Genomic DNA, 57,671 nt, shown 5'->3' with positions numbered 1-57,671 from the left:
TTGCGCAAAACAAGGTTTCCGTGAGGCCGCCCGCAAAGCAAAACCCATCCTGCTGGAGCCCATCATGAAGGTAGAAGTGATCACTCCTGAGCAATACATGGGTGATGTTACCGGTGACCTGAACCGTCGTCGTGGTATGATGGAAGGAATGGACACCCGTGCAGGTGCACAGGTGATCAAGGCACAGGTGCCGCTGAGCGAAATGTTCGGCTATGTAACCCAGCTGCGTTCCTTAACTTCCGGCCGTGCCTCCAGCACCATGGAGTTCTCTCACTACACTGCGGCTCCAACAAACATTGCCGAAGAAGTGATCGCAAAAGCAAAAGGAAAGGTTACTGCATAATGCAGGGCTTTAATATCGTTAAAACCCCGGTCTCAAACCGGGGTTTTTTAATGCCCGGGGGTTATTATATTTTAAGTATATTTATGTAAGATACATGAGGTCCGGCCCCGGAGCTAAAGGGGATGGAGGGAGATGTGCTGCGGAATGTACATGGTTGAACGGTTAAAGGATCGTAACGCTCAAAACAACAGCATGGAAATTATACAGGAAGATGATGGAAAAAAAGGCGCTTTTAAGGCCCTGAGTAATGAAACGGTTGCGGGTGAAATGACCTATGTGTGGGCCGGGGATACAAAATTTATCATCGATCATACAGAAGTGGATCCGGCCTTTGCCGGAAAGGGGATCGGGAGGCAACTGCTGATGCGGGCGGTTGCATTTGCCCGGGACCGGCAGCTGAAGATCATGCCGCTTTGTCCTTTTGCCCGTTCGGTATTTGAAAAAACAAAAGAGATCCGGGACGTCCTGTTTTAAGAAGCTGCCGCAACGCCGGCTGAAATGAGATCAAAAGGTGCGGAAACGGCCGTTTTAAAGAACCAGCAGCGAAACAAATTAAATTCAGCTACATTTGTTGCGGCCGCTGGCTGTAACTATTTTAATAAAAATCTGAGTAACGTTTAATTAGAAATATGAGCAAACCGGGAAGCCGCTTAAGAAATTTTAACATCGTAAGGAAGTTTGTTCATTTTACAGTAGGCGTATTTACCTATCCCGGCATTGCAATCGTAAATAAGCTCCGCATCAGGGGAACGGAACACCTGAAAAACCTGCCTTCCCACAATGTATTGTTTGTAAGTAATCACCAGACTTATTTTGTGGATGTGATCACTTTTTTCCATATCCTTTCCGCTTACAAATGGGGCAAGAAAGACCGGCTGGGTTTTCCCTATTATTTCCTGAACCCTTATACAAGGGTGAACTACGTAGCGGCAGAACAAACCATGAAAAGCAGCTGGCTCAGCCGGTTGTTTCTGCTGGCCGGCGGACTTACCGTAAAGCGTACCTGGAATGAAAACAGCGGTGAAAAACGTACCGGCCTGGATCCTTCGGACACAAGAAAGATACAGCGGGCGCTGGATAAGAACTGGGTGATCACATTTCCCCAGGGCACCACTACTCCCTATGCCCCGGCGCGGAAAGGCACCGCACTGATCATCAAACACCACAAACCGATTGTGATACCAGTGGTGATCAATGGCTTTTCCCGGGCCTTCAATAAAACAGGTATCACCTTAAAACGAAAAGGCACGCTGCTGACCGTGACCTTTAAACCGCCTATGGAAATCGACTATGATGCTTCGGCCCAGGAAATTACCGGCCAGATCATGGATGCCATCGAACAAAGCAAACAATACATGCCGGAGGTGCTGCAGCATTGAGCTGCTGGCTGTGAGCAATCAGTCGGGAGCGTTCGGGAGTTAAGCTACAAGCATTGAGAGCGGGAGCGGCATATTACCTGGCAACTTTTTTCAAAGGGCGTATACGCTATAACAGCTGCTTGCCGACAGCTGATAGCTAACTCTCGGCCCTTCTAACCCGGTTCAGCCGCAGCCTCCGGGCCATACTGATCAATGTACCGATCACGGTAATGATCACACCGCCCCAGAGCAGGTTGATATAGGGGAACTTATAGGCCTTTAAGGTTACATATTCCATTACCGCAGACGACTCTTTTACACCGATCTTTGCCACACCATTACTGACATCGTTAAGCTGCAGCACCAGGCTTTGTGCCATCACGGTGTCCTGAGACTGGAACAACACCTGTCCCTTGCCTTTGATCAGCAGCAGGTCCGATTGATAGGAGGGACCACCGATGGACTGTACTTTTAAAGAAGCCGTATACCCGGTGTCGGTCTTATCAAAGTTCTGCAACGGCAGGTTGTCCTTGCCTACCAGCTTTTCCAGCAGGATGAATCCACGGCTGTAAAAGATCGTATCACCTACTTTTTTAGTGGCTACGGCAAATTGCGCAGTGTCTTTATTCTTGGAAGGATCAGGCAATGCAGATACATACGTAAATACATCATGATCCCAGTAATGTCTTGCAGAAGGGTTGGCCATCAGCCCCTCATTTCCTTTATAGTTGATGAAGGCGTTGGGGTAAAGCGTAAAGCTGTCTGAAGGAGATCTGAAATGAATCTTAAAATAAGTAAGTGCTTTCTTCGGGTGTGCAGAATCGCCTTCATAGGTCACTTTGTATTGTCCCATGCTCATCGGCACGCCTTTTACAAGGGTTAGATTTTCCCCCGAGATCTCTTTGCTTTCCTTCCCGAAATCGATAGAAATACCACTGGTATTGTGCGACAATACTTCTTTTTTACCGGCAGACAACAGGATGCCCACCAGTACCAGTCCGAACCCGAAGTGTGCAATAGAGCCCCCGCTGTTCTTAATGCTGCCTTTAAGACTGGTTAACATATAGCTGATGTTGGCCACAACGGCATAGATCCCTGCAACCAATGCGATCCAGATATTGATCAGGAAACCCAATCCTTCTTTGTCGTAATTGATCTTGATCACCACAAGAACAAATGTGGCAATAAGTGCACTGATCAACGTAGGCACTGCGATCTTTTTTAAAAAGATATTTCCGGGTGTGCTTTTATACCGGAAATACTGGGAGATGGCGGTCAGGATACCGATAATGATGGCCACCAGCACCTGGATCTGGTTATAGGCGAACTCACTGTTCTCTCCCGGGGCCGTGTTAAGTTTATAAAGCTTGTTGAACACGGGCAGGGAGGTCTGGAAAATGATGATCAGTGAGGAAAGGAATAATACCAGGGCACCGATAAACATCCAGAATTCGCGGGAACTGGCGCTTTCTTCTTTTTTTACCGCCGGTACCTGCCGGTTCATCAATACGATAAACGTAATGATACCTGCAAGGATCACATATAAAGGAAATCCGGGGATGATTTCTGCAAGAAAATAAGTGCCTATAGAAAGTACGGTGGCCGTGATGGCAATGATGGCCCGCTGACGGTTGGTTGTGGCCGCTACAAAGGGCATTACCCATACAAATACCAGTAAAAACAAAAACAGCTGGCCATTCATGCCGATATCGGCAAAGGCATGCACTGATGCTTCACCCAGGACCCCGCTCTTGGTAAGAAAGGTAGAATATAATACAAACAGGAATTCCAGTCCGAAGAACAGGAAGGTGGCCCTCAATGAAAAGCCCGTGTGTTTGAACACCAGCAGGGTATGCACACCCGCCACCAGGATCAGCCACGGAACCAGCGAGGCGTTCTCCACCGGGTCCCAGGACCAGTAGCCGCCAAAGTTTAATGATTCATACGCCCATTTGGCGCCCATCATAATACCCAGGCCGAAGATGGCAACCGAGAACAGCGCCCAGGGCAGTCCTTTGCTGACCCATTCTTTTGTTTTGCCTGTCCACAGCCCTGCCATTGCATAAGCAAAGGGGAATAGTGTAGAGGCAAATCCGAGAAATAACACAGGGGGGTGGATGGTCATCCAGTAGTTTTGCAGCAATGGATTCAGGTCATTACCATCCTTGATAAGGGTCATATAATCCGGACGGGTGGGGTTGGCCGTATCGAAATTCACGTGCATTACCGGCGCATTGTCCAGTACTCCGGAGTCCCTTAAAAGGATAAAAGGATTGGATCCGATCTTTACATCAAAAATATAAACACCCAGGATCATGGTGGCCAGGAAGAACTGGGCAAAACTTACGATCATCATTACCGGGGCTTCCCATTCTTTATCCTTTCTGATAACAATAAGCCCGAGGATGCAGTGCCAGATGGTCCAGAGCAGGGTACTTCCTTCCTGGCCCTCCCAGAAGGCACTCAGGATATACTTCAGCTCCAGCGACCGGCTGCTGTGCTGCCAGGCATATTTGTATTCGAACAGATGGTGATACAGTATGTGCAGCAGCGCCGCAAAGATGATAAAAACAGCAGCGGTTTCAACAAAGAAGGCCCCACGGGCCAGTTTAAGCCAGGCTTTCCTGTCTTCAGGGATACTAACTTTTGTAGCTTTAAAATAAGCAAAACTGGCTGCCAGCGACGCAACAAGGGAAATCAGTATAAAAAAATGTCCTACTTGTCCGGGCAGTAACTCCTCACCAATATAATTCATTCGTTTCTATTGTTTATCCGCTATTGCGGCAGGCCGGATATTATTGTATGTGGTCTTCCTGTCTTCCTGGGGAACATGTTTGGAAGGGTCCTGATCCTTGTATTTACTGGGACATTTGGTTTGTATACTCTGGCATTCAAACACGGTACCGTTATACTTGCCTTTCATTACCAGGCGCTCACTCAATTCAAAGTTTTCGGGTTTTGGGTTGTGATAGATCACATTTATTTTCTGCCCCAGGCTGTCAACCGCCGTAAATGCAAGATAATTGGGGTTTTTTACCGCATCATATTCCAATGGCGCGCTTTTATCCCATTTGGCCATTAAATGAACGAATTTGCCCGGTTTGGATTTGGCCGTTTCCACCGTATCATACGTGGTGGTCGTCTGTAAAAAACTCACCAGCACTGCGATGGCGGCTGCAACCAATACTAAAAGAATAATATGAATTTTTTTCATTACCGGGGTTTAAAAATTTTGGCAAAGGTACACCAAAACCTGCTCATATTTTACACTAACATTACAATTGAGGAATTGTTGCAGCACTGTTAAAAAATTATCGATTATTGGCCGCTGAGGGGCTGAAACACTGAACATTAGTAATGATTTCAATGGGGAAAACTGGTGCGGAACATCTTTGCGGGTACTATTTAGCCGCTGTGCCCGCAAGGAATCCGCAATGATCGCAGCGGGACGGCGTCGGATGTTTTCGCCTTCTGTGATAAAAGTGTAACTCCAAAGTTTCTGAGTTTCAGCGCTTCTGTGGTGATCCTGCACATCATGCCCATAAAATGATTAATTTTGTAAAATGGAAAACAGAGTAGTGGAAGAAGCACCGGTGCTGCTCACCGATGGTGCGATAAAGGAAATAAAAAAGCTGATGAGCGCCCCTGATTTTGAAGCAGATCAATACCTCCGGCTGGGGGTAAAGGGCGGCGGATGCTCGGGGCTGAGTTATATGCTTGGGTTTGACAAAAAAGAGTCCAACGACAAAATGTTTGAGGTGGCAGGTATTCCCTGTATCATCAATAAAGCACATGAGATATACCTGGCCGGTATGGAGGTTGACTGGTCGGAAGGATTGAACAACCGCGGATTTACTTTTTCTAATCCCAATGCTTCCAGCACCTGCGGGTGCGGAACCAGTTTTGCCGTCTAAATTAATTGAATGTCCCAGGTTCATTACACCGCCTGCCCGGTTTGCGGAGGAACGCAGATCCGGCCGGTTTTTTCAGCAAAAGATTATACGGTAAGCGGGGAATTGTTCCCGATAGTAGAATGCGGATCCTGTACACTTCGTTTTACCCAGGATGTGCCGGACCAGGATGCGATCGGGCCCTATTACAAGTCGGAAGATTATATCTCGCACTCCAATACCAGCAAAGGCCTGGTAAGCCGTATGTACCAGAAAGTGCGCAGCCGTACGATGCAGCAAAAAGCAGCATTGGTGGAAAAGTATACGCATCTGCAAAAAGGGCATCTGCTTGATCTGGGTTGCGGTACCGGTACTTTTTTAAATACCATGCAGGGCAGGGGATGGAAGGTTACCGGCCTGGAGCCGGATGCTGATGCCCGCCGGATGGCAGCACAGCTTTACCAGCTGGAGGTAAGTCCTTCGCACGAGTTGTTCCGGCTGGAGAAAGCACAGTTTGACGCAGTGACGCTATGGCATGTACTGGAGCATGTACATGAATTGAACGATTATATCAACCGGCTTAAAGAAATACTGAAACCCGGTGGGGTATTGTTTATTGCCGTACCGAATTACACCAGCCGCGATGCCGCAACCTATCAGCAATACTGGGCGGCCTATGATGTGCCCCGCCACCTGTACCATTTTTCTCCCCGGGCGATGCAGGTGTTGATGGAGCGACACGGGTTCCGGATCGAAAAACTGCTGCCGATGTGGTATGACAGCTTTTATGTGAGTTTGCTCAGCAGCAAATATAAAAGCGGAAGTACCCGGTTTGTTGGCGCAGGACTACATGGACTTGCATCCAATATTAATGCGGCGGGAAATACAAAGGAATGCAGCTCGGTGATCTATGTAATTAAAAAGAAGCCTTAATTCCCAAACCGGACCTCATACAGCTCCGGCCATTTTTTTCCGGTGATATAGATCTTTTTGGAATCCTGATCATAGGCAATGCCGTTGGGAACATCATCCCGTGGATTGAGCTCCGGAGCGATTTTTTTGATCCTGTCCCAGATGGGAGTGACGTCAATCCTTCCGGTTACCCGTCCGCTGGCCGGATCAATTTTAAAAATATAAGGTTGCCCCCACTGGTTGGCATATATTGCCCCATTAATAAATTCCAGCTCATTAATGGAATGAAGGAAATCGTCGTTTAACATTACCGGAAGGGTTCTTAACAGCCGGAAGGTATGTGGCTCATAGAAGTAGAGATTACTGGTGCCGTCACTCAGGATAAGCTCTTTTCCGTTGTTGGTCAGTCCCCAGCCTTCAGTATTGATCGTTGATTCTTTAAGTTTTTTGAAGTGCATATCATAAATGAAAACTGTATGCCCGGTCCATGTAAGCTGATAGATTGTATCGTTTAAGATTGTGATGCCTTCTCCAAAATATTTTTTATCGAGATCCAGGGATCTCAGGATCTTCCCATTATTTATATCGAGCTCCAGTAGTCTGGATAGTTTACTGCTGACAATGTTTGAATCATTGCCGCCGGTGCCTTCATACATCCGGCCTTTATAAACGATAAGTCCCTGGGTAAAGGAAGTTGTATCATGTGGTAGTGTACGAATGACAGAAAAGTCAATTTTTTTTATTCCATCAGAGGTGAGAGAATCCGGAGATGTGTTGTTTTCCTCTTTATCTGTAAAGGTACAGGAAACAAAAAATAGCGGAAACAATACCGCTGTTGTCAACAAGGAAAGGAGCTGTCTTATCATTGATACGCGTGCAGTTTAGAAAAAGTTCCACCTAATTCTCGAAAGCCTTAATTCCCAAACTGGACCTCATACAGCTCCGGCCATTTTTTCCCGGTGATATAGATCTTTTTGGAATCCTGATCATAGGCAATACCGTTGGGAACATTTTCGGTATTCTTTGCATCCCTGCTCTTCAAGCGGTCCCAGATGGGGCTCAGGTCAATTTTTCCTACAGCCAAACCGCTTGAGGGGTCGATTTTAAAAATATAAGGACGGTTCCATTGATTGGCATAGATAAAGCCATCAATAAATTCCAGCTCATTGATAGAGTCCAGGAAGTCGCCGTCTGCCGTTACCGATTGGGTGCGCAACAGCTGGAAGGTGGCCGGATCATAATAATACAGGTTGCTGGTACCATCGCTTACGATCAGTTCCTTGCCATCTGTTGTAATGCCCCAGCCTTCCGTATTGATTGGAAATTCCTTTACTTTCTTAAAGTCGGGAAGGGTATAGACGAATACCACTTTTTCCCTCCAGGTAAGCTGGTATACCGTATCGTGCAATATGGTGATGCCTTCTCCAAAATATTTTTTGTCCAGCGTTAGGGTCTTTTCTGCTTTGCCGGTTTGCAGGTTTACTTTTATGAGTTCGGAAGCCCTTCCCTCGGGCGCATAGTCAGCACCGCCGGTTCCCTCATAAAGCTGGCCTTTATGGATCACCAGACCCTGTGTGAAGGATTCGGGGTCGTGCGGGTAGGTATTGATAACGGAGATGCCGATGTTCTTAACCGTACTGGCAGTACCAGGTTCCACAGGCGTCGCTGGTGTTTTCGTATCATTGCTATTGCAGGATGCTAACACCACAGCTGCGATCACTGGTAAGGAAAAAAGGAAACGCTTTGTCATAATCACTTGTTTGTGGCCCGCAGGCGGGTGCAAAAATAACAAACTTAAAAGAATAAACGGGCAGGAAAAACGAAAGCCGGTTCGTGCTGTGTCCTTATTGGTTCAGAATTATTGTCTTTTTTAGAACTGATTGTAGAATAATATTCGGAAAATTTATTTTTATTCAGAATATTATTTAAATTTGGTCATGCAAACAATTGAAATCAACCTGGATGAAACAGACCTGGCCATTTTGCGGCTGCTGCAGGAAGATGCCCGTATCACCAATGTAGCGTTGGCGGGCCAATTGAAGATGGCGCCGTCTGCAATGCTGGAGCGGGTAAGAAAGCTAGAAGAAAAAGGGGTGATCAAAGGGTACAGCGCAGCGATTGATCCGCTGGTAATTGATAAGGACCTGCTGGTGTTTATTTTTATTAAAACCAAGGATAGTTTTGCGGATGATAAATCGGCCCGCGCGCTGGCTTCCATCCCCCAGGTGATGGAAGTGCATCATATTGCGGGGGATGATTGTTACCTTATCAAGGCAAGGCTATCGAGCCCCACAGAGCTGATGGAGCTGAAGCGGTCGCGTTTCAGTAAAATTGCGAATATCATTTCCATGCGCACCACCATCGTTCTGGAAACCGTAAAAGAATCTTCTCACATTTCAATCGACTGATTTTATGACACAGAAAAAAGCACCTTCCGTATTATTGGTGGTGCTGGCATTTGCCGCAGTATATCTTATCTGGGGATCTACGTATTTTTTTATAGAAAAGGCTGTGAAGTTTATACCTCCCATGCTGCTGGGCGGATTGCGTTTTGTAACCGCCGGCGTTATTATGCTGGCCTGGGTAGCTTTGAAAGGCGAAAAAGTATGGAACCGTTCTGCTATTTTACATTCCGTATGCAGCGGTGTATTGATGCTTTTTGTAGGCAACGGGGCTGTGATATGGGCGGAGCAATACCTGCACAGCTCTTTTGTGGCGATCTTCCTGGCTTCTGCACCCATCTGGTTCCTGGTATTTGATAAACAGAACTGGTCGGAAAATTTTACCAATAAGTTTACACTCCTTGGCGTATCGATCGGACTGCTGGGGGTGATCGCCCTGTTTTATGAAAAGATCACCGGGGATAACAGCAAACAGGGATGGATCCCGCTGCTGGCGATTTTTATCGGCAATATCGGATGGGTGGCTGGTTCCCTTTATTCAAAATATAAGGTCAAAAATATTTCGCCATCGGTGAACTCTGCCTGGCAGATACTGTCTGCCGGGATCATATTCTTTATTGTGGGGTTTGCAGACGGCAGTATAACAAGGGTGAACTGGTCCGGGATTCCCATGGAAGGCTGGGGCGCGCTGCTGTACCTGATCGTTTTCGGGTCCATCATTGCTTATAGTGCCTATGTATACCTGTTGAGCGTACGCAGCGCCACGCAGGTGAGCAGCTATGCTTATGTAAACCCCCTGGTGGCGGTGCTGCTGGGCGTTTTGCTGAACAACGATCAGCTGACAGCGCTGCAGTTAAGCGGTCTGGCAATTATTTTATGCAGTGTGTTTTTTATCAACCTAGCTAAAAAAGAGCAGGCTAAAAAAAATGCGCGTTTAAATGAACAGAAAGAAATCGCACCTGTGCCGGTTGTGGAAAAGGAAGGTGTAGCCTGTGAAGAAAGCCGCTCCTGAACTTTAAGGGTGAAAAGAAAAACGGGTTTAAAAAAATGTCGGTATCCCAATTTTCTGTAGATAAATTATGATTATCTTCAAACCTGTAAAAAATATCGGACTATGGATAATGAGATACAGCAGAAGGTTGATCAATGGTTGCAGGGCAATTATGATCAGGAGACAAAAAATGAGATAGCGAAGCTTCAGCAGGAAGATCCCAAAGCATTGGCGGACGCGTTTTACCAGAACCTGGAGTTTGGTACCGGTGGTCTCAGAGGGATTATGGGCGTGGGAACCAACCGCATGAATAAATATACGGTAGGCATGGCAACGCAGGGGTATGCAAATTATTTGCTGCAATCCTTCCCGGGGGAAGAAGTACGGGTGGCAATTGCCCACGACAGCCGTAACAACAGCCGCTTTTTTGCGGAAACCACCGCACATGTTTTTGCTGCCAATGGTATAAAAGTGTTTTTATTCGAATCATTACGGCCCACGCCGGAACTCTCGTTTGCCATCCGCACGCTGAAATGCCAGGGAGGGGTGGTTTGTACTGCTTCTCACAATCCGAAGGAATATAATGGTTATAAAGCCTACTGGAATGACGGCGGGCAGCTGGTGCCGCCGCATGATAAAAATGTGATAAAGGAAGTGGAAAAAATTGCGTCGGTGGATGATGTTAAATGGAGCGGAGGGGATGCCAATATCACGATCATCGGCAAAGAGATCGACGAGCAGTACATCGAAATGGTAAAAGGGCTGAGTGTGTTTCCGGATGTGATCGAAAAGCAGCAGGATCTTAAGATCGTGTACACGCCGATCCATGGTACGGGCATTACACTGGTGCCACAGGTGCTGGACCGTTTCGGGTTTAAGAATGTGCATATCGTGGAAGAACAGCAAACACCCGACGGGAATTTTCCTACAGTGGCGTACCCCAATCCGGAGGAAACAGAGACCATGAGCATTGGTCTTGCCAAAGCAAAGGAACTGGACGCCGATATCCTGCTGGGGACCGACCCTGATGCCGACCGGGTGGGTATTGGTATAAAAGACAATCATGGACGCTGGGTGCTGATGAATGGTAACCAGACCGCCGTACTGGCATTCAATTACCTGCTGGAAGCCCGTAAAGCAAAGGGGATCGCAACGCCCAACGATATGATCATTACAACGATCGTTACAACGGGCATGGCCGATGCTATTGCCAAAGGCAACGGGGTGCATTGTTACCGGGTGCTCACCGGCTTCAAATGGATCGCGGAACTGATACGGGAAAAAGAAGGGAAGGAAAACTACATCATAGGTGGCGAAGAAAGCTTTGGGTTGATGATCGGCGACCGTATCCGTGATAAGGATGCTGTGAGCGCTGTTGCATTGCTGTGTGAAATGGCGGCATATGAAAAAAATCAGGGGAAGACCTTATTTGAAAAATTGGTCGAGCTGTACATCAAATACGGATTCTATAAAGAGAAGCTCATTTCAATAACAAAAAAGGGGATGGACGGGCAGCAGCAGATCGCTGCGATGATGCAGGATTACCGGGAGCATCTGCCAAAAGAGATCAACGGCCTGAAAGTGGTGCGGGTACTGGATTATCAAAGCAGCCAGTCGACCGACCCGCATACCGGCGCCGCTACGGAGATCCGCCTGCCCCAATCAAATGTGCTGCAATTTGAACTGGAAGACGGCAGCCTGGTTTCGGCGCGACCCAGCGGTACGGAACCCAAGATCAAATTTTATTTCAGTGTGAAAGAGCAACTGCCGGATGCTGCGGCGTTCGATGCGGTGGATAAGCAACTGGATGCAAAGATCGACGGGATCATTGCCGCGATGCAGCTGAACTAATAAAAGAATGGTTAATAAAAAAACGGCATTGAAATGATGCCGTTTTTTTTATTAATAAGATCCCGGTGCTACGATGCAGCAATTTTTTCTTTATTTCCTTCCTCGCTCCAGCTGCCCAGGTTGGGCCAGCCCCAATGTGTTTCATCGGCAAATGCGAAATCTGCCTTATGTTTTTCGGGAACCGCTCCGTTTACAAGTGCCCCCTGACGGATGGAAGGAAAGATCTCTTCATAAGTAAACATGGAAGTCAAACTGATCCTGCGGTAAATATGCGAGCGGGAAATATCCTTCATATTGCCAAGCCCGGCAGCGCCCATCAGTTCCACAAAAGTTTTTACGGTGTATTTATGGTAATTGGCAACCCGCAGTTTTTTATCCTCTACAACGAGCCCCCGGGTTAATTTGGGATCCTGTGTGGCCACGCCGGTAGGACAGCGGTTGGTATTGCATTGTAATGCCTGTATGCAGCCAACAGCCAGCATCATGGCGCGGGCACAGTTGCAGGCATCCGCCCCCAGTGCAGCTGCCCGGGCAATATGAAAACCGGTGGTGATCTTTCCCGAGGCAATGATCTTAATATGATGACGGATATTCATTCCTTTCAAAATATCATCAACAAAGGCAAGGCCATCCAGCAGAGGAGCCCCCACATAATTGGAAAATTCCTGCGGTGCTGCACCGGTGCCGCCTTCGCCGCCATCTACAGTGATAAAATCAGGGTAGGTGTCCTGGCTGATCATGGCCTTGCAAACAGCAATGAATTCACTTTTATGACCGATGCAAAGCTTAAACCCGATGGGCTTCCCTCCCGACAGATCCCTCAGCTGTTTGATAAAAGATACCAGTTCGCGTGGTGTACTGAATGCGGTATGATAAGGGGGCGATTCTACCGTGGTGCCGGGTGTTACATGGCGGATACGAGCGATCTCCGGCGTGTTTTTGGCTGCAGGAAGGATACCGCCGTGACCTGGTTTTGCACCCTGTGAAATTTTGATCTCGATCATTTTTACAGCAGGTATGCCTGCTTTTTCAGCGAAAAGGGAGGGCGAAAAATTACCCTGTTCATCCCGGCATCCGAAATAGCCGGTTCCGATCTGCCAGATAACATCACCACCCTGTTTGAGATGGTAGTCGCTCAGGCCTCCTTCTCCGGTATTGTGGGCAAAGTTGCCGATTTTGGCGCCACCGTTCATGGCTTCAACGGCGTTGGAGCTCAGTGATCCGTAGCTCATGGCAGATATATTCAGGATGCTGCCGTTATAGGGTTGCCGGCAATCCTTGTTGCCGAAAACAACACGGGGGTTATGGTCCAGCGTGTTAAAGTTCTTTGGCGCAATGGAATGACAGATCCATTCATACCCCGGGGCATACACATCCAGCTGGGTTCCGAAGGGCATGGTATCATTGTCCAGTTTGGCCCGCTGGTACACGGTAGACCGGTCGATGCGGTTGATCGGACGACCGTCTATATCCGATTCAATAAAATACTGGTAGATCTTGGGACGCAATTCTTCCATTACATAACGCAGCCGTCCGAAAATAGGGTAGATCCTGCGGATGGTATGCCGGGTTTGCAGCATATCGTAATATCCCATAAAAGAAAATATAAGCAGTATCCCAAAAACAACGTACCAGTTCTTGCTGATATACCACGCCAAAAGAAAGGAAACTACCAGGGAAATGACCGAAATGACCAGGAATGTTCGCCTCATAGAAAAAAGGATTATGGATTCTTAAGCGAAAGTAACAATAAAACCGGTTCCGGGCGAGCATAGCGCGAAAGGACCTGTACAACCCGGTTGTTCCTGATTTTTAACAGCGCTGTTCGCTCGTTTCAGCTGTGCAACATCCCTTCGTCTGCAAAGCTGTAATATCCTTCGTCGCTTACAATAATATGATCCATAACACGGATATCCATAAAGGCGGCCGCTTCCCGGATCTTATTGGTCAGAAAGGCATCCGCCCTGCTGGGCGACAGGTTGCCGGAGGGGTGATTGTGGGCAAGAATAATACCCACCGCGTTTTTTTCAAGGGCTTTTTTCAGGATGATTCTTGGGTCGGCAACGGTTCCTGTGATGCCCCCTTCGCTGACAATTTCAAAGTGGATGACTGCATTTTTTTGATTCAGGAAAATAACAGCGAAAACCTCATGGAGGTAGTCCATCAGCCGCCCCCGCAAAAAGGCCCCGATCTCCTTACTGGTATTTACTACGGGTAATTGTGGCAGGCCGCCGGTTTGCCGGCGGCGGCCCAGTTCAAGAGCGGCGCTGATGGTTACGGCTTTGGCTTTGCCGATGCCTTTTATTTTCATAAAATCGGCCAGGGAATGTTTCCCGAGTTTGTTCAGGCTGTTGTCTCCGAGCTGAAGTATTTCTTTTGCCAGACCTACAGCAGATTGTTGAGGGGTACCGTTCTGGATAAGAATGGCCAGCAACTCCGAATTACTAAGTGCGGCAGCTCCCTGATTGATAAGTTTTTCACGCGGACGGTCGTCTTCCGCCCAGTTTTTAATGGCATTTGTGTTTTTCATCCATACAAGTTACAGAATAATTGCTGTTGAAAAAATTTTTTTAATGAGCCGCATTTTGCTTGGAATTTTGCTGCGGTTATTAATATCTTCGCCGCTCATTTAGTAACAAATGGAGTCTCCACATTTAACTATGCATTCAGCCAAAATATTTGCCGGTACGGCATCGCTTCAGTTAGCGGAAGAAATATGCCAGAGATATGGCTGTCAGTTAGGACAAATCCACACACAACGGTTCAGCGACGGGGAAATTTATGTGAATTTTCTGGAAAGTGTTCGCGGCGACTATGTGTTCCTGGTTCAAAGTACCTATGCCCCTTCAGATAACCTGATGGAGCTGCTTTTAATGATCGATGCGGCAAAACGCGCCTCAGCGTATAAAGTGATCGTGGTAATGCCTTATTACGGGTATGCGCGGCAGGACCGGAAGGACCGCCCGCGTGTGGCAATAGGCAGTAAGTTGGTTGCCAATATGTTAACAGCAGCGGGGGCAGACCGGATCGTTACCATGGACCTGCACGCTCCGCAGATCCAGGGGTATTTTGATATCCCGGTGGATCATTTGGACAGCCATGCAGTTTTTATACCCTATGTAGAGCAATTACAGCTGGAAAACCTTACCTTTGCAGCCCCTGACGTAGGCGCAACCAACCGGATCCGGGAAATTGCCACCTATTTCAATGCAGAAATGGTGATTTGTGACAAGCACCGGAAACGGGCAAACGAGATCGCCAGCATGCGGGTGATCGGTGATGTGGAAGACCGGAATGTGGTAATTATTGATGATATCTGCGATACAGGGGGAACACTGGCAAAAAGTGCCGGTTTGTTGATGGAGAAAGGAGCCAGAAGTGTAAGGGCGATGATCACGCATCCGATATTGAGCGGAAAGGCATACGAGAATATCGAAAGCAGTGTGCTGCAGGAGCTGGTGGTTTGTAACACCATTCCACTTCAGCATTCCAGTCCGAAGATAAAGGTGATCTCAGTTGCAAACCTGTTCGCGGTAGCAATTAAACACGCTTTTGAAAATAAGAGTATCACAAGTCTTTTTGTACACTCTAATTTAAGGACATCGAATCCATAACAAGTAAGTAAATTAAAAACAAACATAAAAATGAAAACAATTACAATCGAAGGACAACTGAGGACCGAGTTTGGCAAAAGAGCCACCCGCCAGGTTCGCTCTCAGGGCGCTGTGCCTGCTGTAATTTACGGGGGTGCTAAAGAAATCAATTTCAGTGCGCCGGCAGCAACATTCAAAGGACTGGTTTATACTCCCAACTTTCAGTTGGCTGAAGTAAAGCTGGATGGTGCAACTTACAGATGTATTTTGAAAGATCTGCAATTTGACAAAGTTACTGATGAGCTGATCCACGTAGATCTCCTGGAACTGGCAGAGGATAAGAAAGTGATCGCTACGATTCCGATCAAATTCACCGGAAGCGCAAAAGGGGTGAAGGACGGCGGACGTTTTGTTTCCAAGATCAAGGCACTTAAGGTTAAAACATTTCCGAAATTTTTGCAGGAAGTGATTGAAGTACCTGTAGACGACTTGGAGATCAATGCCAACATCCGCGTGGAAGATGTAAAAGCGGAGAATATCGAGATCCTGAACTCTCCCCGTATTCCTATTGCCTCTGTTGTAATGACAAGACAGTTAAGGCAGGAAGAAGCAGCATCAGCAAAAAAATAATTTTTTAGCAAAGCTTAAAAAAGCCTGCATCAAATTGATGTAGGTTTTTTTATTTTCAATAATTTTGATAAACGGGATGAAATATTTATTAGCAGGTTTAGGAAACATTGGAAATGAATATGCACATACCCGGCATAACATTGGTTTTGATGTGATCGCCGCATTTGTTCACAAGCATGGCGGAGAATTTCGAAGCGACCGACTGGCTTATGTGGCAGAAGTAAAAATAAAAGGCCGTACCGGTATTTGTATTTGTCCTACCACCTATATGAATCTTAGCGGAAAAGCGCTTAAATTCTGGTTGGAGAAAGAAAAAATCCCGTTGGAACGTTCCCTGACCGTGCTGGATGACCTGGCACTTCCGTTATCAAAAATGCGGATAAAACCCGCAGGCAGTGATGGTGGACACAATGGATTAAGGAGTATACAGGCGGTGTTGAATACAACTGCGTATCCGAAATTAAGATTTGGAATCGGCAATGCCTTTCCAAAAGGGATGCAGTCCGAATTTGTGCTTGGAAAGTGGGGAAGGGAAGAGGAACCGCTCGTAAAGCTGAAAGTCGATAAGGCGGTAGCAGCCATCGAAACATTCCTGTTTCAGGGTATCGAAGCCGCAATGAATGAAATAAATAGCAAAGAGTTTACGTTGTAAAGACAAATTAAATCCTACTGTATTATGAAAATTATTTGTATTGGGCGGAACTATGCAGCGCATGCCAGGGAGCTGGGCAATGAAATTCCGGAAGATCCCGTGGTTTTTTTAAAGCCGAAAAGCGCACTGTTAAGACCTCATTTGCCTTTTTATTACCCTGAATTTACCAATGAACTGCACTATGAAAGCGAGCTGGTCATCCGGGTATCCAAAAACGGCCGGTATATCAACCGGCGATATGCCAACCAGTATTATGACGCCATTACCCTTGGGATCGATTTTACGGCCCGGGATCTCCAAAACGAATTGAAAAAGAAAGGATTACCCTGGGAGAAAGCAAAAGCCTGGGATAATTCAGCGGTTATCGGTAAATGGCGCCTGGTAAGCGATTTTGAGAATATCAAAAGCATCAATTTCGGGCTTTATAAAAACGACGAGCTGGTACAGCACGGTAACTCCTCAAAGATGATCCACAATTTTGAATCAGTCCTGTCGCACGTCTCCAAATATTTTACGCTTAATATCGGGGATCTGATCTTTACCGGAACTCCCGAAGGCGTTGGAGAGGTGGTAACAGGCGATGTACTGGAAGGCATTCTTGAAGACGAGAGTGTATTTCAGTTAACTGTAGAATAAAAAAGGTATTTTTTTCCTGATACGGAAATATAGCTCTATTTTTGCAACGGAGATTCAAAAATTGAGCAGCAGCAAACGCATACGGACATTTTTAGGATGGTTATTGCTGGTGGTTTTTACCACCGGGGTTACCCCCAAGATTTACCTGCATGATGCACTTGGTCATCACCGGGATCAGCGTTTTAGCACGGGAGATCAGCAAACCATCCGGGCCTTTGAATACAGCTGCGGTTTTGTAAACGTAGAAAGTACTTCCCCTTTTATTGAGGCGGCACCACTGGTATTGCGCAGTACAGCAATACAAAGGGAGCAGCTTCCTGTTGCCCGCATATTGGATCTCCCTCGCCAGCTTTTTGCCCATACCGCCCTGAGAGGCCCTCCTTATTACATTTAATAGATAATGCCAACCTGTTAAAAACGGTACAGTCAATGGTTCCCTGAGCCATTTTACTATCTGTTCTATTATTAAATGTAATTATGCAAAAGAAAATATTGGGACTTATTGTCCTGCAGTTGATTGTTTTTATTATGGGGCATGCAGCTCCATTGAAAGGAAATGAAGAAAAAGCACCGGCCGGAGGATCGCTTAAAGGAGTGGTTACCGACGCGCTTACCGGGCAGCCGCTGCCGGAAGCTACTATTTCTGTTCCCGACCTGAAGCTGGATGTTACTACCGGGAAAGACGGTTCTTATCTGATCCGTTCATTGCCCAATGGCCGGCTTGTTGTGACGGTTTCCTATGTAGGGTACAAGTCCTTTGTGGGTACCGTAACAGTAAAGGGTGCCACCGTTCAGGATTTTAAACTGGCGGTATCCGTAGTGGAAAATGAAGCGGTAGTGGTTACCGGCGTATCTTCTTCAACCCAGTTGAAACATGCGCCCACGCATATCTCTGTATTGTCGCAGAAAGAGCTGCAACAGTCATCCGGCACCGGTCTTTTAGATGCGGTGGCAAAGGTGCCGGGCGTGTCCATCATCACAACCGGTCCGGCAATTGCCAAGCCTTCTATACGGGGCCTTGGTTATAACCGGGTGGTTACACTCAATGACGGGGTCCGGCAGGAAGGCCAGCAATGGGGGGATGAACATGGTGTGGAGCTGGATGAATACAGTGCACAAAAGATCGAGGTGCTCCGCGGACCGGCTTCCCTGATGTATGGAAGCGATGCGATCGGAGGGGTGCTGAATATCCTGACCAATGTGCCGGTGCCGGAAAATACGATAAAGGCCAACCTCTCCGGAAGCCTCAACGGCAATAACAATATGCAGGGCGGATACGCGAATGTGGCGGGAAATATAAACGGGTTTAACTGGAACGCATACGGAAGTCTTAAAAGCGCGGGCGATTATAAAAACCGCTACGATGGTGATGTGCTGAACAGCCGCTTTAATGAAAAGAACTTCGGGGGCTACCTGGGACTGAATAAATCCTGGGGCTATTCGCATCTTATCTTTTCCAGTTTTGACCAGCATGTGGGCCTGGTTGAAGGAGAGCGGGACGAAGAAGGCCGGCTGGAGCTGGAAGGATACGAGCCCGGAGATAAACAGTTGACCGGAAAAACGCCATTGATTCCCAGCCAGCGTATACAACATCTTAAGGTGGCCCTGGACAATAGTTTTTCTTTAAACAATGGCAGCCGTATCACAGCACTGGTGGGATTTCAGCGCAATCAGCGCAAGGAATTCGGGGATGTTGAAACGCCCGAAGTACCGGAAGCCTATTTTGATTTAAAAACCATCAATTACAGTGCGGCTTATCATTTACCGCTTATCAATGGCTGGAAGACTTCTTTTGGAGTGAACGGAATGAGCCAGCAGAACAGCAACAGGGCGGATGAGGCGCTGATCCCGGACTATCGGCTTTTTGATGTTGGCGTGTATGGCTATACTTCCAAAACCGTTAACAGTACTACTATTAGCGGGGGACTGCGGTTTGATAACCGTAATATCAGCAGCAAGCTGACCTATGAAGACGGTGAGGAAAAATTCGAGCCTTTTACCAGGAGTCTTTCCAGCTTCTCCGGAAGCATTGGGCTGGCGCATGATTTTAATGAGCATATTACGTTGAAAGCTAATGCCAGTAAGGGTTTCAGAGCACCAAATATGGCAGAACTGTCCGCCAACGGCGTGCATGAGGGGACGTTTCGTTACGAGATCGGGAACCGGGAGTTGAAAAGTGAGGATTCCTATTCCTTCGACCTTGGCCTGGATGTGAATACCGAGCACGTTTCACTGAATGTATCTCCCTATATCAATCATATCAATAATTATATCTATTATCAGAAATTGCAGAACAGTGCAGGCGTTGATTCCGCAATCGGGAATTTGTATGTCTATAAATTCACACAGCAAAGCGCCAATCTGTATGGGGTGGAAGCCACGCTGGATATACACCCGCATCCACTCGACTGGCTGCATTTTGAAAATTCATTCAGCTGGACAAGAGGCGTGTTTACCAATGCTGTTGATGGTTCGGACAATCTTCCCCTGATCGCGCCGCTGCGATTGCTGACAGAGCTGCGGGCAGAATTTCCTACACAGTTGAAAGCCTTCAGAAATTTCTATGCTAAAGTGGAAATGGACAATGTGGGCGCCCAGAACCAGTACTTTTCCGGTTATGATACGGAAACGGCTACACCGGCTTATACCTTGTTCAATGCGGGCATCGGAAGCGATATCTACTGGGGTGGAACAAAACGGGCGGTGGTTATCCTGGCAATGAATAATATCGGGGATGTGGCCTACCAGCAACACCTGAGCCGGTTGAAGTATGCTCCCGAAAACCCGGTTACGGGCAGGGCGGGGGTATTCAATATGGGCAGGAATTTTACGGCCCGGCTCATCCTGCCGTTCGCCTGGAAAGTAAAATAAGCGTTCTGTTGATCTGTAATTATATTTGTTGTTGAATTACCCGGTCAACATCAAACAATATGAAGCAGTTTTTATTTTTATCCATCGCATTTGTAAGCACAATTGCTGCGGGTGCACAGGATCTTAAAACATTCCGGATCTACCGGCCGGATGAAGATGCCCGGGAAGGAATCCGTAAAGCGGTGGTTACAGCAAAGAAAGAAAACAAACATGTACTGGTGCAGATCGGTGGCAACTGGTGCATCTGGTGTGCAAGATTTTACCAGTTTACAAAAACGGACCCTGTTGCGGATTCGATTATAAAAAGTGCCTACGTGGTATATCATCTTAATTACAGCAAGGAGAATAAAAATCTTCCGGTGCTGGCAGATTACAGTTATCCCCAGCGCTTTGGATTCCCGGTATTCCTGGTATTGGACAAGGAGGGCAAGCTGCTCCATACTCAAAACTCCGGATACCTGGAAGAAGGTAAGGGATACAGTAAGGATAAGGTGGCGGATTTCCTTTCCAACTGGACACCTGATGCCCTGGATCCTCAGAAATATAAGGAGTGATTTCATCCGATCAAAAACACAGTATGAAAGCAACCGACTTTTTAAACATTTTAAAACATCCTGTACGATACAGGATGTTTTTATTATCAAAACTGCCCCTTGCATTATGGGCCGGACTCCGGATCCGCAAAGCGGATGCTGACCAATGTACGGTATCCGTACCTTATAAATGGATGAACAAAAATCCGTTCCGGTCTACTTATTTTGCAGCATTGGCCATGGCTGCGGAATTAAGCACCGGGATCCTGGCAATGGCAGCTACGCTGGATCAGCCGGCAAAAGTAGCGTTGCTGGTGGTAAAGCTGGAATCTGAGTTTTTCAAAAAGGCAACAGGTATAACCCTTTTTACCTGTGCCGATGGTGCGGCATTGCTTGAAGCGGTACAGCGTGCCGTAAATGAAAAACAACCGCAGCAGTTTGCTGCAACATCCAGCGGGGTGAATGCAAACGGAGAACTTATTGCAACCTTCCGTATTACCTGGTCGTTTAAGGCAAAGTAGGGTTAAAATAATGATAAAGGAATGGGATATAAAATTCTTTCTTTATCTTGTTGGATAAATTAAATCCTATCCTAAATATTAAAGTGAAACATATGAAGATTGCTTTTCATGGTGCGGCGCAAACTGTTACAGGATCCAAACACCTGATCACCTTAAAGAACGGAAAGAAGTTATTGCTTGATTGCGGCATGTACCAGGGGCTGGGCGACCAGACCGACCGGCTGAACAGGGACTTTGGTTTTATCAGCAGCGAAGTGGATGTAATGATCCTGTCGCACGCACACATCGATCACTCGGGGCTTATTCCCAAACTTGTGAACGAGGGATTCCGGGGAAAGATATTTTGCTCACCTGCAACAAAAGACCTGACGAATATCCTGTTGATGGACAGCGCGGAAATACAGGAGAGCGACATGCGGTTCCTGGAAAAAAAACGGCAGGGCGCCTCTTCCGAGTTACAGCGGCCGCTGTATACCATTGAAGATGCCAAGCTGGCAATGACCTTATTTGAGACCAGGGAATACGGGGAATGGTTTGATGTCATTGAAGGCGTTCAGGCGTCCTTTACAGACGCCGGTCATATTATTGGAAGTCAGTGTGTGCATTTAAGGATACGCGAAGACGGAAAAGAAACGCATATCACCTTCAGCGGCGACCTGGGGCGGTACCGGGATGTGATCCTCCGGTCACCGGAAGTATTTCCGCAGGCGGATTATATCATTATGGAATCAACCTATGGAAACAGCCTGCATGAAGATGTGCGGGATACGCCCGAAGTATTACTGGAGTGGATCAATAAGGTTTGTGTGGAACGGAAAGGCAAACTGATCTTCCCCGCGTTCAGTGTGGGCCGTACACAGGAAATCTTATACGCGCTGAACCAGCTGGAAGCGCAACGGGTACTTCCGAAGATCCCGTTTTATGTGGACAGCCCGCTGAGCATTGAGGCAACGGATGTGGTAAAACGGTTTCCGCAGTATTTTAACCGGCAGATCCAGCATGTGTTGAAAAATGACGATGATCCGTTCAGCTTTCCCGGTCTCACCTATATCAAATCGGTGGATGAATCAAAGGCACTGAACTTTAAGAATGGCCCTATGGTAATTATTTCTGCAAGCGGGATGGCCGATGCAGGACGGGTAAAACACCATATCAGCAATAATATCGAAAACTCGAGGAATGCTATTGTGATGACCGGTTACTGCGAGCCGCATTCGCTGGGAGGCCGGCTGCTGGCGGGCGCCAGGGAAGTCGGGATCTTTGGGATCGACCACCAGGTCAACGCAGAAATCGGGCAGGTCAGAAGTATGAGCGCGCACGGCGATTATGAGGACATGAGCCAGTGGCTTGCCTGTCAGGACCCGCAGCAGGTAAAACAGTTGTTCCTGGTACATGGGGAACCGGAAGTGCAGCTGGACTTTAAACAGCGGCTGATAAAAAAAGGCTTTCGCGATGTGCTGATCCCCGAACGGCATTTTGAGATCGGATTGACATAGCCAGGGCTTTTCCTTCCTTCTGCAACCAAAAATACCGGTTTACCTGTATTTTCAGATTTAACAATCGAGGGTATTTTCGCAGTAAAATTAAACCATGCGAATGAACTACCCCGGCAGATCACTGAAACTGCGTCTTGGAGCAGCGCTTGTGGCTGTTGTGCTGTTTTCCTGCAAAAAGGATGATACAATTAAGATAACCCCGCCGCTTGATGACAACTCATTACCCTCTGCGGCTGTGTATAATGTAAGAGTGCTGGAAGGCGGCGAACAGAAAGTACGTTTTTCGGTGGATCTTGCCTTGTTCAAGGATTCCAAAAATATGGAGTATGGATTTGGTACCAGTCAATTCTGGATCGATACGCTGCTGAATGCATATGCCTTTAAAACCATAAAAGCTTCGCTGACCGGTGGCGGAGGCGGCTCGAAATATTCCTCTATCATGCTGATGGATCAGAGCGGAAGCACCAATGATACGGATCCGGATGACCTGCGGATCAATGCCGGCAAGATCTTCTGCTGGAACATGGAGCAGGGCAACGATTCCTGGGTATGGTGGTTCTCTTCTAATTACTATAAGATAGGTTCCGGCTTCAGCTCAGACACCGCGCAGCTTGTAAAAGACGTGGAGAGTGTACGTAATAAACCCAAGGACCAGACACTGCTTTATGATTCCCAATACGAGTCGGTGAACAGCCTTTCCAAAAGTGCTGCAAAACCGGTGAAGGCGCTGCTTACTTTTACTGATGGTAAAAACAATTCCGGAAGTAAAAGTGGTGCTGATGTGGTAAATGCGGCAAAAACAGGGAATGTACGTCTTTACAATATCGGATTGGGTGCTTCATCCGATGATTATCTCTACGATCAGGCCGTTGCTACCGGCGGTGCATTTATGTACGCGAAAGACGCCAAACAACTGATCAGTATGTTTGGTAACCTGGGCAAACTGCTCGACGGATCTGCCAGATTCTATTCAGTGGAATGGGAAATGACCCCCGCAAAGGGCAACACGGTCATATCAAAGGGTACTTATAAGGTAGTACTACAGGTAGTAACACCCTACAACTACACCATAGACGTACCGGTAACCATCCGCTACCAGTAACATAAATGCTAAAATGAGTCAGGGGAGGCGGTTTAACTTTGTTGAACCGCTTCTTTTAGTTTTTGCAATACATCGGTCTGCAGCATTTTTTCAGCTACATAAATCATGTTACAGAATGCGGTGGCTTTTGAAATGCCATGACCAATGATCACCGGCTTTTCGATTCCCAATACCGGGGTGCCGCCATAGATCTCAAAGTTGAAACGGTTCAGGTAGGCGTTCTCCAGGCCTTCCGTCCGGGAGATGTCATAAATGGATTCGGCCAGTTTTAAAATGACATTACCGGTAAAACCATCACACACCATCACATCGGCTTTTTCATTAAAGGTATCGCGCCCTTCGATGTTTCCGATAAAATTAATGGTGTTGTTGGCTTTCAGCAGGGGGTAGGCCCCCTGGGTCAGAAGATTGCCTTTGCCTTCTTCCTCGCCTACATTTAGCAGTCCTACTTTGGGATCGCTGATGTCAAGGATATGCCGGGCATATACCGTGCCCAGGGTGGCAAACTGGTTCAGCTGTTCCGGTTTACAATCCGCATTCAGTCCCACATCAAGGATCAGCCCGGTACGGCCCCCCTGTTTAGGAATAATGGATGAGATGACCGGTCTTAAAATCCCTTCGATGGTTTTAAGACTGAAAAGTGCTCCCACCAGCATGGCGCCGGTATTGCCGGCACTGATGAATGCATCGGTCTTTCCCCCTGCCAGGTAATGGAAGCCTGCAGCGATAGAGGATTGTGGTTTTTCTTTTAATGCTTTGGTGGGGTGCTCATGCATATCGATGACCTGCGTTGTAGGTACAACCTGCAGCATCTCTGTTGGTATCTTTTCTTCTGCTATTATCCGGCTTAAGGCAGCTTCATCACCAAAAAGGGTGAGTTGGGTCTTTTTGTTATTTTCATTCCCGGAAAGATATTTTTTAATCCCTCGCAATGCCTCAAGAGGAGCAAAATCTCCTCCCATTGTATCAATTCCAATATTCATAAACGGACTAAAATTAAAAATTCCAAATACATTACCAACCAAAGGTCGTCAATGAATTTGGAATGAACAAGTTAAGTAAACGGGACTTAACGTTTTTTTTAAGCTTTTGAAGGCGCTTTTTCAGCAACAACTTTTCCTTTGTAAATCAGTTTCCCTTCATTCACATATGCACGGTGGCGTACATGTGTTTCGCCTGTAGTGGCGTCTGTAGTTAAAGTAGCTGAAGTTGCTTTATAGTGAGTCCTGCGTTTTGCGCTTCTTTGCTGGCTGTGCCGGCGTTTCGGATTTGGCATAACTGATGAAATTAAATAGTTCTAAATTATGTTTCTTCTTTATTAATATACGTTTAATTATCCAGGTCTTTGAATTTTTCGAGATCTTTCCAAAGCGGGTTGTTCTCTTTCTTTGAATGGGCTTCCACATCCAGTTTGTTTAGCATTTTTAATGCTTCCGGATTGCATTGGGGCCCGTCTGCATTTTCAAAACCACAGGTCTTATGCATCGGAATACTCAGGTTTATGAATTCATAAATCCAGTTTTCCATGTTGAGGTGACTTTCGCCCCGGCTGATATAGTATACATCAGGATCATCTTCCTGATCATTCATCACTTCCGGGTCTTCCACCATTTTGACCGTAATGATGAATTCGTCCCAAAGGTCCAGTGCAATTGTATTGTTGCAGCGGTCGCAAACCACATCCAGCTTGCCGCCTACTTCAAACTTCAGCATCATAAAACTGCTTTTTTTATCAAGCGAAAGTTTTATATGCGCTTTACAATTGGTAAAGTCCTGCTGTTGAAAATCCTCAAAGAACCTGTCTGCTATTTCATAATTGAACTCATGAACTCCTGGTTTTAAACCCACAAAAGCAATATCATACTCTCTTCTGTAAGCCATGGCTCAACTCCTCCCTTTATTTTAGGGATGCAAAAGTACGTAAAATATGTCAAATTAACCAAAAAAGCGGGTGCTAATTTAAGCCGACTGCTTTTTTGACGCAGCTGATTCCTATTGATTTGATAATCAGCGTATAAAAAAGGATTCTTTGTTTATGGGAAAATGCCCAGCTCGGCATAAGTAGTTGCTACTTTGTTGATCGCCACTACATAGGCCGCCGTACGCATGTCCGGGATTTCGGGATTGCTGCGCCATTCTTCCATGATCTCCCTTGTGGCGCCGATCATAGTTTCCTCTAGTCCGCTGTATACCAGATCCACCTCATCCGCGCCGTGCATGATCATTTTCCGGTTCTTTTCCGCCACTCGTTTTCCCGACAGGCTTTCCAGTTCCTCCAGGATGGTGGTGTTGACGTTTTCTGTAAACCGCTTTTCCAGTCTTCCGTACCGGACATGGCTCAGATTCTTCAGCCATTCGAAATAGGAAACGGTCACCCCGCCGGCATTCAGGTACATATCCGGCACCACGAGCACATGTTTATTTAAAAAGATATCGTCTGCTTCCGGTGTCAGCGGGCCGTTGGCTGCTTCCCCGATGATCTTTGCCTTTATACGGGGTGCATTATTTTTGTCGATCACATTTTCCAGGGCTGCGGGGATCAGGATATCGCATTCCAGCTCCAGCGTTTCGAGTGAATTGGTGTGACCGGTGGCGTCTTTAAAACCGAGGATCGATCCGGTGCGTCTTCTGTGCTGGAATACTTCCTCTACATCCAGTCCGTTCGGATTGCTGATACCGCCTTCAAATTCGGCGATACCTACAATAAGCGCCCCCGCTTCATGGAAAAATTTTGCGGAATGATAGCCTACATTTCCCAACCCCTGAACGATCACTCTTTTACCTGCAATGCCGGTCGTTAACCCCAGTTTCTGCATTTCTTCCGGCATATTACAAACCTCGCGGATACCAAAGAATACTCCCAGTCCGGTAGCCTCCCTGCGGCCGCGGACACCGCCCTGGCTCACGGGCTTTCCTGTTACACAACCTGCAGCATCAATTTCCTGCGGGTTCATAGCGCTGTAAGTGTCTACGATCCAGGCCATCTCACGTTCACCGGTACCATAGTCCGGCGCCGGCACATCCGTAGCCGGTCCTATGAAATTCTTCTTGATCAGTTCCGATGTATAGCGGCGGGTGATCTTTTCCAGCTCATAGGGTGTATAATTCTTGGGATCGATCTTGATACCGCCTTTGCCACCTCCAAAGGGCACATTTACAATGGCACATTTATAGGTCATTAAAGCTGCAAGGGCCATCACTTCATCCTGGGTAACCTGCATGGAAAAACGGATCCCGCCTTTGCAGGGTGTTTTGTGATGCGAGTGCTGTACACGGTAAGCCTCAATGACCTCGATTGTCCCGTTCTCTCTTTTGATAGGAAAACGCATCCGGTATACCGAGTTACACGCACTGATCTGCTCCAGTAGTCCTTTATCCCATTTGGTGAATCTGGCAGCTTTATGGAAGCTCTTTTCTACGGCTTCAAAAAAATTGTAATGGACTTCAGACATAGTTGTATATTTTCAAATTAGCAATTTACGCAACAGTTGGCAGGAGAGGGGTTCGTTAATCCTCTGTCTCTTTCTCCAGTTTTTTCAGTTTCCGCTCTACGCGGAACATGTATAAAAACAAGCCGAGGAGTATTACCAGCAATACCGCGATCACCACATAAATTCTGCCGTCGCGCCTCATAAGCGAGTCTGTGGAGGATTGTGCCATTACCAGACCGGGAGTGGCAAGCAGCAGTAAGACGACAAAAAAGGGTATCGGTTTCTTCATTTTTTTAAAAGCGGTTTTAAAAGCGATTTTTCTTTCAGTAAATGGATACGGATCTTGAGCGTAGCGATCCAGACCCCGAGCAATGCCCACCCGATAAATGCGGGATATTCGATCATACGCATCTCCGGGCTCACATCTTTAAAATTCAATGCCGGATTGCCCTCCTGTCCGGGATGCAGGCTGGGAAGCAATCTCGGGATGATAAAAATAGTAGGGAAGAGCATTGCAAACGCAAAGATGTTGTATACCGCGCCCACCCGGGCTTTTTTATCAATATCGCTGATGGAGTCTCTTAAGATCAGATAAGCAAAATAGATCAGCAGGGCCACCGCAGTGCCGATAAGTTTGGGCTCGCGGGCCACCGCACTGAACGACTGAAAAGCCGGGTTGTTGGGATCGGCCCAGGTATAGCTGGCCCAGATAGCACCGGTTGCATACCCCAGCAGCCCAAAGAAAATGCCCACTGTTGCATAGTTTTTGGCAGCGATATCGTACTTCAGGTTCATGGTGCGCAGGTACCGGATGGAATGCACCAGCGAACAGATGAATAACACCATCATTGCCGACCACATGCCCACATGATAAAACAGATTACGGCTGGTTTCTCCTAAAATGGGAAGATTGGGAACTTTGACAAGCAATCCGGCGACAAGCGCATATATTAACAGGAGTACACAAAGGATTTTCCACCACGATTTATACATATTCTAGTATTCTTGTCTTAACTGTACCTTATAGTAATCAACAAAACACAAAAGTAAGCGGAAAGTTGTTTATTAAACCAAATTTGAAAATTGAGTAATGAAAAAGGAATTCCTGTAGAAAATCGGTAAGACTTCTGCAGGGATCCCGCTGTTTCAGTCAAGAAAAAATCAAAAGGTTTTATTTTAATATAAAGACCTCTGGGGATACGGGATTAATCGCGCCATAAAAACGGGAAAAGGATTACTGCAAGTACTGCCACGAGCAGGTCCAGCGCCACCAGCAGGGCAATATCATTCCACTGAATGGCAAGCGCAGGGTTAAAAGCAGCGGTACTGATCTTCATCAGCAGCATCAGCTGCGGCACAATGACCGGGAAGCCCAGGATGGCCATGATGGCGGCATTTTGCTGTGCTTTTGCCGCGATAGCCGCCAAAAAAGTGAACACCATGCTCAGGCTCCAGCCCCCCAGCAATACCAGGCCGACAAACGGCGCTGTTTTTTCGACCGGACTGCCCAGCAGGGCAAAAAACAAGAGGAGACTGATAAAGGACATCAGCAGCATAAGTACAGAATTGAACAACAGCTTGGCCAGCACAAAGTGAACAGGAGAACTGATGGAATAAAAGTATAGCATCCGGCCGCGGCTTTCCTGTAAAAAACTTTTAGCAACCGCATTAATACAAATAAACAGCTGGATCACCCAGAAAAGCCCGTTCCAGGTGGCGCCCTCCGGCTCGTCCAATACAAGAAAAAGAACAAAAACGGTGGCAGCTATATATAACAGAATTCCATAAAAACTATATTGTTGCCTGATTTCCAGTATCAAATCTTTTTTTACTAATTCTATGATTGGATGTTGTCGCAAAAACTGATGGTTTAAACTTTATCAAAATAACATTTCCGGCAGCGGGGTTCATAGGCATCGGTGGCGCCCAGCATGATCTGCTCGTCATCGGGAATTTTCCTGTAAGAATAATTGGCGATATTTCCGCATTTGACACAGATGGCATGCAGCTTGGTAATATAATCTGCTTTTGCGAGGAGAAAGGGCATCTGGCCAAAAGGCTTTCCGGTAAAATCCATATCCAGTCCCGCAACAATTACCCGGATACCCTGATAGGCAAGCCGGTCGCAAACATCCGGAAGCTCGGGATCAAAGAACTGGGCTTCATCGATACCGATCACATCGGCTCCCTGGCCCAGGAGGAGGATCTTCTGGGAATTATCGACGGGCGTTGACAAAATGGCGTTGGTATCATGAGATACAATGCGTTCCTCATCGTACCGGGTATCCATGGCCGGTTTAAAAATCTCCACCTGGAGATTGGCAAATTTTACACGTTTGAGTCGCCGGATAAGCTCTTCCGTTTTACCGCTAAACATGGAACCGCAGATCACTTCTATCCACCCGCGCCGGTCGCCTGTAAGATTCGGTTCAATAAACATGTTTCGTTTTTATTATACCTGCAACAATTTTTGGAGTGTTATTTGTATATTGCTATGGTTACATTGTGTCCATAATTGATCAAAAGTAGGATAATGCAGCGAATAGAAGCACTGATAGAAAAATTAAGAACCCAATTTAATAGTAAGGCCGATTTGTCACAATTGCTGGTCACTGTTCAAATGATCCAGCAGGAGATAAATGGGGAAATGAAAGAGATGGCTGTGTTGGGAAGCAGCAATGTGGCAGTTTTTGTACCTAATTTTTCATCGGTTAATAAGGGAGTGATTATCAGGGATAAAAACGGGTCAGAGAAAGAATATTTTAAGCTGGAAGGCGCCTATGATGAAGATGCGGATGAAGAAGAACTGCGGCTGCTTGAGTTGCAGCATCAGGCCGGTTTATACAATAATGCTCCCGAGAAAAAGGACAATCCATCCTCATCAACAACCCCGGTTAATGGTAAAATCAATGACTTTGATCCATTGCTGGAGGTACCCACACTTTTTCAGCAGGTGCGTAACGGCAGTACTACCCGGCAAAAAAATCAGGCCGGAAAACCGGAAGCAACGGATGGGTTAGCTACCTCACCTGCCATCTCGGATCTGACCACTGATATCTCTGACCAGGATAAGGAGCGGTTTGTCTCGAGGCTCTTCCGCGGTGATGAGATCATGTACAATCGCAGCATCAAGACCATCAATAATTTTGACTCGCTGGAAGAGGCCGAATACTGGGTAAAACGCGAACTGAAAACCAAGCTGGGGTGGATCAATAACAGCGATGTGGAATACTTTGACCGGTTGATTTACAAGAGGTTTTCCCGGATATAATTAAAAATAATCTGAGTAGCGCCCTTATTCTGTGTTACCAGTTCCCCTGCCTCCATTCCTGATTGATGCCGCAGATCCCTGTCGGATTCAAGATCATATAAGATAGTTTCTAATTGATTACTAGTTGAATAACTAAATCCACCTTTTATTTTAACTAAATTAACTGCTTCCGCAAATTTTTGAAAATTCGGGCCGAATACAACGGGTTTGGAAAAAACCGCTGCTTCCAGTGTGTTATGGATCCCGGACGAATTAAAGCCACCGCCGATATAGGCCACGGCCGCATAATAATACAGCCGGGAAAGCATTCCGATATTGTCGATGATTAATATATTGCTTTTTAATCCCGGATCATTGTTTAAGGCAGAATAAAGCACTGCGCCCGGGAAAAGCCGCAGGATTTCATTTATATGACTTGCATTAATTTCATGAGGAGCAATTATTAATGCAGTTTTATTTGAAATTGAATTCATGTATTCTGAAAGATGTTGTTCATCCTCCGGCCAGGTACTGCCCGCTACTATTACAAAAGGCTGATCGGCCACAAACGACTCAATGACCGGCAGGGGCCGGAATCCGGCTGCAATTTGTACCACCCTGTCGAAACGGGTATCCCCGGCCACCGTGATGTCCTTTGAGGGATAGATCGTTTGAAGACGGATACGGCTTTCTGCATCCTGAACAAAAATATGAGAGAAACATTGCAGCATACTGCGATGGAATCCCCCATGAGGTTTAAAAAACAGGGAATGCTCCCGGAAGATGGCCGAGATCAGCAGGGCAGGGATTTTTTGTTCTTTTAGCGTATGCAGGAAGTGATACCAGTATTCATATTTTACAAAAACAACCAGTGAAGGCCGGACGGTGGCCACAAATGCCACGGCATTCCTCCGGGTATCAAGCGGCAGGTAAAAGATCCAGTCGGCCCCCTCGTAATTCTTTCTGATCTCATACCCCGAAGGGGAAAAAAAAGTAAGCAGTATCCTGTGGGAAGGATATTCTTTTTTCAGGATTTCAACTACCGGCCGCCCCTGTTCGAACTCTCCAAGGGATGCACAGTGCACCCAGATAACCGGTGCCGTATTTCCCGCGAAGGCCGTTTCAAGGCGGGCCTGCAGCCCCTTTCTGCCGGAGATCCACTGCCGGGCTTTTTTATTAAAGAGTGAGGCAATAAGAATACCGGCCTGGTACAGCCTTAAAAAAAAAGAATAGAAGATAACTGCCACGTGTTGTTTTTTGCAAATGTAATAAGCTCGTGTCAAGCTTCCACAGAAACAAGTTGGAATAAGGCAACGGGATGCAGCAAATTTAGTTACATTTGCAACCCAATTAAAGTGATTACTATGAGACCGTTATATATGGTTGATACCCATTCCCAGTATCATAAGATAAAACACCAGGTGGACAAAGCGGTTTTGGATGTTATGGAAAGTACCGCTTTCATCAACGGAAAGGCCGTAAAAGATTTTTCGGATCATCTTGCCGGTTATTTGAATGTAAAACATGTTATCCCCTGTGCCAACGGCACAGATGCCCTGCAGATCGCTTTAATGGCGCTCGGCTTGCAGCCGGGCGACGAGGTGATCACGCCGTCCTTTACCTATATCGCCACTACCGAAGTGATCGCACTGCTGCGATTGACGCCTGTTTTTGTGGAAGTGGACCCCGAAACATTTTGCATCGACCCTGCTGCAATAGAAAAAGCAATTACTCCCAGAACAAAGGCCATCGTACCGGTACACCTGTACGGCCAGGCTGCTGACATGGAATCTATATTAAAGATCGCTGAAAAGCATCAGCTTTTTGTAATAGAAGATAATGCCCAGGCGATCGGATGTGATTTTCATTTTTCGGACGGCAGTTCCCGCAAAACGGGAACTATCGGGCATGTCGGTTGTACCTCTTTTTATCCCAGCAAGAACCTGGGCGCTTTCGGAGACGGCGGTGCCATGTGCACTAACGATGACCTGCTTGCAGAAAAATTAAGAATGATCGCCAACCACGGCCAGAAGGAACGGTATTACCACGAAGTGGTAGGCTGCAACAGCAGACTGGACAGCATACAGGCGGCCATACTGGATGTAAAGCTGGCGCACCTGGATGCGTATTGCCAAGCACGCCAGGCAGTGGCGGCTTATTACGACAACGCATTTTCAGGTACCGAAAAGATCCGTACACCTTTTAAAGAGGCTTACTCGGATCATGTATACCATCAGTATACCATCATACTGGAAGGCGTGGACCGGGATGCATTTAAAGCGGGGCTTGACAAGAAGGGCGTTCCTTCCATGATCTATTATCCGGTGCCGGCACACAAACAAAAAATGTTTGAGCAATTTGGGGTGGATGCCCTGGAGCTTCCGTTAACAACCTATTTAACAGAACGGGTGATCTCGCTGCCGGTTCATACGGAAATGGATGAAGAACAACTGGAGTTCATTGCTGATGCGGTGTTATCTCTTATATAATCTAACCCAACAAACAAGTATTCATGTATTCTGCGCTAATCAACAAACAGGCGAAACTTGCAGTTATCGGCCTGGGCTATGTCGGTCTGCCCATTGCCCTCGAATTTGCCAAAAAACTTTCTGTGATCGGTTTTGACATCAACGATCAGCGGATCGCACTTATGAAAAAAAATATCGATCCCAGTAATGAGCTGGCTCCGGAGGCATTTGAAGGATGCGATATCACCTTTACCAGTTCTATTGAGGAGTTACGGGAAGCACGGTTTTTTATTGTGGCCGTTCCCACACCGGTGGATGCCACCAATGTACCGGATCTTACACCTGTACTGAAAGCTTCAGAGACCATTGGAAAAGTGATCAAGAAAGGAGACTACGTGGTGTTCGAATCCACCGTGTATCCCGGCTGCACCGAGGAGGATTGCCTGCCGGTTATCGAACGCATCTCCGGTTTAAAAAATATCGAAGATTTTAAATCGGGCTATTCGCCGGAACGGATCAACCCCGGGGATAAAGAGCATACACTTTCGTCGATTATAAAAGTGGTGGCCGGTTGTGACGCTGCAGCACTGGATACCATTGCCGATGTTTACGCGCTGGTGGTTAAGGCAGGGGTGCATAAAGCTTCTTCAATTAAAGTAGCAGAGGCGGCAAAGGTGATCGAGAACACACAACGCGATCTGAATATCGCGCTGATGAACGAACTTTCCGTTATTTTCAATATCATGAACATCAATACCTATGAAGTACTGGAGGCGGCTGGAACAAAATGGAATTTCCTGAAGTTTCAGCCGGGCCTGGTAGGTGGGCACTGCATAGGGGTGGATCCTTATTACCTCACTTATAAAGCCAGCCAGCTGGGGTATAATGCAGAAGTGATCCTGGCCGGGCGGAATATCAATGACCGTATGGCCAAACATGTTGCGGAAAAAGTGGTAAAGCATATCCTGAAATGCGGAACCAATATTGCAGAGGCGGTCGTCTTGATCAAAGGCGCTACTTTTAAAGAAAATGTAAGCGATATCCGGAACAGTAAAATAGCAGATATCGTTTCGGCACTGGAGGAGTACTCGGTAAAGGTACATGTAGAGGACCCGCTTGCTTCTTCGGAGGAACTGAAACACGAATATGGCTTTGAGCTGAAAGATGCTGCCGGAGATAATTATGATGCCGTGATCGTAGCGGTTCCGCACCGCGAGTATACAACACTGGATGATGCTTATTTTTGTGGTATCACAAAAGAGAATGCGATCGTTGCAGATTTAAAAGGTATTTACAGGAATAAAATTAATAACCGGAGTTATTTTAGTTTATAATGTCATTTACTGCTACTGATATTGAAGGATTGTTACTGTTTGAACCCCGTGTATTTGAGGATGCACGCGGCTGTTTTTTTGAAGCTTATAATCAGTCCGCCTTTGAAAAAGCGGGAGTCACCTGTAATTTTATACAGGACAACCAGTCGCATTCTTCTTACGGGGTCATCCGAGGATTACACTATCAGCTGAACCCGTATGCGCAAAGCAAACTGGTGCGGGTGCTTGAGGGCACGATCCTGGATGTTGCAGTGGATGTACGGAAGGGTTCGCCTACTTACGGCAGGATATTTTCGGTGGAATTATCAGCAGACAACAGGAAGCAATTGCTGATCCCGCATGGGTTTGCACATGGGTTCTCTGTGCTGAGTTCTAAAGCAACCGTTCTGTACAAATGTGATGCCTTCTATAATAAGGAAAGCGAAGGCGGGATCATTTTTAATGATCCGGATCTGATGATCGACTGGGGCGTACCGCAAGAAGACCGTATTGTTTCAGAAAAAGATCTTCAGCTTCCTTTATTCAAAAACGCGATCAATAATTTTTGATAATGAGTCAGCTCCTGAAAATCCTTGTTACCGGCTCCAATGGCCAGCTGGGCTCCGAGCTCAGGGAACAGGCAGCGGAACACGCTGGCTGGGTAATTGACTTCACCGACCGCAGCCGGTTGCCGCTTACGGAAGAGCAGGCGGTACTGGATTATTTTGAGCAGTTCCGTCCTCAGTATTGTATCAACTGTGCGGCCTATACTGCAGTAGATAAAGCAGAGCAGCCGCAGGAACAAACGGAAGCCCGGAAAGTAAATGCACTGGCTGTGGGGTATCTTGCAAAAGCCTGTGCCCGGTACGGTACAAAGTTGATCCATATTTCCACCGATTATGTTTTTGACGGAACAGCTTCCAGACCCTACCGCTCTTCAGACCCCACCCATCCGATAAATGTATACGGAACCACCAAGCTGGAAGGAGAATTGCTGGCGGCACAATACACCGACGCCGTGATCATCCGGACGGCCTGGGTATATTCTTCCTTTGGGAAAAACTTTGTAAAGACCATGATCCGGCTGATGGCGGAAAAACCCTCCATTAACGTAGTGGCCGACCAATACGGCTCTCCCACCTATGCAGGCGACCTGGCTGCAGCAATTTTAAGTATTGTTCAATCCGGGAACTGGGTACCCGGGGTCTATCATTACTCCAATGAAGGAAAGATAAGCTGGTTTGAATTTGCCACCGCGATCGGTAAATATATCAACAGTCCCTGTGTGGTAAGCCCCATACCCTCATCTGCTTATCCCACGCCGGCCAGACGCCCGGCCTATTCGGTACTGGATAAAACAGCTATAAAAGAAACGTATGGCATTGCCATTCCGGACTGGCAGGACAGCCTGAAGCAATGCCTGGCCCGGCTGCATTAGGGGCCTGGCAGATCAATGCCGCATCAGGAGTGCTTTGCAACCTTCCGGCAGGAACCGTGTTATTATAGTATAAATCATATATACATATAAACATTTGTTAGTGCGGTATAAAAATCTATTTTTGCCGGTAAATATAAATACTTGTTCATGAAGCGGATCTTTACCCTTTTCTCCCTGGTTCTAATTGCTTTTTTCGCATCGGCACAGGATTCCTCAAAAATAAGATTTACCTATAACCAGCACCGGGTAAATGATACCGAACTGCAACTGATCATTACCGCTCATGTAGCCGAACCGGGTACGGAATTGTTTGGCATTCAGACGGCAGATAACAAGGATGTATTTTCCGCCATCGTGTTTGATACGGCCGCCCAATCCTATCTGAAGGACAGTATCGTGGAAAAAGGCAACCTGACAAAGCAGTCCGATCCGGTGCTGAATGCCCCCGTTAGTTTTGCAAAAGATTCCATCCGGTGGATCCAGTCCGTAACACTGAAAAAAGGCGACAGTGCCGTTATAAAAGGCATTACTACGTATATGTTTAAATCGGGAGATGCCTTTGCTTCCTTTGAAGCGCCCTTTAAATTCTATGTAAAAAATATTGATTCGGATACCATAACAACTGCGGGTCTTCATAAGGTTGCAAATACCGGTGAGGGTGCGGGTCAGTCACTGCTGTGGATCTTTCTTTCTGCGTTTGCAGGCGGGCTGCTGGCGTTGCTGACCCCCTGCATTTATTCCATGATTCCTGTTACGGTAAGTTTTTTTACCAAAAGGAGTAAGACAAAACAGGAAGGGATAAAAAATGCATTATTGTACTCCCTGTCCATTATCCTCATTTTTACATTTGTCGGGTTTCTGATCACGCTGATTTATGGCCCCGCGGCTTTAAACAATCTCGCAACAAACTGGATCGCTAATATTATCTTCTTTCTTGTGTTCCTGGTCTTTGGTATTTCGTTTCTTGGTGCCTTTGAAATCTCATTACCCAGTTCATGGTCCACCCGGGCCGACAGCAAGGCCGGTACCGGTAACTTTCTGGGTATTTTCTTTATGGCGCTGACATTGGTGATCGTATCATTTTCCTGTACAGGGCCTATTATCGGCCCCTTGCTGGTTGTAGCATCAAAAGGGAGCTTTTACGGACCCCTGGTGGGAATGTTCGGTTTTTCGCTGGCATTGGCATTGCCTTTTGCGCTTTTTGCATTTTTCCCCAGTAAACTGAATGCGCTGGGCAAGTCCGGCGGCTGGCTGAATGCGATAAAGGTGACACTTGGATTCCTGGAGCTGGCGCTGGCGCTCAAATTTTTATCAAATGCTGATCTGGCAAAGAACTGGCGGATACTGGACCGGGAGATCTTTATCGTATTATGGGTAGTGATCTTCTTTTTGCTGGGACTGTATCTTTTGGGCAAGCTGAAATTCAAACATGACGACGAATTGCCCAAAAATGATTTCGGATTGCCTTATCTTACCGTAACCCGGCTGTTCTTTGCGATCGCCTCCTTTGGAATGGTAGTATATCTCGTCCCCGGTTTATGGGGCGCACCACTGAAAGGATTATCAGCATTCCTTCCTCCGATGGGCACACAGGATTTCAATGCAGACGACCTGCCGCCCGGCTTTGATCCAGGATCGCTTGGAAGCAATAAGGGGGCAAATACCGTATCTTATGAACAGGGTCTTCCCGAACCGGTGAAGTATGCGGCGATCATGAAAAAGAACGAGCCGGATGTAGTGGTGAACAGCGGACTGGTAACCTATTTTGACTATAAAGAAGCGCTGGAAGTGGCACGTAAGCAGAAGCGGCCACTCATGCTGGATTTTACCGGTATCAATTGTGTGAACTGTCGTAAAATGGAAGGGCAGGTGTGGAGTGATCCGGAGATTATGAAACTGCTGAAAGATGAATTTGTGATCGCCTCCTTGTTTGTCGATGTCCATAACGGTGTGGATCTTCCTGAAGCCGAACAATACCAGTCGAAGGATCTTGGAAAAAAGATTGAAACGCTGGGAGAGCTGAATACAGATATACAGGTATCGCGTTTTGGCGCCAATACACAGCCCTTCTATTTTTTCCTTGATGGAAAAGAAGAACGCCTGGCACCGGAAGGATATCCGTATGATCCGTCCGTAAGCAAATTCAAGACACACCTGGAAAAAGTAATTGCCGAGTATAAAAAAAGAAATAGTTAAGCCCTTATTATGGAAGATAAGATGACACCTGAAAATGAAATGCGGTTCCATACCCGCAAATGGGTAAAACCGGAAGATCTGAACCCGAACCAGTCTTTATTCGGAGGCCGGTTGTTACAGTGGATCGACGAAGAAGCGGCCTTATATGCCATCATACAGCTGGAAAATACCCATGTGGTCACCAAGTTCATATCGGAGATCAATTTTATCGCTTCCCCAAAACAGGGGGATATCATAGAGATCGGGATCGTCGCCACCAAGTTCGGGAATACATCGCTGACACTGCGTTGTGAGGTAAGAAATAAAATGACACAGGAGCCGATACTTACGATTGACCGGATGGTTTTTGTAAACCTTGATAAAAACGGTACCCCTACACCGCACGGCAAGACGGCGATCACTTTTGTAGCAGAACGCCTGCTGAAATAAATACGTATTGCGCAAAAAAAATTACTAAACAGGAAAGGCATATGAAAAAAAAGACCCTGCTTCTGGCGCTGGTCCTCGTGGTAATAAGTACCTACGGACAGAAAAAATTTTCCGGTAACCCGCTGTTCCCGGGGTGGTATGCAGACCCGGAAGGCGTGATCTTCGGTAAAACCTACTGGATCTATCCTACATTTTCAGCGCCCTATGAGAAGCAGGTATTCATGGATGCATTTTCCTCACAGGATCTTGTGCACTGGACAAAACATGAAAAGATACTTGATACGGCGAATGTAAAATGGGCAAAGCGTGCACTCTGGGCCCCTGCAATTGTAAAAAATAAAAACCGGTACTTTTTATTTTTCGGAGCCAATGATATCCAGAACGACCAGGAAACGGGGGGCATCGGCGTTGCGGTGGCATCACAACCACAGGGACCGTTTAAAGATTATCTCGGACATCCGCTGGTGGACCGCTTTCACAACGGTGCCCAACCGATCGACCAGTTTGTTTTTAAAGATAAGGATGGTGCTTATTACCTGATCTATGGCGGATGGCGGCACTGCAATATCGCGCGATTAAAAGACGATTTTACCGGGTTTGTACCGTTTAAGGATGGCAGTGTGTTCAAAGAGATCACACCCGAAAAATATGTGGAAGGCCCCGTACTGTTTATCCGGAAGGGAAAATACTATTTTATGTGGTCGGAGGGCGGATGGACCGGGCCCGACTACAGCGTGGCGTATGCCGTGTCGGATTCCCCGCTGGGCCCCTTCAAACGTATCGGGAAAGTGCTGCAGCAGGATCCCGGGATCGCCACGGGAGCCGGCCACCACTCGGTAATACAGGTGCCGGGTAAAGATGAGTGGTATATCATCTACCACCGCCGCCCGCTTACGGAAAAGGATGGTAATTCCAGGGAGACCTGCATTGAGCCACTGTATTTTGATGCGGAGGGGCTTATAAAACCCGTGGTGCTTACAACTACCGGGGTTCCGGCACGGCCGTTAAAATGAACCGGCTACAGACATTTATTTCCTGAAAGACCGCTGGATACTGCTTAATTCCTGCAGGCCAAATTAAGCAGGAATGTTTTTTCTTTTTCTGTGTATCTTACCTGCTGTAACGTTAAAGCAATGAGATATAACGCATTTATTTTTGATCTGAATGGAACCATTATCGATGATATGGCCTTCCATGCAACGGCCTGGTTCCGGATACTGAATGAAGAGCTGGGCGCCGGTATGAGCCGGGAGGAAGTGAACAGCCATATGTATGGCAAGAACAGTGAACTGCTGGACCGTATCTTTGGCCCCGAACGGTTTACAGAAACCGAAAAACAGGATCTTTCCCTCCGCAAGGAACAGCTTTACCAGGAGGCCTATCTTCCTCATCTGGCCTTGCTGCCCGGACTGGAAGATTTTCTGGAAGCTGCGGCGCAAAAGGGCATCCCTATGGCGGTAGGCACCGCCGCCATCCCGTTTAATGTTGATTTTGTACTGGACCGGCTGGGCATCCGGCGGTATTTTAGCGCGATTGTAACGGCCGACGATGTTTCCACCAGCAAGCCCGACCCGGAGACCTTTCTGAGCTGTGCCCGGCTGCTGAACGTGGCGCCTTCCGGCTGCCTCGTGTTTGAGGATGCTCCCAAAGGAGCAGAGGCCGCTGCAAATGCCGGAATGGACGCTGCGATCCTCACCACAGGCCATCAGCCTGCTGAATTCGGCAGGCAGGAACATATCCGCTTCTATATTCCGGACTATACCGATCCGCGGGTAACAGGGCTGGTATAACCCTTTTGCGAAAAAATAATTGTATATTTTACAATTATTCCAAATAAATTGTATTTTTAACTTTTAAACGATCGTCGTCAAATGAAAGAAGCATACGTGATCGGGGTGGATTTTGGTACGGATTCTGTCCGCTCTGTTATTGTGAATGCCCGGAACGGGGCAGAAGTTGCCGCTTCTGTATTCCAATATCCCCGCTGGAAACAAGGACTTTATTGTGTCCCCTCAAAAAAACAATTCCGTCAGCATCCGCTGGATTATATCGAAGGACTGGAAACAACTATTAAAGATTGTATCAAAAATGCCGGTGCGGATGTTGCCGCGCAGATCAAGGGCATCTCCATAGATACCACGGGATCCACACCGGTGGCCGTGGATCAGCAGGGGCAACCGCTTGCATTGTCTGCGGAGTTTGCCGAGAACCCCAATGCCATGTTCGTGCTCTGGAAAGATCATACAGCCACCCCCGAGGCAGCGGCGATCAATGAACATGCCCGGCGCTTTGAGGTCAACTATCTTCAGTATGTGGGTGGTATTTACTCCAGTGAATGGTACTGGGCCAAGCTGCTGCATATCTTCAGAACGGATGAAGCAGTACGGAGGCACACTGCCAGCTGGGTAGAGCATGCCGACTGGCTTCCGTTCCTTCTTACCGGCGGTAATGATGTGAACCAGCTGAAAAGAGGGGTGTGCACGGCCGGACATAAAGCCCTTTGGGCAGAAGCGTTCGGGGGATTTCCTCCCAATGAATTTTTCGCAACCCTGGATCCCGTGCTGGACGGTTTTGCGACCCATCTTCCGTCCCGGACCTATGCTGCGGATGAAGTTGCTGGCACGCTCAGTGCGGCCTGGGCGGAACGGCTCGGACTGCATACGGATGTGATCGTGGGTATTGGCGCCATGGACGCGCATATGGGCGCAGTGGGCGGGCAGATCGAGCCCTATCATTTAAGTAAGGTAATGGGAACTTCTACCTGCGATATGCTGGTGGTGCCGCATTCGGATCTTGCAGCGGATAAAACCGTGAAGGGCATCTGCGGCCAGGTGAACGGGTCGGTGATCCCCGGTATGACCGGGCTTGAAGCCGGGCAAAGCGCTTTTGGAGATGCGTATGCCTGGTTTAGGAATTTATTGTCCTGGCCCTTACAATTATTAAAGGAAAGCAGTGCGCTGTCCGAAACCGCGGCAACCGCTCTTGCGGATGAAACAGAAGGCCGCATTTTGTCCGCTCTGGCAGCTGCCGCAGAGGCATTACCCCTGGAAGAAAATGACCCGTATGCGATCGACTGGCTGAATGGCCGCAGAACCCCGGACGCTAACCAGCTGCTGCATGGCGCTCTTACAGGGCTGGGACTGGGAACAGACGCCCCGCGCATCTTTAAAGCGCTGGTGGAAGCCACCTGCTTTGGCGCCAAGGCCATTGTGGACCGGTTTGAAGAGGAAGGCGTGCCGATCAAGGGACTGATCGGCGTGGGCGGTGTGGCACGGAAATCGGGGTACATCATGCAGGTAATGGCCGATGTGATGAACATGCCGATCCGCATCCACCGCTCGGAACAGACCTGCGCCATCGGAGCAGCAATGTTTGCAGCAACCGTGGCAGGTCTCTATCCATCGGTGGATGCCGCCATGAAGGCCATGGGGCAGGGGTTTGATAAAGAATATTTCCCCGATGCGGAACGGCATGCCTATTATAAAAAACGAATGGCGACCTATGGAAAAATAGGTGCTTTTTTAGAACACAATAACCTGTAACCATGCGATACGAAGCGATCCGCGAAAAAGCATACGCAGCAAATATGCAGCTCCCCGAACTGGGTCTGGTGCTTTTTACATTCGGGAATGCCAGCGAGGCCGATCATAAAGAAGGTGTCTTTGCCATTAAACCCAGCGGGGTGGCCTATACAGCACTCTCACCGGAGAAAATGGTGGTCGTTGATTTTGACGGCAAAACGGTGGACGGAACACTGAATCCCAGTTCCGACACACAAACCCATGCCGTGCTCTACAAACACTGGGAAGGTATCGGTGGTATCGTTCATACACACTCCACTTATGCAACCGCATGGGCGCAGTCGCTGCGTTCGATCCCGGTATATGGTACCACGCATGCAGATTACAATATTGTAAACATTCCGTGCGCGCTTCCGATGGATGATGAAATGATACAGGGAGATTATGAAGTGCAGACGGGGCACCAGATCCTGAACCACTTTAAAGAGAACGGTTTTGATTACAGGGAGGTGGAAATGATCCTGGTCGGAAATCATGCCCCGTTCACCTGGGGCAGGGATGCGGCAAAAGCCATACACAACAGCGCGGTACTGGAGCAGGTGGCGCAAATGGCTTACCTCACAGAGCAGATCAACCCGCAGGCGCCGGTATTAAAAAAGGCCCTGATGGAGAAGCATTATCAGCGCAAGCACGGGCCCAACAGCTATTACGGACAATAATCAATTACATCGAAAATATACAATATGATCAATCTGGAGCAATTGGAACTGTGGTTTGTTACGGGGAGTCAGCATCTTTACGGTGCGGATACATTAAAAGAAGTGGCGGCCCATTCCCAGGAAATCGTCAGCCATATTAATGCCACATCAAAAATACCTGTCCGGCTTGTCTGGAAAGATACGGTGAAAACACCCGAGGAGATCTATCAGGTATTTGCCGAGGCAAATTTCAGCAATTCCTGTATTGGTGTTATTGCCTGGATGCATACGTTTTCTCCTGCAAAGATGTGGATCAACGGGCTGAAGATCTTTCACAAGCCGCTGCTCCAGTTTCATACCCAGTTCAACAGGGACATTCCCTGGAGCTCGATCGACATGGATTTTATGAATACCAACCAATCGGCCCACGGCGACCGTGAGTTCGGCTTTATGCTGAGCCGGATGAATAAACACCGGAAGGTAGTGGTAGGACACTGGAAGGATGAGAAGGTTGTTGAACAAATTGCCGGCTGGAGCCGGGCTGCGATCGGATGGAACGACTGGCAGGGGGCGCGGTTCGTACGTTTTGGCGACAACATGCGTTATGTTGCGGTAACCGATGGCGATAAAGTAGAGGCCGAACTGAAATTCGGTTACAGCGTTAATACGCATGGTATTGGTGACCTGGTAGCCGTTATCAATGAAGTGGGTGAAAAGGAAACAGCGGTGCTGGTGCAGGAGTACCTGGACAGGTACCAGGTCGCTTCGCAGTTAAAAAAAGACGGTGCACAATACCAGTCGCTGCTGGATGCGGCCCGTATCGAACTGGGATTGAAACAGTTTCTGGAACAGGGGGATTTTAAAGGATTTTCCGATACATTTGAGGATCTGCACGGGATGATCCAGCTGCCCGGTATCGCGGTACAGCGCCTTATGGAACAGGGATATGGGTTTGCAGGAGAAGGCGACTGGAAAACGGCGGCACTGGTACGCGCGATGAAATCAATGGCAACAGGTCTTGCAGGAGGAAATTCCTTTATGGAAGATTATACCTATCATTTCGATCCGGACGAATCACTGGTGTTGGGTTCTCATATGCTGGAGATCTGTTCCAGCATTGCAGCGGGAACACCTTCCTGCGAGGTGCATCCGCTGGGGATCGGGGGAAAGGCAGACCCGGTGCGGCTGGTGTTCAATGTAAAAGGGGGGCCTGCGCTGAATGCTTCCCTCATGGACATGGGTAACCGTTTCCGGCTGCTGGTGAACGAAGTAGAGGCGATAGCGCCGTTGCATGATTTGCCCAAACTGCCGGTAGCCCGCGTGTTGTGGAAGCCGTATCCGGATATGAATACCGGCTGCGCTGCCTGGATCCTGGCAGGAGGAGCGCACCATACCTGTTATTCGCAAAATCTTACTACGGAAAACCTGGAAGATTTTGCCGGCATGGCGGGGATCGAATTTGTACGGATCAATAAAGAAACGGATCTGTATCAATTTAAAAATGAATTGCGCTGGAGCGATGTGTATTATCAGCTTAACAAAAATTAATCAGCATTTGAAGCCGTCTCAAAAGCCGCCGTTACCCCGCCGGAAGGGATCCGGTATCCGGAACAGCGGGGCATCAGCTACAGACCGGTTTTGGGATAATCTTTTTTGACTTTATAACAATTGCACGATATGAAAGATAATTTAGCCTGGCAGGACATTCTGGTCTTCTTTATTTATTTTGTGGTAGTGGCTTCCTATGGCTACTGGGTATATCTCCGGAAAAAGAAAGCAGCGGTATCTGCATCACATGATTATTTTCTGGCAGAAGGCTCACTAACCTGGTGGGCCATCGGCGCTTCGCTGATCGCCTCCAATATCTCTGCGGAACAGTTCATCGGCATGAGTGGCGAGGGCTTTTTTGTAGGAGTGGCAGTGGCAGCCTATGAATGGATCGCCGCTGTGGCACTGATCATCGTGGCCGTCTGGTTCATCCCGGTATACCTCAAAAACAAGATCTATACCATGCCGCAGTTCCTGAACCGGCGCTATAACCAGACCGTGTCGCTGATCATGGCCGTGTTCTGGCTGCTGCTGTATGTATTTGTGAACCTTACTTCCATCCTGTACCTGGGTGCGGTTGCGATCGATGCCCTCCTCGGAGGAGGATACCTGCATGTGATCATGATCGTGCTGCTGCTGATGGCGCTTATCATCACATTGGGCGGGATGAAAGTGATCGGTTTTACAGATGTGATCCAGGTGGGGGTGCTGATCCTCGGCGGACTGGCCACTGTATATATGGCGTTGCAGATTGTAGACATCCGCATCAACGGTGCGGCCAGCGGCAGCGCCATTGCAGGGTTTAAAACATTACTGCAGCAGGCACCCGACCACTTTAAACTGATGCTGGATAAACCATCGGTTACACATACGACGATCGACCATCCGCAGAACCTGGATGTGCAGAAATATGTGGTGCTGCCGGGCATTGCCATGTATTTTGCCGGACAGTGGATCGTAAACCTGAACTACTGGGGGTGCAATCAGTATATCACACAACGCGCACTGGGGGCAGATCTTCAGACAGCACGTACGGGAATCTTGTTTGCCGGTTTTTTGAAACTGCTGATGCCGATCATTGTAATGCTACCGGGTATTGCAGCCTATGTGCTGTACAAGAATAACCACCTGCCGGGTTTCAGCGGTGTAAAAGATGGTGCTTACTCCGCCATACTGGGCTTTTTGCCGGCGGGATTAAAGGGCCTGGCCATCGCGGCACTAACGGCTGCGATCGTAGCCTCCCTGGCAGGCAAGGTGAACAGCATTGCCACGATCTGGACCCTGGACGTACATAAAAAATACCTGAGCAAATCCATGACCGAGCTGCAATCGGTACGTGTCGGAAGATGGGTGGTGATCCTCTCCATGCTGGTGGCCCTGTTGTTTACCTGGACGGATGTGCTGGGCATCGGCGGGGAAGGCGGATTTACTTTCATCCAGAAATATACGGGTTTTATCAGCCCGGGGGTATTTGCCATGTTCCTGCTCGGCATGTTCTGGAAACGGACCACCGGTACGGCAGCGCTGGTGGGGGTGATCCTGGGCTTTGTACTGGCCATCTTCTTTAACAATTATGCTGTGGATATCTTTGGGAAAGAGACCTGGCTCTATACCGCCTTTACCTACGAAAAAATGGAGGGTGGTGTGCTGCATACCATTACGGAAATTCCCTTCCTGATCAATATGGGCTGGTCGTTCTTCTTTACAGTATTGGTAATGGTGCTGATCAGCCTTGCAGGACCAAAGGACAATCCGAAGGCTTTTGAGATCGACAAATCGATGTTCAAATTGCAGCCCCGCACGATCGTGCTGATTGTAATCACTCTTATGATACTGGCCGCCTTGTACGTGCGGTTCTGGTAACAACGCTACCGTTTTTTCCGGCCGGACCAGGAACAGATTTTCCCGGTCCGGCTTTTTTGTGTGCTAACTTATTCGGTTTCAGTTTTTTTGAGAAACAGGGGTTCTTTTTAGAAAATTTAAAATATTTCCTTGGATCGGGTTAAAAATGATATATTAGCGCTCCTTTTTCTCAATAAACGAAAAAAAAATTGACATATGAAAGGTTCTGACTATCTGGTTTTCTTTATTTATTTTATAGTGGTGGCTTCCTATGGTTACTGGGTGTACCGGAAAAAGAGGCAGGAAAGTGTTTCGGCATCACATGATTATTTCCTGGCAGAAGGCTCGCTGACCTGGTGGGCGATCGGGGCTTCGCTGATCGCATCCAATATCTCGGCCGAACAGATGATCGGGATGAGCGGATCCGGGTTCAAGCTGGGCCTGGCCATTTCTGCCTATGAGTGGATGGCCGCAGCCACTCTGATCATTGTTGCCGTATTCTTTATGCCGGTGTACCTGAAGAACAAGATCTTTACCATGCCGCAGTTCCTGAGTCAGCGCTACAATTCCAAAGTGGCCATGATCATGGCCGTATTCTGGCTGATGCTGTACATCGTGGTGAACCTGATGTCGATCTTGTACCTGGGCGCCCTTGCCATCAGCGGCATCTCAGGCATTAATATTACATTCTGTATCCTGGCGCTGGCCGTTTTTGCGATCGTCATCACACTCGGAGGAATGAAGGTGATCGGGTTCACGGATGTGATACAGGTCTTCTTCCTGGTGCTGGGCGGACTGGTGGCTACTTATATTGCCCTGAATCTGATCTCAGGCGGAAAGGGGATAGGCGCCGGCTTTAATGTATTGCAGTCAAAAGCATCCGAACATTTTCATCTTATTTTTAAGAAAGACAACCCCAACTATATCGACCTGCCGGGGCTGAGCGTGCTGATCGGGGGTATGTGGATCGCCAACCTCAGTTACTGGGGCTGCAACCAGTACATCACTCAAAGAGCATTGGGTGCATCCCTCCCTGTTGCGCGTAAGGGATTACTGTTTGCCGCATTTTTGAAAATGCTGATGCCGATCATCGTGGTGCTTCCGGGTATTGCGGTCTACTATATTGTAAAAGAGAACCTGGGCGGAATTACACCGGATCAACTGGTGACCGCATCCGGCGTGCAGGATCCCAACAAGGCCTATCCCGCACTCATTTCTTTGTTGCCGGCCGGACTAAAAGGCCTGTCCTTTGCCGCACTGACCGCGGCAATCGTAGCATCACTGGCCGGTAAAGCAAACAGCATTGCCACCATCTTTACACTGGATATCTATAAGAAAGTGTTCAATGCAGGTGCCAGCGAGCGCAACCTGGTGAACGTAGGTAAGATCGCGGTGATTGTTTCCATGTTGTTCGCCGTATTGCTTTCCCTCATAGTGGGAGATGCCCTGATGGGAGAAGGAAAGCAGGGATTCCAGTACATACAGGAATATACAGGTTTTGTATCGCCGGGTATTTTTGCAATGTTCATCTTCGGGTTCTTCTGGAAAAAGACCACTTCCAGTGCCGCCCTGTTCGCTACCATCGGCGGATTTATTGCCTCTGTTGTCTTAAAATTCCTGCCCGGCTGGGTGGATCTTTCGTCACTGCATGCGATCGGCTGGTCGGTTCCGAATGCAGCGGGTATCTATGAGATCCCTTTCATGGACCGGATGGTGATCGTATTCCTGATCTGTGCAATCGGCATGTATTTTATCAGTATCTATCAGCATAAAAAAGGTGTTGTATCCAAAGGACTGGAAGTGGACCCGGGAATGTTCAAAACTTCTACCAGCTTTGCTGTGGGATCCCTGATCATCGTAGCCATGCTGGTGGCGTTATATTCGGCGTACTGGTAATCTTTATTTTATTTTAGTTGTTAAATAAAGAGCGGCTTGTTTCCGCTCTTTTTAATTAGGGGCTATGAACCGATATGAACAGATCGCTTTTTCTGAAATGAAGCGCTGGCAATTCAATATGCAGCGTCCGCCGGGTATATTCAACCGGCTTTCAAAGCGAACGCAGGATAAGATCAATGCCCTGATACCGGAAAAAGTGCATAAGGGCATTACGGTGGTGATCAAACAAATGATCCATGCCGTATTGTTCGGTGCCAAACATACCACGGCTAAGCCTCTCAAGAATGCTGCTCTTATATTGAGAGAACAAACGGTAAAAGAAAAGATAAAGTTTTACAGAAGTGCCGCTGCCGTGGAGGGCGGCATTACAGGGGCCGGTGGGTTCTTTATGGCACTGGCAGACTTCCCGCTGCTGCTGGCACTGAAGCTGAAACTGTTGTATGAGATCGCTTCGGTATATGGAATTGATCTGGAAGATTACCGGGAGCGGGTATACCTCCTCCATATTTTTGAACTGGCTTTTTCAAGCAGTCAGCACCGCAACGAAGTGTACAGGAAAATCGAAGACTGGAACGTGAAAATGCAGGCGATGCCGGCAGATGTATCGGAATTTGACTGGCGCCGTTTCCAACAGGAATACCGCGACTATATCGACCTGGCAAAAATGGCACAACTGTTGCCGGTAGTAGGAGCACCGGTAGGGTTTATTGCGAATTACCAGCTGGTAAAAAAGCTGGGTACAACTGCCATGAACGCTTACCGGATGCGGTTGTTAACGACGCAGTTGTAATGGACCGGTCTGTTTCAGGAGCTTCTTAAGAAATGTTTAAGATATCCGGATGGCCGGAAACCGCGCAGAGCCGTTTCATCAACCTATCTTTATTGTATAACCGTACTTCGTATGAAAAAAATACAGCATATTCACTTATTGCTGGTCTGTATTTCTTTAACGGCCTGCAGCATTTCTGAATCCCAGGAAAAAACAGTTTCCGTTCCGGGGCCGGTACCTGCAAAACCGGATACCGTGCAGACGGCCTCCGCAGTTGTTCCCGAAGCGGTGCTGGATACATCCGACTATAAAAAGCGGATGAAGGATCTGGCTAATGGGGATTCGTCGGGAAGATGGCCGGTGAAAGCACCGCTGCCATTGCCCGGTGCTATTTTCCCGTTCAACAGGGTGATCGCTTATTATGGCAATCTGTACTCAAAGGGAATGGGCATCCTTGGTGAACTGCCAAAGAAAGCGATGCTTCAGAAACTGAAAAATGAGGTGGGCAGGTGGGAAAAAGCCGATCCCGGAACCCCCGTTGTACCGGCACTGCATTATATTGCGGTTACGGCCCAGGGTGCACCTGGCAGGGACGGGAAATACCGGCTGCGCATGCCGTTCCATCAGATCGACACTGTGTTGAAATGGTCAAAGGAAATTGATGCGCTGACCTTTATTGATGTGCAGGTTGGGCAGAGCACCCTCCAGGAAGAGATCCCGCGGTTCAAAAAGTATTTTAAGCTGCCCGGCTTTCACCTGGGGATCGATCCGGAGTTTTCCATGAAAGATGGTGCAACGCCGGGAACCAGGATCGGAAGCTTCAATGCGGATGATATCAATTTTGTGATCGACTACCTGGCGGAGATCGTGCGGGACAATGAGCTGCCTCCGAAGATACTGGTGATACACCGCTTTACACAGGATATGGTTATGGGATATAAGGATATAAAGAAAGTGCCTGAAGTGCAGGTGGTAATAGATATGGATGGCTGGGGTGGTAAACCGCTGAAAACAGGCACCTATAATACGTTTGTGTACCGGCAGCCTGTTCAGTTCACCGGGTTCAAACTTTTTTATAAAAATGATCTGAAAGGCGGCAGCACCGGCCTGTTCACCCCAAAAGAATTATTGCGCTTCAAACCCCGGCCGGTTTATATTCAGTATCAATAAAGGTCCTGATCCGCTACTTTAATTCATAGGCAACCACACTGTAGTTATTAAAGGTTGGCACATACAGTGTTTTTGTGATGGGGTCATAAGCAAGGTCGGCAGTATTCATCCGCTTTTGTACATCCAGCATTTTATGGATGGTGCCGTTGGGCGAGACATGGTAGATCAGTCCGGCCCAGCAGGTTACGATAAAACCGCCGTCCCCCGTGGGTTCCAGGCCGTCACCGCCCTGTTCAAAACCGGAAGCAATAATGGTTTTGTTTTTTTTCTGATCCAGTTTCCATAGTTCTTTTCCCGCAAGTACATAAAGATCGGTGCCGATGGACTTCAATCCGTTGGCGCTGGTTGCTTCTTCCAGGTATACCTCCGGCTGGTTATTCGTCACCTTATAGATTTTATTTTCCCGGGTATCCGATACATACACAGTTCCTTTTTTATCGGTGGTTACATCATTCAGAAAAACGGCGCCCGGCACCGGAATCGTTTTAATGACCTGGGCTTTTTTAACATCGATCACGACCAGGTCTGTAATATCCGCCACATACAAAAGATTTTTGTACAGGGCCATGCCCTTTGGGGCATTCAGTCCGGTGACCCAGTTGAGATTTTTAACAGTACCGTCCTTGTTGATAATACCCACACCTCCTTTACCATCCTTCTCATTGCCGTTTCCGTCGATCAGCGATACATACAATTCATTTTTATGCGGAACGGGCACTACCGATTCCGGAACAGGGATCGAATCTGTGGTGCGCCATTTCTCAACAATCGTATGCTGTCCGTAACCGGTGAAGAAGCTGCCAATAGCAAAAGCGGTTAAAAGTAAATGTGCAGGTTTCATATCTGATATCGTTCGGATGAAGATAGTTAAAAAAACTGGTATCCGGTTCCGTAAAAGAAGGAGGGAGCTGTTTTTTGTTTATGGCTGCCTGTCCCGCGTAAAAATCCGTCCGATATCCTTTCCGAGCCCCTCCAGGTCCATGGTGGGATTGAGGAAATGATTGTCACTGATATAAAAATCATCTGCCTCGGATGATTTTACCTGTATGGGATAAATGAGCAGGAAATTATTGGATCTGAAATACCGGTCGAGATAGGTGAATATCTTATCCATGTGCTGATTATAGGAGGGATACTGAGGACGGCTCAAAACAAAGGTGATCAGGTCATTCTTATCGGCCTCACGGGACAGGATGAGGATATCCTCCCAGTTTGAAAACTCGGTAAAGCGGTATTCGATCGGGTTCTTCTCGTTTAAATTTTTCAGCAGCGGCTCAATATTACGGGAAGCAAAAAACTTTACACTGCCGCCGCAATGCTTTACCAGCGTCCATAAGTTGGAAAGCCAGTAGAAGAATCCCGTTTCCCGTTCCGCATTTTCAGGAATGACCACCACATTGTTTTTTATAGTAGACAGCGGCTGTACCGGATTGTAGACATAGGTAGTGACCTTCTCATTATCGAGGATGCCATTGATCAGCGCAAAACTTTTGACAGAGTTATACGGTTTGGTGCTATAGCCAAGTATGAGATCGGTGATCTTATTGGCCTTGAGTTCGCCGGTAATGCCATTGATGATGTTGTCATCATAACGGATGATTTCATTTACGGTTACATCGGCTGCGGCACCGGTATGCACGGCCAGTTCCAGCATTTTCTTCCCGGCCCTGTCCGACTCATCCGGTGCGTCGTGTTTATTGATGATGTGCAGGGCGTAGAGCTGATCTGTATTTGCAGCAGATTTTATGGAAAGTGCCAGCTGTACCAGGTGCTCTGTTTTATCAAGCGCATTGGTAGCGATCATTATCTTTTCACCCTCATCATTACTGTTGTTGTTTTCTTCATTCTGACTGCCGGTTTCTTTCGCCAGTTCCTGCCCTCCTTTTTGTGCAGTGAGTGAGGCGATCGTACAGGTAATAAGGATCACCAGGATCGATCCGTTAAGCACGGCCTCGTTCAGCAGGCGGATGGGTTCGCCGTCGGGCGTTTCGGATATGATGATGTTATAGCCTACCATTACCGCGGCAAGTGTGGCGGCTGCCTGAGCCAGGCTCAGACCGAAGATCACCTGCAGCTGGTGCCTGTTCAGCCGGAAGGTCTTTGTAGTGGCCCAGGCTGCCAGGTATTTGGCAACGATCACCCCGATGGTAAGTACGGCTGCTACTTTTATGGTTTCGGTATCTTTTATAAAGGCCCGGAAGTCGATCAGCATCCCCACGCTGATCAGAAAGAAAGGAATGAATAATGCATTGCCTACAAATTCCACACGGTTCATTAACGGAGATGTGGAAGGGATCAGCCGGTTCAGCGCAAGGCCTGCGAGAAAGGCTCCGATGATCCCTTCCACGCCGGCAAGCTCTGCCAGCACTGCACCAAGGTATACCATTACCAGCACGAAAATGAACTGAGCGATCTTATCGGATATCTTTTTAAAGAACCATCTCCCGATAAGTGGAAACAGCAGCAGCACGATCAACCCGAACGCAAGAATGGACAGTGTCAGGCGCAGCCAGAACGCCGCATCTACCTGACCTTTGGTCATGCCCACGATCACGGCCAGAACAAGGAGTGCCAGGGTATCGGTGATCATGGTGCCGCCTACTGTAATGTTTACTGCCTTGTCTTTTGCAATACCCAGTTTGCTTACAATAGGATAGGCCAGCAGGGTATGGGAGGAGATCAGGCTTCCCAGCAAAATGGAGGTCATCCAGTTGAAGTGCAGCAGGTAATAACTGGAGAGGGTACCGATGATCATCGGAATGCAAAAAGTATACATACCGAAGGTGATGCTTTTCCATTTATTTTTTTTGAACTCGATCAGGTCGATTTCGAGTCCGGCCAAAAACATGATGTAAAGTAATCCGGTAGTACCGGAAACCACGATACTGCTGTCCCGGTCCAGTATACCAAATCCGTTCGGTCCTGTCAGTGCACCTGCTATGATCAGCCCGATAAGATGCGGGATCTTCAGTTTGTTCAGCAGGATCGGAGCCAGCAATACAATAATGATGACGATCAGGTATTTTAAAATAGGATCTGTAACGGGAAGTGTTGCCTCTGCAATGTTTAACAGCATATGCGGTGGATTAACATAGGTGATTATTGATTTTTTGACCGGTCCATGTCTACTTTGAAGGTGGTCTCGCAACCGTCGGCCTGTATGATGAGCCGTTGTCCGCTCATTTTATTTACATTGTCGATCTTCAATGTCACCTGCATGGTGGCAGAGGGTTGTGAAGCCTCGGTTTCCGGTGTCGATAGTTTTAAACCGGTGCCGGTAAAACTGCCGGTATAAACGCGGATCAACTTATCGCCCTGCATGGCACGGACACCTACGGTGCTGCCATTGCCGCTTAACAGCCAGTTTTCTTTGCGTATGTCACCAACAGCAAAGCCGGAACAGTTTGTCTGGGAGCAGACCATAGTCACATTCCAGCTGCCCGCCAGGGAATCGGGCAGGGGAAGTACCTGCTCGGCAAGAATACGGCTGGCAGAATCCATTTTTTCTGCATACCGTTTCAGGCTGTCCTCGGCCAGCCGGATCTCTTTTTCTTTCAGCATCACGGCTTGCTCCCGGGCATTTATCGCCCGTTCCCGCTCATCCAGTTGTTTTCTGCGCTCTTCAAAACCACAGCTGCAAAGCATGAATACGATTAACAGTGTTCCAGTAATAAATGGTTGCTTCATAATATCCTGTTTGAGTACGATGTGTGCTAAGGTAAAAAAATATTGATAAACGGCCGGGCAGCTTTATTTTCGGCTGCCTGGAGATCGAATGATAGGAGTTTGCTGCAACAGATGGCGGAGGAAAAGAAGACGTGTAACACGGTTTTTAAAAAGGGAAAAAAAGAACACCGGCATTTCTTGTATTTCAGATGATTTTATGCAGGCCTCTTTTCTATTACTAGTCGGATAACAGCTATTGCAACGGATTTCGTATTTTTAAGGAGCTTGTAATCGTTATGCGGAACCGGTTTTATTTTTATTTTTTATTGGCAGCAGTGATGAATCATTTATCTGCGGTAAACGCACAGTTTAATAAAAAGCTGGAAGCGATAGTGACCAGCGAATATCCTGTTGCTGCAGCGCCCGGTATTGCGGTGCTGGTGCAATCGGGCGACAGCCTGTTTAGGCAATGCGTGGGGCAGGCTTCGTTGCAGCCCGGGGGAATAGCCATAACCCGGGAAACCGCGTTCCGTCTGGCTTCTGTCAGCAAACAGTTTACTGCCCGGGCCGTTTATGAATTGAAAATGGCCGGCAAACTCAGCTATGATACAAAGCTGGAGGCTGTTTTTGATCAGCTGCCCCCGTCGATAAGCAGCATTACGGTCGGGCAGTTATTGCAACATACTTCGGGGATATGGGATTATGAAGACCTTATCCCGGAAGAACGGACTGCTCAGCTGACGGATGATGATGTATTGCAGCTGGTGCGGCAGAAGGATACTACTTATTTTCCACCGGGGTCTGCTTTCCGGTACAGCAATACCGGCTATTGTTTGCTGGCACTGGTGGTGGAGCGGATCAGCGGCATGCCGTTTCCGGAGTTTCTGAAGCAGCAGCTCTTTGATCCGTTGCAACTTTCCGGTGCGCAGGTATACGAAGCCGGCAAAGAAATTGCTCACCGGGCGTATGGCTATCACCCGGAACAGCAGACCTTCCGGTTTGCCGATCAAAGCGTCACCAGCGCTACCAAAGGAGATGGTGGCGTATATATGTCTGTGACGGCTTACAGCCGCTGGGCGGATGACCTGTTCCGGTCAGCCGGTGACCGTTCCGGTTATTTTAAGGCGATTACCGGCAAGGCGGTACCGGTGAAAGAAGGGATCCGCTACAACCTGGGATGGTTTATATGCAGGGAGGAGGACGGAAGTATTGCTGTTTTTCATTCAGGAGAAAGCACCGGTTTTCATAATATCGTTTACCTAAATCCGCAGCGAAAGATAAAGATCATCCTGTTCAGCAACCGCGACGATCTGAAGATCGCAGCGCTTTTTGACCGGATCTCCAAAGAACTCCGGGCGGGCCCTGCAGCACAGTTACATTCCGGCAGCCCGCTCTTTACCTGGCTTAGCAGACTGTATGCGGATGAATAAAAAAAGTCCCGGCAGCACCGGGACCTCTGTTATAAAAACCGTTTATTTATTGCCCCTGGGCAAGACTGTAGGCTTTTTTCCCTTCCCACTCATTAAGCAACTCCAGTGAACAGATCTTAAAGTCGCCGCTCAGGCTTACATAAAGACCGATCACATCCTGTTGTGTCAAGGCATGATCATCGATGCTTTCAAAACGCACGTTGTATTGATTAACCAGGTTGGTATACACGGATCCGGTAGGCCATACCTGCGTACCCCGGTTGCTCACATTCACGATATTGAATTTTACTCCGGCATGGCGCTGGCATTTTTTTGCGATCACTTCAGGAAGCTCTGAACTTTCGATAAACAGATCCACTCCCACGATTTTTTCCTGGCTGGTTTCTTTGGACTCCAGCATTACGTTCTTATCCAGGTGCAGCACGGTGCAGGAACTTGCCACGTCTGCCAGTTCCGGCTTGGGGTTGAGCTCGGGTTTTTTACCCAGATTGGTGATAATGGCATTGGCAAATTCCGTGGTATTAACGGCGGGGATGGATTTGTCGCCAAAGTCGCCGGTATGCACACCCTGCTCCAGGGTGTAAAGAAGCGCATTTTCGATCTGACCGGCTTTTTCCAGCAGACCCAGGTGCCGCAGCATGGCGATACCGCTCAGCAGCAGTGCTGTCGGGTTGGCAATGTTTTTACCCGCGATATCGGGCGCTGTTCCGTGCACGGCCTCAAAGATGCAGATATGGTCACCGATATTTGCGGAGGGGGCAAAGCCCAGTCCGCCTACCAGCCCGGCGCAAAGATCGGATACGATGTCACCCTGCAGGTTGGTAAGCACTACCACATCGAAGTTGTTCGGCTGCACCACCAGCTTCATACACAGGTCATCCACGATCACGTCATCTGCCTTCAGCTCCGGATACTCCTTTGCCACTTCATAAAAACATTCAAGGAACAGGCCGTCGGTGATCTTCATGATATTGGCCTTGTGACCACAGGTGATCCGGCGCGCATTTTTCTGCCGGGCCATTTCAAAAGCATAACGGATCACCTGCATGCTTCCGGGCCGCGTAATAAAACGGCGGCTCAATGCCACATCATGTGTAAGCATGTGTTCGATGCCTCCGTAAGTATCTTCAATATTCTCCCGTACAATGGTGATATCAATGGGGATGCCGGCCTTGCTGAAAACGGTGTCCACGCCATGCAGGGTCTGAAATACCCTTTTGTTGGCATAGGTGTTCCATGTTTTCCGCGCAGTTACATTGATGCTTTTAACACCTTTTCCTTTCGGGGTCTCCATCGGCCCTTTGAATAAAATACCCAATGCCTCGATGGTCTTTTTTGCTTCATCGGTCATCCCGTTATTAAAGCCCTTATCAAATACCCATTTGCCCATATCTACATAATCATAATCAAGGGGCACATCCGCGGCCTTAAAAATAGTGATCACTGCGTCCATGATTTCCGGACCGATACCATCGCCTTTAGCTACTGCAATTTTCATGAAAAGACCTGATTTACTTTTTAATGATTTGATACTGTTGAAAGCTGTATTAAATATTGCTGGATTTCAGACTATAATAATTTATTACCTAAAAAAATTAAATAGGTGAATCCATTTAACAAGCTCAATTGTGCTGCAAAGGTAAGAGAATCCGGCTCCACAATAAATGGGAAGACCATTAAAAAAATACTATATTTACCAAAACTCCGTAAATGAGCAGTTTAATTTCAGCAGGTATCCATGTAACTGTAGAAGTATTCTATCAACCGGAATACAGCAATGCATTACAGTCTGAATTTATGTTTGCTTATCGTATTACCCTCGAAAATTACAATCCGTTTTCCGTAAAGTTACTGCGCCGGAGCTGGTATATTTTTGACAGCAACGGCAGCTACCGGCAGGTAGAAGGAGAAGGGGTGGTAGGCGTGCAGCCGGTGCTGACCCCCGGAGAGACCTATCAGTACATGAGCGGATGCAACCTGCGTTCTGAAATGGGAAAGATGAAAGGCAGCTACGAAATGGAGAATCAGAACAGTCACCAGCTTTTCTCGGTGGAAATCCCCGAATTCGAAATGATCGCCCCTTCAAAATACAACTGATCCCCCGGATTTTTTTTAAAATTAATTACTAAAAATATTAGTAATTAAAAACTAAATTTATTAGCTTTGTGTAAAACTGTTTTTATGCAAGCTATAGAATCTGTAAAAGCGGTGGCCGTTGCTGAATACCTGTTATTGATAACACCCCATGAGGATCTTTTTAACCGTATCCGGTTGGAAAAGCAATTGTTTTTTGAAAAATACAAAGCCCCGGAGGCGGTCCGGGGCAAACCGCATCTGACACTGGTCCGGTTCAAACAGTTTGAGGGAGCAGAGGAGCGGATCCGGCAGAAGCTCCGGAGCCAGGCCGCCGAATGGTCGCCCTTTTGCGTGGAACTGGCCGGTTACGGGAGCTTTCCGTCCCATACGATCTATCTTAATGTGGCTACAAAGTCGGGCATCCAGAACCTGGTAAAAAGTATCCGCACCGATAGCCAGGCATTGATGAAGCTGGATAAGGATAATAAGCCGCATTTTATCCTGGAGCCGCATATCACCATTGCCCGGCGGCTGAAGCCCTGGCAGCATGAAGCAGGATGGCTGGAGTACCGGAATAAAAATTTCAATGCAAAATTCATGGCCCATGCAATGACATTGCTGAAAAGAACAGAGGAAACCGCACCGTACCGGAAGGTTGAGCATTTTGAATTTGCCGGCCGGTCTTTGCTGCCAAAGCAGGGGGTGATGTTTTGAATTTGGAAATTCGAGAATTTGAAGATGTGTAAATG

At 47.7% G+C, this 57,671-nt stretch carries 56 protein-coding genes (1 of these 56 running past the window's edge); 37 read left to right on the top strand and 19 right to left on the bottom strand.

All coding sequences use genetic code 11. The features are described from left to right. The 3 genes from fusA to K7B07_RS25885 all read left to right on the top strand — a co-directional run. Window positions 1-343, top strand: partial view of an elongation factor G gene (gene fusA / locus K7B07_RS25895; protein WP_223713452.1) — the end only. It extends 1,805 nt beyond the left edge of the window; the window shows 343 of its 2,148 coding nt (coding positions 1,806-2,148); its start codon lies off the left edge, out of view; its stop codon occupies window positions 341-343. Window positions 344-535: 192 nt separating this feature from the next. Beyond that, entirely contained in the window at window positions 536-817 is a 282-nt protein-coding gene (locus K7B07_RS25890) for a GNAT family N-acetyltransferase (RefSeq protein WP_223713451.1), read from the top strand. 155 nt (window positions 818-972) lie between these two features. Next, complete coding sequence (locus K7B07_RS25885) at window positions 973-1,722, top strand: lysophospholipid acyltransferase family protein (RefSeq protein WP_223713450.1); 750 nt, start codon at window positions 973-975, stop codon at window positions 1,720-1,722. Window positions 1,723-1,858: 136 nt separating this feature from the next. Here the strand turns inward: K7B07_RS25885 and ccsA are convergent, their stop codons facing one another. After that, window positions 1,859-4,456, bottom strand: coding sequence for a cytochrome c biogenesis protein CcsA (gene ccsA / locus K7B07_RS25880; RefSeq protein WP_223713449.1), 2,598 nt, complete (start codon window positions 4,454-4,456; stop codon window positions 1,859-1,861). Between the two features lie 6 nt (window positions 4,457-4,462). Next, window positions 4,463-4,915 (bottom strand): cytochrome c maturation protein CcmE domain-containing protein, encoded by a 453-nt coding sequence (locus K7B07_RS25875; protein ID WP_223713448.1) that lies wholly within the window; start codon window positions 4,913-4,915, stop codon window positions 4,463-4,465. Window positions 4,916-5,264: 349 nt separating this feature from the next. Between K7B07_RS25875 and K7B07_RS25870 the strand changes: the two genes are divergently transcribed. Together K7B07_RS25870 and K7B07_RS25865 are read left to right on the top strand one after the other, a co-directional pair. Then, window positions 5,265-5,615: a HesB/IscA family protein gene (locus tag K7B07_RS25870; RefSeq protein WP_223713447.1), complete on the top strand. Its 351-nt coding sequence runs from the start codon at window positions 5,265-5,267 to the stop codon at window positions 5,613-5,615. A gap of 9 nt (window positions 5,616-5,624) precedes the next feature. Then, on the top strand, window positions 5,625-6,524 hold the full coding sequence (locus K7B07_RS25865; RefSeq protein ID WP_223713446.1) for a class I SAM-dependent methyltransferase: 900 nt from the start codon (window positions 5,625-5,627) through the stop codon (window positions 6,522-6,524). Here the strand turns inward: K7B07_RS25865 and K7B07_RS25860 are convergent. Further along, a complete protein-coding gene (locus K7B07_RS25860) occupies window positions 6,521-7,369 on the bottom strand; it encodes a glutaminyl-peptide cyclotransferase (protein ID WP_223713445.1) in 849 nt (282 codons plus the stop codon). The two genes, K7B07_RS25865 and K7B07_RS25860, sit on opposite strands and share 4 nt — an antisense overlap. Before the next feature lie 47 nt (window positions 7,370-7,416). Further along, entirely contained in the window at window positions 7,417-8,253 is an 837-nt protein-coding gene (locus tag K7B07_RS25855; protein WP_223713444.1) for a glutaminyl-peptide cyclotransferase, read from the bottom strand. Window positions 8,254-8,440: 187 nt separating this feature from the next. Here K7B07_RS25855 and K7B07_RS25850 point away from each other — a divergent pair, with 187 nt between their 5' ends. From K7B07_RS25850 to K7B07_RS25840, 3 genes are all read left to right on the top strand, one after another. Then, window positions 8,441-8,911, top strand: coding sequence for an Lrp/AsnC family transcriptional regulator (locus tag K7B07_RS25850; RefSeq protein ID WP_223713443.1), 471 nt, complete (start codon window positions 8,441-8,443; stop codon window positions 8,909-8,911). 4 nt (window positions 8,912-8,915) lie between these two features. After that, entirely contained in the window at window positions 8,916-9,917 is a 1,002-nt protein-coding gene (locus K7B07_RS25845; RefSeq protein WP_223713442.1) for an EamA family transporter, read from the top strand. 102 nt (window positions 9,918-10,019) lie between these two features. Then, window positions 10,020-11,747 carry a phospho-sugar mutase gene (locus K7B07_RS25840; RefSeq protein WP_223713441.1) on the top strand — a complete coding sequence of 576 codons (1,728 nt, stop codon included), beginning with the start codon at window positions 10,020-10,022 and terminating at the stop codon, window positions 11,745-11,747. Between the two features lie 68 nt (window positions 11,748-11,815). On the opposite strand, the gene K7B07_RS25835 is transcribed toward K7B07_RS25840, so the two are convergent. Both K7B07_RS25835 and radC read right to left on the bottom strand, forming a co-directional pair. Further along, on the bottom strand, window positions 11,816-13,459 hold the full coding sequence (locus K7B07_RS25835) for an FMN-binding glutamate synthase family protein (protein WP_223713440.1): 1,644 nt from the start codon (window positions 13,457-13,459) through the stop codon (window positions 11,816-11,818). A 122-nt stretch (window positions 13,460-13,581) separates the two neighbouring features. After that, entirely contained in the window at window positions 13,582-14,277 is a 696-nt protein-coding gene (radC, locus tag K7B07_RS25830) for a RadC family protein (protein ID WP_223713439.1), read from the bottom strand. 130 nt (window positions 14,278-14,407) lie between these two features. On the opposite strand from radC, the gene K7B07_RS25825 reads away from it, so the two are divergent. The 10 genes from K7B07_RS25825 (at window position 14,408) to K7B07_RS25780 (ending at window position 23,781) form a co-directional block, all read left to right on the top strand. After that, window positions 14,408-15,361: a ribose-phosphate diphosphokinase gene (locus tag K7B07_RS25825; protein ID WP_223713438.1), complete on the top strand. Its 954-nt coding sequence runs from the start codon at window positions 14,408-14,410 to the stop codon at window positions 15,359-15,361. 30 nt (window positions 15,362-15,391) lie between these two features. Next, window positions 15,392-15,970, top strand: a complete 579-nt coding sequence (locus tag K7B07_RS25820) for a 50S ribosomal protein L25 (RefSeq protein ID WP_223713437.1) — start codon at window positions 15,392-15,394, stop codon at window positions 15,968-15,970. Window positions 15,971-16,046: 76 nt separating this feature from the next. Next, complete coding sequence (gene pth / locus K7B07_RS25815; protein ID WP_223713436.1) at window positions 16,047-16,622, top strand: aminoacyl-tRNA hydrolase; 576 nt, start codon at window positions 16,047-16,049, stop codon at window positions 16,620-16,622. Between the two features lie 24 nt (window positions 16,623-16,646). Then, entirely contained in the window at window positions 16,647-17,258 is a 612-nt protein-coding gene (locus K7B07_RS25810; protein ID WP_223713435.1) for a fumarylacetoacetate hydrolase family protein, read from the top strand. 61 nt (window positions 17,259-17,319) lie between these two features. After that, the gene (locus K7B07_RS25805; RefSeq protein WP_223713434.1) at window positions 17,320-17,652 is read left to right on the top strand and encodes a hypothetical protein; all 333 of its coding nucleotides are present in this window, start codon (window positions 17,320-17,322) and stop codon (window positions 17,650-17,652) included. 83 nt (window positions 17,653-17,735) lie between these two features. Next, the gene (locus tag K7B07_RS25800; protein ID WP_223713433.1) at window positions 17,736-20,129 is read left to right on the top strand and encodes a TonB-dependent receptor; all 2,394 of its coding nucleotides are present in this window, start codon (window positions 17,736-17,738) and stop codon (window positions 20,127-20,129) included. 59 nt (window positions 20,130-20,188) lie between these two features. Beyond that, a complete protein-coding gene (locus K7B07_RS25795) occupies window positions 20,189-20,683 on the top strand; it encodes a thioredoxin family protein (RefSeq protein WP_223713432.1) in 495 nt (164 codons plus the stop codon). Between the two features lie 23 nt (window positions 20,684-20,706). After that, a complete protein-coding gene (locus tag K7B07_RS25790) occupies window positions 20,707-21,183 on the top strand; it encodes a DUF4442 domain-containing protein (RefSeq protein WP_223713431.1) in 477 nt (158 codons plus the stop codon). Between the two features lie 92 nt (window positions 21,184-21,275). Continuing rightward, window positions 21,276-22,679 (top strand): MBL fold metallo-hydrolase RNA specificity domain-containing protein, encoded by a 1,404-nt coding sequence (locus K7B07_RS25785; RefSeq protein WP_223713430.1) that lies wholly within the window; start codon window positions 21,276-21,278, stop codon window positions 22,677-22,679. A gap of 94 nt (window positions 22,680-22,773) precedes the next feature. Then, complete coding sequence (locus tag K7B07_RS25780) at window positions 22,774-23,781, top strand: vWA domain-containing protein (RefSeq protein ID WP_223713429.1); 1,008 nt, start codon at window positions 22,774-22,776, stop codon at window positions 23,779-23,781. A gap of 32 nt (window positions 23,782-23,813) precedes the next feature. Here K7B07_RS25780 and plsX read toward each other — a convergent pair whose 3' ends face one another. The 8 genes from plsX to K7B07_RS25740 all read right to left on the bottom strand — a co-directional run bounded on the left by plsX (window position 23,814) and on the right by K7B07_RS25740 (window position 29,652). After that, on the bottom strand, window positions 23,814-24,764 hold the full coding sequence (gene plsX / locus K7B07_RS25775) for a phosphate acyltransferase PlsX (protein WP_223713428.1): 951 nt from the start codon (window positions 24,762-24,764) through the stop codon (window positions 23,814-23,816). A 98-nt stretch (window positions 24,765-24,862) separates the two neighbouring features. Next, window positions 24,863-25,057: a 50S ribosomal protein L32 gene (gene rpmF / locus K7B07_RS25770; RefSeq protein ID WP_223713427.1), complete on the bottom strand. Its 195-nt coding sequence runs from the start codon at window positions 25,055-25,057 to the stop codon at window positions 24,863-24,865. 53 nt (window positions 25,058-25,110) lie between these two features. Next, window positions 25,111-25,662 carry a YceD family protein gene (locus K7B07_RS25765; RefSeq protein ID WP_223713426.1) on the bottom strand — a complete coding sequence of 184 codons (552 nt, stop codon included), beginning with the start codon at window positions 25,660-25,662 and terminating at the stop codon, window positions 25,111-25,113. A 152-nt stretch (window positions 25,663-25,814) separates the two neighbouring features. Beyond that, the gene (locus tag K7B07_RS25760) at window positions 25,815-27,233 is read right to left on the bottom strand and encodes a Glu/Leu/Phe/Val family dehydrogenase (RefSeq protein WP_223713425.1); all 1,419 of its coding nucleotides are present in this window, start codon (window positions 27,231-27,233) and stop codon (window positions 25,815-25,817) included. A gap of 55 nt (window positions 27,234-27,288) precedes the next feature. After that, complete coding sequence (locus tag K7B07_RS25755; RefSeq protein WP_223713424.1) at window positions 27,289-27,501, bottom strand: CcmD family protein; 213 nt, start codon at window positions 27,499-27,501, stop codon at window positions 27,289-27,291. Further along, window positions 27,498-28,205 (bottom strand): cytochrome C assembly family protein, encoded by a 708-nt coding sequence (locus K7B07_RS25750; RefSeq protein ID WP_223713423.1) that lies wholly within the window; start codon window positions 28,203-28,205, stop codon window positions 27,498-27,500. The genes K7B07_RS25755 and K7B07_RS25750 overlap by 4 nt, the downstream gene beginning before the upstream one ends. Before the next feature lie 212 nt (window positions 28,206-28,417). Further along, window positions 28,418-29,071: a heme exporter protein CcmB gene (locus K7B07_RS25745; RefSeq protein WP_223713422.1), complete on the bottom strand. Its 654-nt coding sequence runs from the start codon at window positions 29,069-29,071 to the stop codon at window positions 28,418-28,420. 11 nt (window positions 29,072-29,082) lie between these two features. After that, window positions 29,083-29,652, bottom strand: a complete 570-nt coding sequence (locus K7B07_RS25740) for a thymidine kinase (RefSeq protein ID WP_223713421.1) — start codon at window positions 29,650-29,652, stop codon at window positions 29,083-29,085. A gap of 93 nt (window positions 29,653-29,745) precedes the next feature. Between K7B07_RS25740 and K7B07_RS25735 the strand changes: the two genes are divergently transcribed. Further along, window positions 29,746-30,483 carry a hypothetical protein gene (locus K7B07_RS25735; RefSeq protein WP_223713420.1) on the top strand — a complete coding sequence of 246 codons (738 nt, stop codon included), beginning with the start codon at window positions 29,746-29,748 and terminating at the stop codon, window positions 30,481-30,483. Here the strand turns inward: K7B07_RS25735 and K7B07_RS25730 are convergent. Beyond that, window positions 30,459-31,709, bottom strand: a complete 1,251-nt coding sequence (locus K7B07_RS25730; protein WP_223713419.1) for a 3-deoxy-D-manno-octulosonic acid transferase — start codon at window positions 31,707-31,709, stop codon at window positions 30,459-30,461. The genes K7B07_RS25735 and K7B07_RS25730 overlap by 25 nt on opposite strands. A gap of 117 nt (window positions 31,710-31,826) precedes the next feature. Here K7B07_RS25730 and K7B07_RS25725 point away from each other — a divergent pair, with 117 nt between their 5' ends. From K7B07_RS25725 to K7B07_RS25655, 15 genes are all read left to right on the top strand, one after another. Continuing rightward, entirely contained in the window at window positions 31,827-32,951 is a 1,125-nt protein-coding gene (locus K7B07_RS25725; protein WP_223713418.1) for a DegT/DnrJ/EryC1/StrS family aminotransferase, read from the top strand. Between the two features lie 23 nt (window positions 32,952-32,974). After that, window positions 32,975-34,264 (top strand): nucleotide sugar dehydrogenase, encoded by a 1,290-nt coding sequence (locus K7B07_RS25720; RefSeq protein ID WP_223713417.1) that lies wholly within the window; start codon window positions 32,975-32,977, stop codon window positions 34,262-34,264. Continuing rightward, window positions 34,264-34,812: a dTDP-4-dehydrorhamnose 3,5-epimerase gene (gene rfbC / locus K7B07_RS25715; RefSeq protein ID WP_223713416.1), complete on the top strand. Its 549-nt coding sequence runs from the start codon at window positions 34,264-34,266 to the stop codon at window positions 34,810-34,812. The genes K7B07_RS25720 and rfbC overlap by 1 nt, the downstream gene beginning before the upstream one ends. A 2-nt stretch (window positions 34,813-34,814) precedes the next feature. Then, window positions 34,815-35,681, top strand: coding sequence for a dTDP-4-dehydrorhamnose reductase (gene rfbD / locus K7B07_RS25710; protein ID WP_223713415.1), 867 nt, complete (start codon window positions 34,815-34,817; stop codon window positions 35,679-35,681). A gap of 147 nt (window positions 35,682-35,828) precedes the next feature. Continuing rightward, window positions 35,829-37,877 carry a protein-disulfide reductase DsbD family protein gene (locus K7B07_RS25705; protein ID WP_223713414.1) on the top strand — a complete coding sequence of 683 codons (2,049 nt, stop codon included), beginning with the start codon at window positions 35,829-35,831 and terminating at the stop codon, window positions 37,875-37,877. A gap of 9 nt (window positions 37,878-37,886) precedes the next feature. After that, window positions 37,887-38,306 (top strand): acyl-CoA thioesterase, encoded by a 420-nt coding sequence (locus K7B07_RS25700; protein ID WP_223713413.1) that lies wholly within the window; start codon window positions 37,887-37,889, stop codon window positions 38,304-38,306. A gap of 41 nt (window positions 38,307-38,347) precedes the next feature. After that, window positions 38,348-39,319 carry a glycoside hydrolase family 43 protein gene (locus tag K7B07_RS25695; RefSeq protein WP_223713412.1) on the top strand — a complete coding sequence of 324 codons (972 nt, stop codon included), beginning with the start codon at window positions 38,348-38,350 and terminating at the stop codon, window positions 39,317-39,319. A 120-nt stretch (window positions 39,320-39,439) separates the two neighbouring features. Continuing rightward, on the top strand, window positions 39,440-40,096 hold the full coding sequence (locus K7B07_RS25690) for an HAD family hydrolase (protein ID WP_223713411.1): 657 nt from the start codon (window positions 39,440-39,442) through the stop codon (window positions 40,094-40,096). An 81-nt stretch (window positions 40,097-40,177) separates the two neighbouring features. After that, window positions 40,178-41,848 carry a ribulokinase gene (locus K7B07_RS25685; RefSeq protein WP_223713410.1) on the top strand — a complete coding sequence of 557 codons (1,671 nt, stop codon included), beginning with the start codon at window positions 40,178-40,180 and terminating at the stop codon, window positions 41,846-41,848. Window positions 41,849-41,850: 2 nt separating this feature from the next. Further along, window positions 41,851-42,546, top strand: coding sequence for an L-ribulose-5-phosphate 4-epimerase AraD (araD, locus tag K7B07_RS25680; protein WP_223713409.1), 696 nt, complete (start codon window positions 41,851-41,853; stop codon window positions 42,544-42,546). Between the two features lie 24 nt (window positions 42,547-42,570). Continuing rightward, window positions 42,571-44,073 (top strand): L-arabinose isomerase, encoded by a 1,503-nt coding sequence (gene araA, locus K7B07_RS25675; protein ID WP_223713408.1) that lies wholly within the window; start codon window positions 42,571-42,573, stop codon window positions 44,071-44,073. 129 nt (window positions 44,074-44,202) lie between these two features. After that, window positions 44,203-45,936 (top strand): sodium:solute symporter family transporter, encoded by a 1,734-nt coding sequence (locus tag K7B07_RS25670; protein WP_223713407.1) that lies wholly within the window; start codon window positions 44,203-44,205, stop codon window positions 45,934-45,936. Between the two features lie 195 nt (window positions 45,937-46,131). Beyond that, window positions 46,132-47,811, top strand: a complete 1,680-nt coding sequence (locus K7B07_RS25665; protein ID WP_223713406.1) for a sodium/sugar symporter — start codon at window positions 46,132-46,134, stop codon at window positions 47,809-47,811. 64 nt (window positions 47,812-47,875) lie between these two features. Next, entirely contained in the window at window positions 47,876-48,601 is a 726-nt protein-coding gene (locus tag K7B07_RS25660) for an EcsC family protein (RefSeq protein ID WP_223713405.1), read from the top strand. Window positions 48,602-48,712: 111 nt separating this feature from the next. Further along, window positions 48,713-49,750, top strand: a complete 1,038-nt coding sequence (locus K7B07_RS25655) for a hypothetical protein (protein WP_223713404.1) — start codon at window positions 48,713-48,715, stop codon at window positions 49,748-49,750. 13 nt (window positions 49,751-49,763) lie between these two features. On the opposite strand, the gene K7B07_RS25650 is transcribed toward K7B07_RS25655, so the two are convergent. From K7B07_RS25650 to K7B07_RS25640, 3 genes are all read right to left on the bottom strand, one after another. Further along, a complete protein-coding gene (locus K7B07_RS25650; protein WP_223713403.1) occupies window positions 49,764-50,591 on the bottom strand; it encodes an NHL repeat-containing protein in 828 nt (275 codons plus the stop codon). 78 nt (window positions 50,592-50,669) lie between these two features. After that, window positions 50,670-52,826 (bottom strand): cation:proton antiporter, encoded by a 2,157-nt coding sequence (locus K7B07_RS25645; protein ID WP_223713402.1) that lies wholly within the window; start codon window positions 52,824-52,826, stop codon window positions 50,670-50,672. A 23-nt stretch (window positions 52,827-52,849) separates the two neighbouring features. After that, window positions 52,850-53,437 carry a hypothetical protein gene (locus K7B07_RS25640; RefSeq protein ID WP_223713401.1) on the bottom strand — a complete coding sequence of 196 codons (588 nt, stop codon included), beginning with the start codon at window positions 53,435-53,437 and terminating at the stop codon, window positions 52,850-52,852. Window positions 53,438-53,754: 317 nt separating this feature from the next. On the opposite strand from K7B07_RS25640, the gene K7B07_RS25635 reads away from it, so the two are divergent. Then, entirely contained in the window at window positions 53,755-54,846 is a 1,092-nt protein-coding gene (locus K7B07_RS25635) for a serine hydrolase domain-containing protein (RefSeq protein WP_223713400.1), read from the top strand. Between the two features lie 46 nt (window positions 54,847-54,892). Here the strand turns inward: K7B07_RS25635 and K7B07_RS25630 are convergent, their stop codons facing one another. Beyond that, window positions 54,893-56,344: an NADP-dependent isocitrate dehydrogenase gene (locus K7B07_RS25630; RefSeq protein ID WP_223713399.1), complete on the bottom strand. Its 1,452-nt coding sequence runs from the start codon at window positions 56,342-56,344 to the stop codon at window positions 54,893-54,895. A gap of 212 nt (window positions 56,345-56,556) precedes the next feature. Between K7B07_RS25630 and apaG the strand changes: the two genes are divergently transcribed. Both apaG and K7B07_RS25620 read left to right on the top strand, forming a co-directional pair. Further along, window positions 56,557-56,943, top strand: coding sequence for a Co2+/Mg2+ efflux protein ApaG (gene apaG, locus K7B07_RS25625; RefSeq protein ID WP_223713398.1), 387 nt, complete (start codon window positions 56,557-56,559; stop codon window positions 56,941-56,943). A gap of 84 nt (window positions 56,944-57,027) precedes the next feature. Further along, window positions 57,028-57,636: a 2'-5' RNA ligase family protein gene (locus K7B07_RS25620; RefSeq protein ID WP_223713397.1), complete on the top strand. Its 609-nt coding sequence runs from the start codon at window positions 57,028-57,030 to the stop codon at window positions 57,634-57,636. The last annotated feature ends 35 nt before the right edge of the window (window positions 57,637-57,671 follow it).

It is taken from the genome of Niabella beijingensis, from assembly GCF_020034665.1.
Classification (GTDB): Bacteria; Bacteroidota; Bacteroidia; order Chitinophagales; family Chitinophagaceae; genus Niabella; species Niabella beijingensis.
The sequence above is the reverse complement of the archived record's forward strand: the minus strand, read 5'-3'. Positions and strand labels throughout refer to the sequence as shown.

Excerpts from the sequence above, each read along its gene's own strand:
- araD (WP_223713409.1), top strand. The coding sequence starts at position 41,851 with ATGCGATACGAAGCGATCCGCGAAAAAGCATACGCAGCAAATATGCAG.
- apaG (WP_223713398.1), top strand. The coding sequence starts at position 56,557 with ATGAGCAGTTTAATTTCAGCAGGTATCCATGTAACTGTAGAAGTATTC.
- K7B07_RS25825 (WP_223713438.1), top strand. The coding sequence starts at position 14,408 with ATGCATTCAGCCAAAATATTTGCCGGTACGGCATCGCTTCAGTTAGCG.
- rfbD (WP_223713415.1), top strand. The coding sequence starts at position 34,815 with ATGAGTCAGCTCCTGAAAATCCTTGTTACCGGCTCCAATGGCCAGCTG.
- K7B07_RS25620 (WP_223713397.1), top strand. The coding sequence starts at position 57,028 with ATGCAAGCTATAGAATCTGTAAAAGCGGTGGCCGTTGCTGAATACCTG.
- K7B07_RS25645 (WP_223713402.1), bottom strand. The coding sequence starts at position 52,826 with ATGCTGTTAAACATTGCAGAGGCAACACTTCCCGTTACAGATCCTATT.
- K7B07_RS25785 (WP_223713430.1), top strand. The coding sequence starts at position 21,276 with ATGAAGATTGCTTTTCATGGTGCGGCGCAAACTGTTACAGGATCCAAA.
- K7B07_RS25850 (WP_223713443.1), top strand. The coding sequence starts at position 8,441 with ATGCAAACAATTGAAATCAACCTGGATGAAACAGACCTGGCCATTTTG.
- K7B07_RS25685 (WP_223713410.1), top strand. The coding sequence starts at position 40,178 with ATGAAAGAAGCATACGTGATCGGGGTGGATTTTGGTACGGATTCTGTC.
- K7B07_RS25690 (WP_223713411.1), top strand. The coding sequence starts at position 39,440 with ATGAGATATAACGCATTTATTTTTGATCTGAATGGAACCATTATCGAT.
- K7B07_RS25670 (WP_223713407.1), top strand. The coding sequence starts at position 44,203 with ATGAAAGATAATTTAGCCTGGCAGGACATTCTGGTCTTCTTTATTTAT.
- K7B07_RS25760 (WP_223713425.1), bottom strand. The coding sequence starts at position 27,233 with ATGTCTGAAGTCCATTACAATTTTTTTGAAGCCGTAGAAAAGAGCTTC.
- K7B07_RS25790 (WP_223713431.1), top strand. The coding sequence starts at position 20,707 with ATGAAAGCAACCGACTTTTTAAACATTTTAAAACATCCTGTACGATAC.
- K7B07_RS25820 (WP_223713437.1), top strand. The coding sequence starts at position 15,392 with ATGAAAACAATTACAATCGAAGGACAACTGAGGACCGAGTTTGGCAAA.
- K7B07_RS25865 (WP_223713446.1), top strand. The coding sequence starts at position 5,625 with ATGTCCCAGGTTCATTACACCGCCTGCCCGGTTTGCGGAGGAACGCAG.
- K7B07_RS25845 (WP_223713442.1), top strand. The coding sequence starts at position 8,916 with ATGACACAGAAAAAAGCACCTTCCGTATTATTGGTGGTGCTGGCATTT.
- K7B07_RS25875 (WP_223713448.1), bottom strand. The coding sequence starts at position 4,915 with ATGAAAAAAATTCATATTATTCTTTTAGTATTGGTTGCAGCCGCCATC.
- K7B07_RS25870 (WP_223713447.1), top strand. The coding sequence starts at position 5,265 with ATGGAAAACAGAGTAGTGGAAGAAGCACCGGTGCTGCTCACCGATGGT.
- rfbC (WP_223713416.1), top strand. The coding sequence starts at position 34,264 with ATGTCATTTACTGCTACTGATATTGAAGGATTGTTACTGTTTGAACCC.
- K7B07_RS25720 (WP_223713417.1), top strand. The coding sequence starts at position 32,975 with ATGTATTCTGCGCTAATCAACAAACAGGCGAAACTTGCAGTTATCGGC.
- K7B07_RS25650 (WP_223713403.1), bottom strand. The coding sequence starts at position 50,591 with ATGAAACCTGCACATTTACTTTTAACCGCTTTTGCTATTGGCAGCTTC.
- K7B07_RS25740 (WP_223713421.1), bottom strand. The coding sequence starts at position 29,652 with ATGTTTATTGAACCGAATCTTACAGGCGACCGGCGCGGGTGGATAGAA.
- K7B07_RS25795 (WP_223713432.1), top strand. The coding sequence starts at position 20,189 with ATGAAGCAGTTTTTATTTTTATCCATCGCATTTGTAAGCACAATTGCT.
- K7B07_RS25800 (WP_223713433.1), top strand. The coding sequence starts at position 17,736 with ATGCAAAAGAAAATATTGGGACTTATTGTCCTGCAGTTGATTGTTTTT.
- rpmF (WP_223713427.1), bottom strand. The coding sequence starts at position 25,057 with ATGCCAAATCCGAAACGCCGGCACAGCCAGCAAAGAAGCGCAAAACGC.
- K7B07_RS25855 (WP_223713444.1), bottom strand. The coding sequence starts at position 8,253 with ATGACAAAGCGTTTCCTTTTTTCCTTACCAGTGATCGCAGCTGTGGTG.
- K7B07_RS25750 (WP_223713423.1), bottom strand. The coding sequence starts at position 28,205 with ATGTATAAATCGTGGTGGAAAATCCTTTGTGTACTCCTGTTAATATAT.
- radC (WP_223713439.1), bottom strand. The coding sequence starts at position 14,277 with ATGAAAAACACAAATGCCATTAAAAACTGGGCGGAAGACGACCGTCCG.
- K7B07_RS25765 (WP_223713426.1), bottom strand. The coding sequence starts at position 25,662 with ATGGCTTACAGAAGAGAGTATGATATTGCTTTTGTGGGTTTAAAACCA.
- K7B07_RS25695 (WP_223713412.1), top strand. The coding sequence starts at position 38,348 with ATGAAAAAAAAGACCCTGCTTCTGGCGCTGGTCCTCGTGGTAATAAGT.
- K7B07_RS25810 (WP_223713435.1), top strand. The coding sequence starts at position 16,647 with ATGAAAATTATTTGTATTGGGCGGAACTATGCAGCGCATGCCAGGGAG.
- K7B07_RS25640 (WP_223713401.1), bottom strand. The coding sequence starts at position 53,437 with ATGAAGCAACCATTTATTACTGGAACACTGTTAATCGTATTCATGCTT.
- K7B07_RS25705 (WP_223713414.1), top strand. The coding sequence starts at position 35,829 with ATGAAGCGGATCTTTACCCTTTTCTCCCTGGTTCTAATTGCTTTTTTC.
- K7B07_RS25635 (WP_223713400.1), top strand. The coding sequence starts at position 53,755 with ATGAATCATTTATCTGCGGTAAACGCACAGTTTAATAAAAAGCTGGAA.
- ccsA (WP_223713449.1), bottom strand. The coding sequence starts at position 4,456 with ATGAATTATATTGGTGAGGAGTTACTGCCCGGACAAGTAGGACATTTT.
- K7B07_RS25885 (WP_223713450.1), top strand. The coding sequence starts at position 973 with ATGAGCAAACCGGGAAGCCGCTTAAGAAATTTTAACATCGTAAGGAAG.
- K7B07_RS25655 (WP_223713404.1), top strand. The coding sequence starts at position 48,713 with ATGAAAAAAATACAGCATATTCACTTATTGCTGGTCTGTATTTCTTTA.
- pth (WP_223713436.1), top strand. The coding sequence starts at position 16,047 with ATGAAATATTTATTAGCAGGTTTAGGAAACATTGGAAATGAATATGCA.
- K7B07_RS25735 (WP_223713420.1), top strand. The coding sequence starts at position 29,746 with ATGCAGCGAATAGAAGCACTGATAGAAAAATTAAGAACCCAATTTAAT.
- K7B07_RS25780 (WP_223713429.1), top strand. The coding sequence starts at position 22,774 with ATGCGAATGAACTACCCCGGCAGATCACTGAAACTGCGTCTTGGAGCA.
- K7B07_RS25835 (WP_223713440.1), bottom strand. The coding sequence starts at position 13,459 with ATGAGGCGAACATTCCTGGTCATTTCGGTCATTTCCCTGGTAGTTTCC.
- K7B07_RS25660 (WP_223713405.1), top strand. The coding sequence starts at position 47,876 with ATGAACCGATATGAACAGATCGCTTTTTCTGAAATGAAGCGCTGGCAA.
- K7B07_RS25700 (WP_223713413.1), top strand. The coding sequence starts at position 37,887 with ATGGAAGATAAGATGACACCTGAAAATGAAATGCGGTTCCATACCCGC.
- araA (WP_223713408.1), top strand. The coding sequence starts at position 42,571 with ATGATCAATCTGGAGCAATTGGAACTGTGGTTTGTTACGGGGAGTCAG.
- K7B07_RS25890 (WP_223713451.1), top strand. The coding sequence starts at position 536 with ATGGAAATTATACAGGAAGATGATGGAAAAAAAGGCGCTTTTAAGGCC.
- K7B07_RS25725 (WP_223713418.1), top strand. The coding sequence starts at position 31,827 with ATGAGACCGTTATATATGGTTGATACCCATTCCCAGTATCATAAGATA.
- K7B07_RS25630 (WP_223713399.1), bottom strand. The coding sequence starts at position 56,344 with ATGAAAATTGCAGTAGCTAAAGGCGATGGTATCGGTCCGGAAATCATG.
- plsX (WP_223713428.1), bottom strand. The coding sequence starts at position 24,764 with ATGAATATTGGAATTGATACAATGGGAGGAGATTTTGCTCCTCTTGAG.
- K7B07_RS25860 (WP_223713445.1), bottom strand. The coding sequence starts at position 7,369 with ATGATAAGACAGCTCCTTTCCTTGTTGACAACAGCGGTATTGTTTCCG.
- K7B07_RS25840 (WP_223713441.1), top strand. The coding sequence starts at position 10,020 with ATGGATAATGAGATACAGCAGAAGGTTGATCAATGGTTGCAGGGCAAT.
- K7B07_RS25755 (WP_223713424.1), bottom strand. The coding sequence starts at position 27,501 with ATGAAGAAACCGATACCCTTTTTTGTCGTCTTACTGCTGCTTGCCACT.
- K7B07_RS25665 (WP_223713406.1), top strand. The coding sequence starts at position 46,132 with ATGAAAGGTTCTGACTATCTGGTTTTCTTTATTTATTTTATAGTGGTG.